The organism is Pseudomonas alkylphenolica, assembly GCF_016009175.1.
Classification (GTDB): domain Bacteria; phylum Pseudomonadota; class Gammaproteobacteria; order Pseudomonadales; family Pseudomonadaceae; genus Aquipseudomonas; species Aquipseudomonas alkylphenolica_B.
In genome coordinates this window covers 1-50,246 of record NZ_JADUCM010000037.1, presented here as the reverse complement: position 1 = coordinate 50,246, position 50,246 = coordinate 1, and the positions used below count along the sequence as shown (strand labels likewise).

Below are 50,246 nucleotides of genomic sequence, written 5' to 3'. Positions count from 1 at the left end.
GGGGCCGGCCAATCGCCAAGCGGGGGGTGCTCCGCGGCGGGGGGGGGCTCGGGGCCGCTGACCTGGGGCGCTCCTACAGATCGTGTAGGAGCCAGGCTTGCCCGCGAGGCCGTCAGGCCAGGCTTTTGCTCACGACTTCGTAAACGTCGCTGGACAGTGCGCCCGAGGCCAGGATGCGCTCAAGCTCGCCTTTCATCAGCGCCTGACGCGCGTCATCGTACTTGCGCCAGCGCGTCAGCGGCGCCAGCTGGCGCGAAGCGATCTGCGGGTTGAGCGCATTGAGTTCAATGACCAGGTCCGCCAGGAAGCGGTAGCCCGAACCATCGGCGGCATGGAAGTTGACCAGGTTCTGCCCGGCGAACGCACCGATCAGGGCGCGAACCTTGTTCGGGTTCTTCATCGTGAACGCCGGGTGCTGCATCAACGCCTTGACCCGTGCCAGACCGCCCGGCAGGGTGCTCGCGGCCTGTACGCTGAACCACTGGTCCATGACCAACGGGTTGTCCTTGAAGTTTTCGGCGAAGACTTCCAGCGCCTTGGCCCGCTCGGCTTCGAACGGTGAGTTGACCAGCACGGCCAGCGCGGTGAGGCGCTCGGTCATGTTGTCACAGGCGTCAAACTGCTCCTGGGTGGCAGCCACTACTTCTGGCTTACCGCTGAGCATCAGGTACGACAGGGCAATGTTCTGCAGGCTGCGGCGGGCAAAATGCTCGGCCTCGGCGACATACGCGGTGTTTCGCGAAACAGCACGGTTGGCCTGGTAACGCGCATTCAGGGCATCGAACAGCTGGTCGGCAATCTGCTTGCGGGCAAACTCGCGGGCCGCGTGAATGGCGTCGACATCGGCCACTTCGCTGATTTCGGTGAGGTAGGCCTCGCTCGGCAGCGAGAGCATCTCGGCGACCATGGCCTGATCCAGCTGGTCGTTACCCAGCACTGCAGCCAACGCCGTGACCAGACGCTGGTCCAGCACCAGGGCACTGCCCTGCTGATGCTGGCCGATCAGTTCCTGCAGCACTTGCACCGACAGTTGCTGGCCGGCTTCCCAACGGTTGAAGCCATCGCTGTCATGCTGCATGAGGAACATCAGCTGATCGCGATCGTAGGGGAAGCTCAGCTTCACCGGTGCGCTGAAGCCGCGCAACAGCGATGGCAACGGCTTGGCGTCAACGTCGACAAAGGTGAAGGTCTGCTCGGCTTCGGTCACCGACACCACGCGTGAAGTACCCAGCGCAGTAACTTCGCCTTGCAGGCGCAGGGCGATGTCGTTGCCCTGGGCGTCCAGCAGCCCCAGTTCGACCGGGATCACGAAGGGCTTTTTCTCGACCTTGTCCGGCGTCGCCGGGCAGCTCTGACGGAAGGTCAGGCTGTAGGTGTGCGCCGCACTGTCGTACGACTCGCTCACCGTCAGACGCGGCGTACCGGCCTGGCTGTACCAGCGCTTGAACTGCGTCAGGTCGACGCCGTTGGCATCTTCCATGGCCTTGATGAAATCGTCGCAGGTCACCGCCTGGCCGTCATGGCGCTCGAAGTACAGGTCGCTGCCTTTGCGGAAACCGTCCGCGCCCAGCAACGTACGCACCATGCGTACCACTTCCGAGCCCTTCTCATAAACGGTCAGGGTGTAGAAGTTGGAAATCTCGATAAAGCTGTCCGGGCGAACGGCGTGCGCCATCGGGCCGGCATCTTCAGCGAACTGGTGGGTACGCAGGTAGGCAACATCCTCGATGCGCTTGACCGTGCGTGAGTTCATGTCGGCGCTGAATTCCGAATCGCGGAATACCGTGAAGCCTTCCTTGAGCGACAACTGGAACCAGTCGCGGCAGGTCACGCGGTTGCCCGACCAGTTGTGGAAGTACTCGTGGGCCACCACCGCCTCGACCCGCTGGTGCGCGGCATCGGTGGCGGTTTCGGCGCGGGCCAGCACGCAACTGGAGTTGAAGATGTTCAGGCCCTTGTTTTCCATGGCGCCCATGTTGAAGTCGTTGACCGCAACAATCATGAAGATGTCCAGGTCGTATTCGCGACCGTAGACCTCTTCGTCCCAGCGCATGGACTTCTTCAGGCTGGTCATGGCGTGCTGGCACTTGTCGATGTTTTCCGGCTCGACATAGATGCGCAGGGTCACGTCGCGGCCCGACTGACGGGTGAAGGTGTCTTCGACACACCACAGGTCACCGGCCACCAGCGCGAACAGGTAGGCCGGTTTCATGAACGGGTCTTCCCAGGTCGCCCAGTGCCGGCCGTCGTCCTGCGGACCGCTGCCGATCGGGTTGCCATTGGACAGCAGCACCGGATAGCGATGCTGCTCGGCGATCACCGTGGTGGTGAACGTGCTCATCACGTCCGGGCGGTCCAGGTAGTAGGTAATCTTGCGGAAGCCTTCGGCCTCGCACTGGGTGCAGAACATGCTGCCGGACTTGTACAGGCCTTCGAGCGCCGTGTTGCTTTCCGGGTGGATCTTCACGCTGGTGTCGAGGGTGAAGGTCGCGGCCTTGGGCTGCAGGGTCAGCTGGCTGTCGTCGAGTTGGTACTCGCCGGCATTCAGCGCCTGGTCGTCCAGCGCCACGCTGAGCAGCTCCAGTTGCTGGCCATCGAGGACCAGTGGCGGCAAGCCGGCGCCACGTGCGGGGTTACGGCGCATGACCAGCTGCGCGTGGACCAGGCTGTGGTCCTCGAACAGTTCGAAGGTCAGGTGCGTCTCGTCGATCAGGTACTCGGGCGCCTGATAGTCCTTGAGGTAGATCACTTGCGGCTGTTCGGTACGCATGTGGCGGTCCTTTTACTGATGCACGGCAAGCTGGTACGCCGTGTACTTGCGAATATTGATCACACCGGTATCGAAGATCAGGTACTGGCCCTTGATGCCCAGCAGCGTGCCTTCAGCCACCGGGTTCTTGTCCAGGTTGAAGCTGACGATCTTGCTCGGGTAGGCCTCGACCGGGTAGCGGATTTCCAGCACCTCGCCGTCGCTTAGCGGCTGCACGGCCTGTAGGCCGAATCGTGTCTGCAAGGCACTCAGGCCTTCGGCGCAGCTGTCGAACAGCTGATCGCGAACGGCCAGCAGATCGACCGCTTCGGCATCGCCCTTGAGCAGCGCACGCCAGTTGGTGCGATCGGCAACCTGGCTGCGGAACAGGTCTTCGACCAACCCCGATTGCTGGCGCGTGGCAACCCGCACGATCGGCAGGGCCTGGCTTGCACCCTGGTCGAGCCAGCGCGTGGGCAGCTGGCTGGCACGGGTGATACCGACCTTGATGCCCGAGGAATTGGCCAGGTACACGACATGATCGGTCATGCAGAACTGCTCACCCCAGGCGGGTTCGCGGCAGGTGCCCTGATCGTAGTGGCATTTTTCCGGAGCCATGATGCACACGTCACACTGCGCCAGCTTGGTCATGCACGGGTAGCAATAACCCTGGCTGAAGCTGGTTTTGGTCTTGCGACCGCAGTGGCTGCAATGGATGGCGCCGAGGTATTCCAGGCGCAGAGTCTTGCCGATCAACGGATTGACCGGCACTTCCAGCTCGCCCAGGCGAAATGCGTACTGCACTACCGGTGCGTCGAGACGCGCCGACATTTTACTGATGGAACCACGGCCGAGTTCGATCAATGGATCGCATCCGACTTGAACAGGATGTTGGCAACCGGTGCCGACTTCGAGCTGCATTCCTGCGGGCCCATGTAGCCGGTGCGCTGCTCTTCGGGGAGGTTTTGCATTTCCCAGGCGATGACCGCCTGCAGCGACAGCTCTTTCTGCTCGGTGGTGAGCTTGCGCCCATCCGCCCATTTGCCCAGTTCCACAGCCAGTTTCAGGCTCTCGTAGATTTCCGGGGTAATGTTTTCAATCATTTGCGCAAAAGTGGACATAGCGTCTCCCAAATCAAGCCGTCAGTTTACGCCGAGCCAGCGCCCCGCCCAAGAGCCCGCTCAGGCAACCGACCAACAACCCGCCGACATGGGCGGCGTTGGCGATCTGGCCGAAGCCCAGCAGGCTGACCAGCCCCGACAGGCACAGCAGCAGCCAGATCAGCATCATGACCAGTACCCCGCGTGGCATGCGATACACCGGGTTGGGTGCCAGCCACTGGTACAACCAGATGTGCCCAAGCAGGCCGTACAGCACCCCCGACAGGCCGCCGAACAGGCTCGGCCCGCCAAACAGGTATTGCGCGGCATTGGATACCAGGCTGAACAGCAGGGTCAGGCTCAGCATCGTCCAGGAGCCCTGGCGCAGTTCGATGCGCCGGCCCAGCTCCCAGTACCACAGGGCGTTCATCGCCAGGTGGAGGATGCCAAAATGCACCAGCATCGGTGTGAACAGGCGCCACCATTGGCCGTCGGCCAGGCTGGCGGCTAGCGGGGTGAAATACAGGTACTCGCCCTGTACGCGAAAATCGAGAAAGGTCAGCCAGCTCAAGGTGGCGAAGTTGTCACCCAGCCCGGTAAAACCGGCAACGATCAGGCACAGCAGCAACACGGCGGCCGTGGCCTTGCTGGCGCGCAACTGCTCGCCGATGCTCGGGCGTGCTGGCGCTTGTGTGGCCTGGGCGGGCAACTGGAAGTCGGCGTCACCTTCAGGGAAGCGCTGGTACAGTTCACGCACATCCTGCGCCAGGTTTTCCGCCACCCACAACACCTGGTCGCCGCCCTCCTCGCTGACCCGATGCGGCACCTGCAGGCGCCGCAGCAGGCCGACAAAACCACTGAGGTCGGTGTTCAACGGCATACGCAATACCACCACTGCACTCATTGGCTGGCCTCCGGCCGGTCCACGTCGACCCAGACGAATTTGCGCGGGTCGAGTCGGGTTTCATCGTCGAGACGGTAGGCAACCAGTTTGCCGTACAGCACCGCACTGTAGTCCAGGCAGGCCAGGTTGGCGCGGATCGGCGCCGGTTTGCCACTGCGCCAGTAGTGCCCGACGAACAACATGGGCTCCTCTTCACCGTAGCGCAGCAAGGCATTCTTCTGGCTGTGACTTAGCGGCGTGCTGGCAACCTTTTCCGGCAAGGCATCCGGCTGGAAAACGATGTCGCCGTAGGTTTTCGGGTCTTCTTCCCAGAACTTGGTCCGGAAAAATGCCCGGGTCAGGCCATCGCCACCGGTCAGGGTGAGGCCGTCCGGCAGGCGCATGTCGGTGCCACGCAGCAAGCGGTTGCAGACTGTGGCAGCAAAGCTGTCAGGCACTGCCGAGGCCTGGATGAAATGCTCGTCGATACAGCCGTTCGGGTACTGTTGGCGCAACGGCTCGATCAGACGTGAATCCCAGCAGGCATGCACCAGGCGGAAACGCCCGGCATCGAGGAACAGCGGCAGCTCATAGAACCACTCGAGAAAATCGTGCCAGTCCGCCGGGTGCCCTTCGAATTGCTCAAGGGTTTCGTAGATCAGGCGGCCATGCCGCGGGTTGTGTTCACGCACGAACTGCTTGCCGCTTTCAGGCAACGCCGGGGTGTTCCAGCCCAGCGCGTTGTATTCATGGTTGCCCATGATGCAACGGGCCTGACCGGCTTCGACCATGTCGTGAACGATATGCAGGGCCTCGCGGATTCGCGGGCCACGGTCGATGATATCGCCGAGGAACAGCGCCTGGCGCTGAGGATGGCGCCACACGCCGCCCTGACGCTTGTAGCCCAGGGCGTCGAGCAAGCGCTCAAGGGTATGTGCACAGCCGTGCACGTCACCGATCAAATCGTAACTGCGGGCTGGATCGAGCATCACTCGCCTCCACCACCCAGGCGGCTGCCCCAACCGAGTTTGGTCCGGCATACCTCATAGTAATTGTGATCCAGCGGGTGGATCAGGCGCAGTTTCTGCGGCTTCTTGTTCACCGTGATGGTGTCGCCGGGGGCGCAGGTGAAGTGGTTCTGACCGTCACAGGAAATTTGCGGGTAAATCTGCATGTCTTTGGACACCACGATCTTCAACTCGCTGTTGCCATCCACCACGATCGGCCGCCCCGACAGGGTGTGCGGGTACATTGGCACAATGACGATGGCGTCGAGTTTGGGGTGCATGATCGGGCCGCCCGCCGACAGCGCATAGGCCGTCGAGCCGGTCGGTGTGGCGACGATCAGGCCGTCGGCTTTCTGGCTGCAGACGAACTGACCGTCGATGTAGATCTCGAATTCGATCATCCGCGTCGACTTGCCCGGGTGCAGCACTACATCATTGAGGGCATCGCCCTGGCCAATGGCTTCGGCATGACGGCGTACTTCGGCCTGGAGCAGAAAGCGGTTTTCCACCAGGTAGTGGCCGTCGAGCACTTCAGCGACTTTGACTTCCAGCTCATCGGGGCGAATGTCGGTAAGAAAGCCCAGGCTGCCGCGGTTGATGCCCAGTACCGGGGTGTTGTGCCGGGCCAGGGCGCGCGCGGCGCCCAGCAGGCTACCGTCACCACCGACGACAATCACCAGGTCGCAGACTTCGCCCAACAACTTGCGTGAAGAAGTCTGCAGGCCGTGGCCGGGCAGCACTTCGGCGATGGTGTCTTCGAGAATGACGTGCAGGTGCCGTTCGAGCAGGAATTTTTTCAGTCGGCGAATGGTATCGAGCACCTGGGAGCTGCCGAGGCGGCCGATGATACCGATATTGCGAAATTGCTCCATGGGGCTCCTGCTAGACGCTACGGCGGGTAAAGAGGCTCAATTGGCCCAAGAGTTCGATTATGGGCGAAAGCGCCGGGTAGCAGCAAACGCCGGAGAAAATCGCCAGTGCCCGGGGCATAGCGGCTATGCTCGCTGGATGAACCCTTTTTCCGCCCTGGCCGACCTGCCCCGCCAGTTGCGCCACCCCCAGGTGCGCGACCTGGCCTGGGTCATCCTGGCGCCGCCGATGCTGCGCGAAACGCCCTGGCCACAGCGCCATCCGCTGGCTGCCAGTGACTGGGTCGACCATCCACAGCGACTGCACCAGTGGCTGCATGACCTGGATCACGACAGTCACTTGCTCGAACACTGGCTGGCACAGCTGGCGACCCGGCGCCTGGGCTTGTACTACGAACGTCTGTGGCAGTTTGCCTTGCAGCACGCGCCCGGCGTCGAATTGCTTGCTGCCAATCTGCCGATCCGCACGGGCGGCCACACCCTGGGCGAGCTGGACATCCTGCTGCGCGATGCTGAAGGTGTGCACCATCTGGAGCTGGCGATCAAACTCTATCTGGGGCCGCCAGGCGGTGATGGCAAAGACCCGGCGCACTGGCTGGGCCCGGGGTGCCACGACCGCCTGGACGTCAAGCTTGCGCACCTGGCCGAGCACCAGTTGCCGATTTCGGCACGGGCAGAAAGTCGTGAGGCACTCGCGGCGCTGGAGATCGAGCAGTTCAGTGCCCAGTTGTGGCTGGCCGGCTACCTGTTTTACCCCTGGCCCGCACATGCCGACTCACCCACGGGGGCCCACCCGCAGCACCTGACCGGGCAATGGCTGCATCAGCGGGACTGGCAAGGCTATGTCGAGCAGAGCTTGCCGGGCTTCTGGCAACCGTTGCCCCGGCAAGCCTGGTTGGCACCGGCACGTTGTGCAGCGGACGAGTGCTGGAGCCTGGAACGTTTCGATGCCTGGCTCAATGCACTTGATCCGCAGGCACCGGCACAACTGCTGGTACGTCTGGTGGCAGGTGAGGATGGCGAGTGGGAAGAAGCACAGCGGGTGTTTCTGGTCTCCGACCTATGGCCGAATCTACCCGGCTGACCCGGTCCCGGGGCTGCTGTGCAGCCCATCGCAGGCTTCGCCAGCTCCCACAAGGTCTCAACCATTGCACTCCCATGTGGGAGCGGGTTTACCCGCGAAGGTCGCAAGCGCGACACGAAACAGGGGCGCCTTTTAGCCCCAGCTCAAACGCACGGCCAACGCCGCCAGCGTCACCAGCAACACCGGCACGGTCAATACGATCCCGACCTTGAAGTAATACCCCCAGCCAATTTTCACCCCCTTACGCTCCAGCACATGTAACCAGAGCAAGGTCGCCAGGCTACCGATGGGGGTGATCTTCGGCCCCAGGTCACTGCCGATCACGTTGGCATAGATCATCGCTTCCTTGACGACCCCGGTGGCCGTGCTTGCATCGATCGACAAGGCGCCGATCAACACTGTCGGCAAGTTATTCATGACCGAAGACAACACCGCCGCCAGCAGCCCGGTGCCCAGCGCCGCGCCCCACACGCCGCCAGCGGCAAAATCATCCAGCCAGCCGGCCAGATAGTCGGTCAGCCCGGCGTTGCGCAGGCCATAGACCACCAGGTACATGCCCAGGGAGAACACCACAATGTGCCAGGGCGCTTCCTTGAGCACCTTGCGCACAGCAATCCTGTGCCCGCGCGCCGCCACCACCAGCAACACCAGCGCACACACGATCGAAATCGCGCTGATGGGAATGCCCAATGGCTCCAGGGCAAAACAGCCGATCAGCAGGATCACCAGTACCAGCCATCCGGCAACGAAAGTGGCCGGGTCGTTCACTGCGCTGCGTGGCCGGTCCAGTTGCAGCGGGTCGTAGTCAGCCGGAATGTCGCGGCGAAAATACCAGCGCAACACCAGCAGGGTCGCCAGCACGCTGACCAGGTTCACCGGCACCATCACGGCCGCGTAACGGTTGAACCCGATGCCAAAAAAGTCCGCCGAGACGATGTTGACCAGGTTCGACACCACCAGTGGCAAACTCGCGGTATCGGCAATAAAGCCGGCCGCCATGACGAAAGCCAGGGTCGCCGCCGGGCTGAAGCGCAATGCCAGCAGCATGGCCATGACAATGGGGGTCAGGATCAGCGCCGCGCCATCGTTGGCAAACAGTGCCGACACCAGCGCACCGAGCAACACGATGAAGCTGAACAGTCGACGCCCATTACCGCGCCCCCAACGTGCCACATGCAGCGCCGCCCAGGCGAAGAAGCCCGCCGCATCCAGCAGCAGGCTGATGATGATCAGCGCAATGAAGGTGCCTGTGGCATTCCAGATGATTTGCCAGACCACGGGTACATCGCCCCACTGCACCACGCCGCTGAGCAGCGCCAGCAATGCACCGCCGCTGGCGCTCCAGCCAACACCCAGCCCACGGGGCTGCCAGATCACCAGGGTAATGGTCAGCAGGAAAATCAGCGACGCCATCAACATGACACGAACCTTGAATTCGAAAGGGACTAAACGGCGAATTCTAGCGACAGGTCAATGCAAGGCTGGCATTTTTTTGCTGCAATCCCCAAGTAATCGGCTTTCCAGCGTTTACAGTTACAGCATTGCGCCAGCAAGAGCGCGACCTACGACCTGATGATGACAAGGAATGACCATGACCCTGAATGCGCCCCAGACCCGCTATGGCGGCCTGTCGATTGCCCTGCACTGGCTGATGCTGGTATTGCTGGCGGCCGTGTACGCCCTGATCGAACTGCGCGGTCTGTTCCCCAAGGACAGCGCCGAACGCAACCTGATGAAAGACCTGCACTTCATGCTTGGCCTGACCGTATTCGTCCTGGTCTGGCTGCGCCTGGTGGTGCGCCTGAGCCGCCCGACACCGCCCATCATTCCCAAGCCACCGGCCTGGCAGACCGGCCTCGCCCACTTGATGCACCTGGCCCTGTACCTGTTGATGATCGGCTTGCCGCTCGCCGGCTGGCTGATTCTCAGTGCCGCCGACAAACCGATTCCGTTCTATGGTTTCGAACTGCCGGCGCTGATCGCACCGGACCCGGACCAGGCCAAATTCATCAAGGGCTGGCACGAGCGCATTGGCACCTGGGGTTACTGGCTGATCGGCCTGCATGCCCTGGCCGGCCTTTACCATCATTACGTGCAGCGCGATAACACCCTGCTGCGCATGCTCCCAGGCAAGGACTAGACAAAGCCGCGGCGGCCCTGCAGGCCGCCGCTGTGCAGGAAGATCAGGCGTGTGCCGGGGGCAAAGGCACCCGCTTCAACCTGTTCGCGCAGCGCCATCAATGCCTTGCCGGTGTAGAGCGGTTCCAGCGGCATGGCGGATTCCGCCTCGCTGGCATCGATGAACGCCAGCAACGCCTCGTCCACCTTGGCAAATCCCCCCCGGCTGGCGTCGTACAGGCGGTAGCCGCTACCGCCAGCCAACGCCTCGACCTGCTCCGCCACGCCGTGACCGGCAGGCACGGCCAGCGCCCCATGTACCGGATGCTCGCCCTGTTCGGCCAGCACCAGCCCCGCCAACGTGGTACCGGTGCCTGCGGCCAGCCACCAGCCGTCATAATCCGCCCAGCCCACCTTTGCCAACTGCTGCTTCGCCTGCGTGACGATCAAGGCACAGCCTTTGGCGCCCAGTGGGCCGCCACCGCCTTCCGGTACACAGTGCCAGCCGGGATAGTGCTGCTGCCATGGCAACCAGAAATCGGCCTGATGGCGCGCCCGATAGCCGCCGTAGCCGAGCCAGTGCAGGTGCATGCCAAAAGCCAGCAGGTCTCGGACGGTGGGTGTGTCCTGGGCATGGCCGCGCAACAAGCCGGCGGTGGCAAAGCCGAAGCGTTTGCCGGCCGCCGCCAGGGCATGCAGGTGATTGGAGTGCGCCCCGCCAAGGCTGATAACGCCCGGAGCGCCGGCCTGTTGCGCCAGGCGCAGGTGCTCCAGCAGCTTGAACCACTTGTTGCCGCTGATCAGGGGATCAATCAGGTCCAGGCGCAACACCGCCAACTCGACACCGAAAGGGCGTAGCCAGTCCGGTGTCAAGCGGTGCAGTGGAGCATCAGGAAGCGCATCAAAACCGGTCATACAGGGATCACTGCCGCAAGGAGGCGGCAGTTTAGCAGCGCAGCAGGGTCTGCACCCCGCTGCGCGCCGTACTCAGAGCTCGGCAGCGAGGCGCGAGCCCTGGTTGATGGCCCGCTTGGCATCCAGTTCAGCCGCGACATCAGCGCCGCCGATCAGGTGCACCGACTGACCCGCCGCCTGCAGCCCGTCATGCAACTCACGCAGCGGGTCCTGACCGGCACAGATCACCACGTTATCCACAGGCAGCACCTGCGGCTCGCCTTCGGCAATGCGGATATGCAGGCCGGCATCGTCGATGCCCAGGTACTCGACGCTGTTGAGCATCTGCACCTGCTTGTTTTTCAGGCCGGTACGGTGAATCCAGCCCGTGGTCTTGCCAAGGCCGTCGCCGACCTTGGTCTTTTTGCGTTGCAGCAGGAACACCTCACGTGCCGGAGCATGCGGCTGCGCCTTGACGCCGGCCACCCCGCCACGTGCCTCTAGCGCCGTGTCGATGCCCCACTCCTTCCAGAATGCTTCGCGGTCCTGGCTGGTGGCCTTGCCTTGGTGGACGAGGAACTCGGAGACGTCAAAACCGATGCCACCGGCACCGATCACCGCGACTTTCTGCCCGACCGGTTTGCGCTCAAGCAGCACGTCCAGGTAGCTCAGCACTTTGCTGTGCTCGATGCCCGGAATCGCCGGCAAACGCGGTGCGATCCCCGTAGCCAGGATGATTTCGTCATAACCACCTGCCGCCAGTTGCTCGACATCGACACGGGTGTTCAGGCACACCTCGACGCCCGTGGTCTGCAACTTGCGCTTGAAGTAGCGCAGGGTTTCATAAAACTCTTCCTTGCCCGGCACGCGTTTGGCGACGTTGAACTGACCACCGATCTCGCTGGCTGAATCGAACAGTGTCACCTGATGACCGCGTTCGGCAGCCACGGTGGCCGCCGCAAGGCCGGCAGGGCCGGCACCGACCACAGCGATCTGTTTGACCTGGGTAACCGGCAGGTAATTGAGCTCGGTTTCATGGCAGGCACGCGGGTTGACCAGGCAGCTGGTCAGCTTGCCGCCGAAAGTGTGGTCCAGACAGGCCTGGTTGCAGCCAATGCAGGTGTTGATCTCGTCACTGCGGCCGGCAGCGGCTTTGTTGACGAAGTCCGGGTCGGCAAGGAAAGGCCGCGCCATGGAGACCATGTCGGCATCGCCATCGGCCAGAATCTGCTCGGCCACCTCCGGGGTGTTGATGCGGTTGGTGGTGATCAACGGAATCTGTACGGCGCCACGCAGCTTGGCCGTGACCTTACTGAACGCGGCGCGAGGCACTTTGGTGGCGATCGTCGGAATGCGCGCTTCGTGCCAGCCGATGCCGGTGTTGATGATCGTCGCACCGGCTTTCTCGATCGCCTGGGCCAGTTGCACGATCTCTTCCCAGTTGCTCCCACCCTCAATCAGGTCGAGCATCGACAGGCGGAAGATGATGATGAAGTTCGGGCCGACCGCCTCACGCACCCGGCTGACGATCTCTACCGCCAGGCGCATGCGGTTTTCATAGCTGCCACCCCAGCGATCGGTGCGCTGGTTGGTATGCGCGGCCAGGAACTGGTTGATGAAGTAACCTTCCGACCCCATGATTTCGACGCCGTCGTACTCGGCGGTTTGTGCCAGCACCGAGCAATTGACGAAGTCCTGAATCTGCTTCTCGATACCCTCTTCATCCAGCTCGCGCGGCTTGAACGGGTTGATCGGCGCCTGGATGGCACTCGGTGCTACCGACTTCGGGCTGTAGGCATAGCGACCGGCGTGGAGAATCTGCATGCAGATCTTGCCGCCCGCCTCGTGTACGGCACGGGTAACGATACGGTGCTTGTCGGCTTCTTCCGGGGTGCTCAACTTGGCCGCACCAGAATACACGCCGCCCTCTACGTTAGGGCCGATGCCGCCGGTGACCATCAGGCCGACACCGCCACGTGCACGCTCGGCAAAATAAGCAGCCATGCGCTCGAAACCACCGGGCTTTTCCTCCAGGCCGGTGTGCATCGAGCCCATCAGGGTGCGGTTGCGCAGGGTGGTGAAGCCCAGATCCAGCGGGGCGAGCAGGTGCGGGTAACGAGCGGCGGCCATAGTGAACTCCACAACAGACTTAATCACGGGATGCGGGCACCTCGCTCAGTGAGCGGAGCCCGTCAGTTATCTGTGGCCGACATTAATGAGCCAGCGCTCCCGGCTCAATAACCGAAAGTTACAAGTTATTGATCCTACTGCACGCGGGGTCTACCCTAATGACCGAATCCCTTGCTGGTGCTGTGCTGATTCATGCGAAAACTCCTGTTGGGCGCCCTGGCGCTGGTCATCATTGCGGCACTGTGCGGCTACGGGTTCTGGACCGGGCAACGACCTACCGGCCATTACCTGTCAGACCTGCGCGTCGAACTGACCCTGAGCGAAGGCGTACCCGCCGACCACGGCAATCTGCTCGGGGTCGAACCGCAACTGTATCCCGGTGATTACCAGAACCTGCAACGCCTGCACCGCAAACTGGCCGCCTATCTTGAGCAAGCTCGTGCGCAAGGCCTGATCAATGCCCGCACCGTGGTCATCCTGCCCGAGCACATCGGCACCTGGCTCTGGGCCCGGGGCGAGAAAAACGAGCTGTACCAGGTCACCCAGCGCCGTGAAGCCTTGCAGTGGCTGGAACTGAGCAACCCGCTCAGCTACGGCCTGGCCATGCTCGGCGCCGAGGGCGATGACCGCCGTGCCGATGCTCACCTGCGCATGAAGGCGCAGCAAATGGCCAGCGACTACCAGCAACTGTTCAGTGGCCTGGCCAAAGAGTTCGGAGTCACCCTGGTCGCAGGCTCGATTGTCCTGCCCTCCCCTTACGTTGAGCGCGGCATCCTGAAAATCGGTTCAGGCGCCTTGTACAACAGCAGCCTGGTATTTGCAGGCGACGGCTCGGTGCTTGGCCAGCCGCAACTGCAACAACACCCGGACGGCGAAGTGCGGCGCTTTATCAGCAGCGGCACCGACCAGCCACCACAAGTGCTGCAAACCCCCGCCGGGCGCCTGGGGGTGTTGATCGGCAGCGACAGCTGGTACCCGAGCAACCAGCAACAGCTGGTCAATCAATCCGCGCAACTGATCGCCAACCCGGCGTTCCTGGCCGGCAAAGACAGCTGGAACGGACCGTGGCGCGGCAATCGCCACCAACCCCTGGCCGCCACCCTGCCTATCAAACCCGGCGAAGTCAGCGAAGCCCAGGCCTGGCAACAGTTGACGCTCAACGCCAATCCCACAGGAGTTAGCAGCATGAGCGTGTTCCTGCGTGGGCGCTTCTGGGACGAAGTCGCCGACGGCCAGGGCTTTGCCAGCCGCGCCGGCGTCCACCTGAGCGGTACCCGCGCTGCTGGCGCTCGCCTGCTGAACCTGTGGCTGTAGGCCCGGCATGAACCGTCCACGGATGCGCCTGGGAGACCTGTCTGTCGGTTTCGTCCAGAGCCTGAGCGAAACCCTGCAGCAACGCGGCATCGAGCCCACAGCGCTGCTGGAGCGCTATGGACTGGACAGTGAACGCCTGGCTGAAGCCGGGGCGCGCCTGTCGATCCCGCGCTACATGCACCTGGGCCATGCCGCCATCGAGATGACCGGCGATCCGGCGCGGGGCTTGCACATGGGCCAGATCAGCCGCCTGAGCCCGGCCGGCCTGGCAGGCGTCACCGCCGCCCCGGCCCCCACCGTGGGTGTGGCGGCCCGCACCTTGCTGCGCTTTGAGCCACTGTATGCCGCCAATTATCGCGGCCACTCGAGCTTTGAAGAAGACGCCAGCGGCGCCTGGCTGCGTTTTTACTCCATCAGCCCATACAACACCTACAACCGCTTTGTGGTGGATTCGCTGTTGTCTGGCTGGCTGGCACAACTGTCGAGTCTGGCCGGGGTCACGCTGATGGCCGAACGGATGGAGATAGAATTCGAGGCGCCGCCCTACGCCAGCCACTACCAGGCGTTGTGCACAAGCCCGGTGCAGTTTGGCGCACAGACCAATCAGTTGCGCCTGAGCCGTGCGAGCCTCGCCCTGCGCAACCCCACGCACTGCCCAAGCACCTGGCAGCACCTGCTCAAGTTATGTGAAACGGAACTGGAACAACGCACCCGCATCCGCAGCCTGAGCGAGCGAATTGCCCACTTGCTGGGGCCGCTGCTCAATGGCGGACGGGAGCCTGATCTGGAGGAAGTGGCACGGCACCTGCAACTGCCAACCTGGACATTGCGGCGCAAGCTGGCCGAGGAAGGCACGCAGTTTCGCGCGATTCTCAATGACACGCGCCGCGACCTGGCCATGGCCTACATCCGCGACACGGAACTGGCGTTTGGCGAGATCGCGTATTTGCTCGGGTTTGCCTCGGCCGAGGCCTTCCAGCGCGCCTTCAAGCGCTGGAACAGCATGACCCCCGGGGAGTTCCGCCGCAGTCAGCGGCGTACCGGCTGAGATTAAAGCTCGGTGGCGTCTTCGGCAGGCTCGGGTGGATCGAGTTCAAAGGCGCGGTATTCGAGTAGTTCTTCTTGATAATCGTCCATTTTCTGCTCCGTCGTTTCTCATTCAATTCATTGATTCGTCATCGAGCCTAAAGTGCCGCGATGAATAAAAAATGACAATGACACGTATCAAAACAACGTAGCAGCAGATGCAAAATTTATCCGCCCGGTTATTGCGGTGCTTGCTCCGGGCTGCTGACCGGCACCGCCGGCGTTACCGTCGATACCGGCTCGGCGCTGGGTGGCGCGGGCTGTTCGACATTGATCGGGGCTGCATCGAGCGGTGGCGCGACCGGTTTGGAGCCGGCGCTGTCATCGACTACCGGCGCAGGCGCCGCTTCAACGGTTGCCGCCTGCTGGGCCGGTGCAGGTTCAGTGGCCGGCACGTCGGGCGTAACAGGCGCAAGGGCGGCGGGAGCTGCCACCGGCGCAGGCTCGGGGATACCCAGCTCAGGTGCAGGTTTTTCGACCGGTTTTTTCAGCGCGATCTTTTTCTTCGGCTCCTTGGGCAGGAAACTTTCGACCAGGGCGAAGTAACGCTCGTAGAACTTGGCCGAGGTCACGGTCTCACTGGCAACCTTGACCATCGAATCGTCGGTCGAGCCGATGGGCATCGACAACGAACCCAGCACACCCACGCCGACGCTGGCCGAAGTGTTGGACTTTTTCAGCGCATAGCGGTCCTGCAGGGCGTTGGCGAACATGGTCGAGCGCTGCTCGTCTCCGCTGTCGCGGGCGCAAACCACGTTGAAGCTGATCTGCAGGTGCGATTCGCCCGTCTGCTGGAAGCTCTTGTTGCCATTGACCTGACCGGCGTCGCTGCTGGTAATGATGTAGCCCTGACTGAGCAAGGCACGCCGGGCCGCTTCGCAGGTACTGGCTTCGTTAACCGCAAAGCTGCGCGAATAGGTACCCGAGTCGTCGAAATTCTCGTGTTCGTAGATGGCAGCTTTCTTCGAGGAACAGCCGGAAACACCCGCCAGCACAAGGGCCAGCCCGAGCGCACCCAAGACGGTTGACTTTGACATTGCAAATCCTGAGTAAAACGATCAACGCCTATTGTGCAACACATCGGCGGATCACTGAAACCGCAGCCGGGCAATCACCCCGGAAAAATCCTTGATAAGGCCGTAAATAAGGCGCAACGCCTTGGGCGCCGCTGGTCGAAAAATCTTGTATCCATTCAGTCGGCACTCCGCGGAAATCTACCGGGTTCCGACTTTTTAACCCGCCAATGTGCAACTACGCTGGCATGTAGCCACCATCCGGACCGGACAACTACAAGGAGTTACCCCGGTGAAAAACCTGTCAGTGAAAATCAAGCTATTGCTCGGCTTCACCCCCATCCTGGTGTTGATGGTGCTCCTGGCCATCACTGCCATCAGCAGCCTGAATACCCTGACCCAACGTGCCGACCGGCTGGTATCGGTCAACTACATCCTCGACAACCTCAATGAAATGCGCGCTGCCCAGTTGAGCTTCGAACAGCGCCGTGAAGCGGTATTTGTTGATCAGTTGAACCAAGCCCATCAACAAACCCGGCAACTGCTCGATGAAAACCTCAGGCACCTGGTTGACGCCGACTCACAGCGACTGCTGCGCGCCACCCAGGACGACCTGCAGCGCTACCAGGAGCAATTCCGGCAACTGCAGGCTGCAACGGCCAACAGCCCGGAGCAGGCCCGGCTCCACGACCAGTTGCTGGAGAACGTACACAGGGGCCTTGAGGCGATCAATCAGCTGATCACCCTGCAAAACCAGCACAGCAACGAAGAATCCAGCCACAGCCGTACCCTGATGCTCGCCCTGCTGTTCTGCGCCCTGGTACTCGGCGTGCTCATCAGCGCCGTGATCATCCGCCAGATCACCCAACCGTTGCGCCAGGCCGTGGACATCGCCCGGCGCATCGGTGAAGGCGACCTGACCCACGCCGCCAGCGAACCGCGCCGTGACGAATTCGGTCAGTTGCTGTTGGCGCTGGAGCAAAGCGCCAACAATCTGCGCGAAATGCTTGGCCAGGCCGGCAATGTCACTCGCCAACTGTCCACGGCTGCCGAGGCGCTATCGGCGATCACCGAGCAAACCAGCGCCGGCATCAACAGCCAAAAGGTCGAGACCGATCAGGTGGCCACAGCCATGAGCGAAATGGTCGCTACCGTCCAGGACGTGGCACGCAATGCCGAAGAGGCCAGCGAAGCCACCCGCCAGGCAAACAGCCAGGCCAACCAGGGCAACCAGGTGGTGCAACGGGCACTGGCCCAGATCGGGCAACTGGCCGTCGACATCGGTAGCTCCGCCGAGGCGGTCAACCAGTTATCAACGGAAAGCGAACACATCAGCAGCGTGATGACCGTGATCAACGCCGTGGCCGAGCAAACCAACCTGCTGGCCCTCAACGCCGCGATTGAAGCGGCACGGGCAGGCGACGCCGGACGCGGATTTGCCGTGGTGGCCGACGAAGTCCGTGCACTGGCCAAGCGCACCCAGCAATCCACAGCCCAGATCGAAGCGTTGATTGTCTCGCTGCAGCAAGGCGCGCAGAAAGCCGCGCAGATGATGCATAGCAGTCACGAAATGGTCGGCACCACGGTGGCGCTGGCCAATGAAGCGGGTATCGAGCTGCAAGCCATCACCCAGACCGTGACCAGCATCCAGAGCATGAACCTGCAGATCGCCACCGCCGCCGAACAGCAAAGCGCCGTGGCCGAATCGATCAACCGCAGCGTGCTCAGTGTGCGGGATGTGGCGGAACAGTCTTCAACCGCCTCCCAACAGACCGCCGCCTCGTCAGTGGAGCTGGCGCGCCTGGGTGGCGAGCTGCAAGCGCTGGTAGCACGATTCAGGGTCTAGGTTCCTGGCCAGGGCTGCCAAATGGCGCGCACAAAAAAAGCGACCCTGAGGTCGCTTTTCTTGTTACATCAATATGGCGCAGCGGACGGGACTCGAACCCGCGACCCCCGGCGTGACAGGCCGGTATTCTAACCGACTGAACTACCGCTGCGTGGTCGTGCTCACCTGGACTGCGAAACTGCCGCTAATCTCAGGCACAAAAAAAGCGAACTTAATGTCGCTCTCTTTGTTACCTGGAGGAGTTCAAGGGCCTCCAGGTGAATATGGCGCAGCGGACGGGACTCGAACCCGCGACCCCCGGCGTGACAGGCCGGTATTCTAACCGACTGAACTACCGCTGCGTATCATACAAGCTTGCGCTTGCTTGAAACTGGGATCTGGCCTGAAGGCTTCGGTGCCTTCGGACCTCAAACCGGTCGTTGAACCGATCTGGAGAAAAGTGGCGCAGCGGACGGGACTCGAACCCGCGACCCCCGGCGTGACAGGCCGGTATTCTAACCGACTGAACTACCGCTGCGCATAGTGGACTTGCGTCCTGTTCCTCTCTGGTAACACCTTCTTGCGAATGTGTCGGGCCAGGAACATCTCAGGAAGTGGTGGGTGATGACGGGATCGAACCGCCGACCCTCTGCTTGTAAGGCAGATGCTCTCCCGGCTGAGCTAATCACCCGTGTGCTTCGCTGAGGTGGCGAAATTTACGCAGGTATCGAACCTAAGTCAATACCCCCGTTGAAGTTTTTTTCAAAAAGGGCAAAAAAGCAGTGTTACGTGTAGATCATCTTCTTGGTCATGCCGCCGTCGACCACGAACTCCTGGCCGGTGACGAAGCCGGCATTGCGCGACAACAACCAGGCAACCATGGCTGCAACGTCTTCCACCGTCCCTACCCTGCCCGCCGGATGCTGGGCATGATCGGTTTCGCTCAAAGGTTCTGCGCGACGCTGGGACGGGTCCCGGGCATCGATCCAGCCGGGGCTTACCGCGTTGACGCGAATCTCTGGCCCCAGGCTCATCGCCAGGGCATGGGTCAGGGCCAGCAAACCGCCCTTGCTCGCCGCATACGCCTCGGTATCGGGCTCTGACTGGCCAGCGCGGGTAGACGCCAGGTTGACGATGGCACCGCCGTGAGCGCGCAGATAAGGCGCACAGTGCTTGGCCAGCAGCATGGGGCCACCGAGGTTGACCGCCAGCACACGATTCCAGTGGGCCAGGCTCAGGGTTTCCAGGGTGGTGTTGTGCGGGTCGGCGACCGCGGCATTGCACACCAGCGCATCCAGGCGCCCGAACTGGCCGAGTACTTCGGCCACGCCGGTCTTCACCTGGGTTTCATCGGCGACATCCATGCCGATGAACCAGGCATTGTCACCCAGCACCTTGGCAACGCGGGTGCCTCGCGCACGGTCGAGGTCGGTCAGCACCACCTGCCAGCCCTCGGCAATCAGCCAGGCAGCGATGCCCAGGCCAATTCCCCGGGCTGCTCCGGTGACCAGGGCGACGCGGCCGTTATGGCTGCTGTCGCCCACCGACCAGTCGATCACAGCGCCGCCAGACCGCGAGCCAGGTCGGCCTTGAGGTCGCCGACGTCTTCAAGCCCCACGGCCACCCGGATCAGGCTGTCGCGAATGCCTGCGGCTTCACGCTCCTGCGGCGACAGACGGCCGTGGGAGGTGGTGCCGGGATGGGTAATGGTGGTCTTGCTGTCGCCCAGGTTGGCTGTGATCGAAATCAGCCGCGTGGCATCGATGAAGCGCCAGGCGCCCTCTTTGCCACCCTTGACCTCGAAGCTCACGACCGCACCAAAACCACTCATCTGGCTTTTTGCGAGCGCATGCTGCGGATGGCTCTCAAGCCCTGCGTAGTGCACCTTCTCGATGCCGTCCTGCTGCTCCAGCCACTCGGCCAGGGCCTGGGCATTGGCACAATGGGCACGCATACGCAGGTTGAGGGTTTCCAGTCCCTTGAGGAAGATCCAGGCGTTGAACGGGCTCAGGGACGGCCCGGCAGTGCGCAGAAAGCCCACGACTTCCTTCATCTGCTCGCTGCGCCCGGCTACCACACCGCCCATGCAACGGCCCTGGCCGTCGATGAACTTGGTCGCCGAATGCACGACGATGTCGGCGCCCAGCTTCAGCGGTTGCTGCAAGGCCGGGGTACTGAAGCAGTTATCCACAACCAGTTGCGCACCCTTGGCATGGGCAATTTCGGCCAGCGCCGCGATATCCACCAGCTCGGCCAGCGGATTGGACGGCGATTCGACGAACAGCAGTTTGGTGTTGGTCTTGATCGCCTTGTCCCAGCCGGCCAGGTCCGCCAGCGGCACATAGTCGACCTGGACACCGAAGCGTTTGAAGTACTTCTCGAACAGGCTGATAGTCGAACCGAATACGCTCTGCGAGACCAGTACATGGTCACCGGCGCTGCACAGCGCCATCACCGTGGACAGGATCGCCGACATGCCGGTGGACGTCGCCACAGCCTGCTCGGCGCCTTCCAGGGCGGCAATGCGCTCTTCGAACGCACGTACGGTCGGGTTGGTATAGCGTGAATAGACGTTGCCTGGAACCTCGCCGGCGAACCGTGCAGCGGCATCGGCCGCTGTACGGAACACGTAGCTGGAGGTGAAGAACAGCGGGTCGCTGTGCTCACCTTCCGGCGTTCGATGCTGGCCGGCGCGTACCGCCAGCGTATCGAAAGCGACCCCTTCGAGGTCGCTGTCCAGGCGCCCGGCATCCCATTCCTGTGTCATGCCGCTGCTCCCGATTCAGTTGTTGTAGAGGTCGATGATCGCGCTGACCGCCTGATTCTTGACCTTCGAGGCATCGTTGCGCGCCTGTTCGATCTTGTTCAGGTAGGCCTCGTCAATGTCGCCGGTCACATACTTGCCGTCGAACACTGCGCAGTCGAAATGCTCAATCTTGATCTTGCCGCCGCCGACCGCTTCGATCAGGTCTGGCAGGTCCTGGTAAACCAGCCAGTCAGCGCCGATCAGCTCGGCGACATCTTCGGTGCTGCGGTTGTGGGCGATCAGTTCATGAGCGCTCGGCATGTCGATGCCGTAGACGTTGGGGTAACGCACTGCAGGTGCGGCCGAGCAGAAGTAGACGTTCTTCGCCCCGGCTTCACGCGCCATCTGGATGATCTGTTTGCAGGTGGTGCCACGCACGATGGAATCATCGACCAGCATCACGTTCTTGCCGCGGAACTCCAGCTCGATCGCGTTGAGCTTCTGGCGGACCGACTTCTTGCGCGCCGCCTGGCCAGGCATGATGAAGGTGCGGCCGATGTAGCGGTTCTTGACGAAGCCTTCGCGGAACTTGACGCCCAGGTGGTTGGCCAGCTCCAGCGCAGCGGTACGGCTGGTGTCTGGAATCGGGATGACCACGTCGATGTCGTGATCCGGACGCTCGCGCTGGATCTTCTCGGCCAGCTTCTCGCCCATGCGCAGGCGCGCCTTGTAGACCGAGACGCCGTCGATGATCGAGTCAGGACGGGCCAGGTAGACGTGCTCGAAAATGCACGGCGACAGTTGCGGGTTGGTTGCGCACTGACGGGTGTGCAGTTTGCCCTCTTCAGTGATGTACACCGCTTCACCCGGTGCCAGATCGCGAATCAGGGTGAAACCGAGCACATCCAGCGAAACGCTTTCGGAGGCGATCATGTATTCGACGCCTTCGTCGGTGTGACGCTGGCCGAACACGATCGGACGGATGCCGTTCGGGTCGCGGAAGCCGACGATGCCGTAACCGGTGATCATTGCCACCACGGCGTAGCCACCCACGCAACGGTTGTGCACATCGGTCACTGCGGCGAACACGTCTTCTTCGGTTGGCTGCAGCTTGCCGCGCACCGCCAGCTCGTGGGCGAAGACGTTGAGCAGGACTTCAGAGTCGGAACTGGTGTTGACGTGACGCAGGTCAGACTCGTAGATCTCCTTGGCCAACTGTTCAACGTTGGTCAGGTTACCGTTGTGCGCCAGGGTGATGCCATAGGGCGAGTTGACGTAGAACGGCTGAGCCTCGGCCGAGGTCGAGCTGCCCGCGGTCGGGTAACGCACATGGCCAATGCCCATGTGCCCGACCAGGCGCTGCATATGGCGCTGCTGGAACACATCACGAACCAGGCCGTTGTCCTTGCGCAGGAATAACCGGCCATCATGACTGGTCACAATACCGGCAGCGTCCTGGCCGCGGTGCTGGAGGACGGTTAGCGCGTCATACAGCGCCTGATTGACGTTCGACTTACCGACGATACCGACGATGCCACACATGCGACGCAACCCCTACTTAATGAAACTGGACTGAGCAGCTCTCAAGGCGTCTTGGGCCCCAGAAGCTGATCCTTGAACGGGAGATCAGCCGGTGCGCTGATCCCGCTGGCTAGCCACTGACTGGTGAACCCCAGAATGAGGTTTTTCGACCAGTCAGCCACCAATAGAAATTGTGGTATCAGGCGCGAGTCCTGCCACCACTGGTCCTGTTGTACCGGCCCCAGGCTCAACAGCCCGACAGCCACCACCACCAGCAAGGCCCCACGGGCGGCACCGAATGCCATGCCCAGGAAGCGATCGGTCCCGGAAAGTCCGGTGACGCGAATCAGCTCGCCGATGAGAAAGTTGATCATGGCCCCCACCAGCAGGGTGGCGACGAAAAGAATGGCGCATCCGGCAATGACCCGGGCCGAAGGCGTCTGGATATAGGATTCCAGGTACTGCGACAGCGAGCCACCGAACATCCAGGCTACCGCACCGGCAATGATCCAGGTAAGCAGCGACAAGGCCTCTTTGACGAAGCCGCGCTTGAGACTGATCAGCGAAGAAATGGCGATGATCGCGAAAATCGCCCAGTCGACCCAGGTAAATGCCACAGTGTTGCCTGCAAACGGATAAGGCGGCGCATTTTACCAGAGCAGCGGGCTGTCGGTAAGCAGTGATTTGCCGCCCGGCGCCAGCCGGGCAGCGCCGCTTCAACTGCGCTCGGGCTGGAATCGCACAATGATGCCGTTGAGCTTCTGCTGGCGGCTGATCACCTCACGCAGACGCTCGGCTTCAGCGCGCTCGATCAGCGGCCCGACATACACCCGGTTCATGCCACCCGCCGAGCGGATGTAGGCATTGTATCCCTGGCTGCGCAGGGTTTTCTGGAGGTTATCGGCGCCCGCCCGGCTGGACAGGCTGGCCAGCTGTACCGACCAGCTGACCGGAAGGCCATTGGCGTCGATCTTGCCCGCTGCCGGCTTGGCGGCAGTGGCAACCGTGGCTGCAGGTTTGACTTCAGGCTTTGTTGCAGCTGGCGGTGGCGTCACCGGCTTGCTGGCAACCGTTGGCGCCGGGGCAGGAGCAGGCACCGGTACGGTCGCAGGAACTGCCGTGATGGGCGCGCTCGGCGTCTGCACGGGCGCTGTCGATTCGTCGACCACCACCGGGGCTTCGTCTGGAAGTACCTGCGGCTCGGGCACTGCCACCGGCTCGACCTGCACCGGGGCCATGGTCGGCGCTGCTGGCGCCTCCGGCGCATCGACACGCACCTGACGCATCTCGTCTTCACGGGAGAACAGCATCGGCAGGAAGATCACCGCCAGTGCGACCAGCACCAGCGCACCGACCATCCGCTGCTTGACCACTTTATCCAGCAATGCCATCTGCCCTTTCCTCCATGGCGTGCCGGTCCAGCCACTGCAGGGCTTCGCCGACACAGAAAAACGATCCGAACAGCACGATTTCATCATCGGCCGTTGCCAGCGCGCACTGACCGTCAAGTGCATCCGCCACGCTGGAATAACGCACGACCTCGGCACCAAAACCAGCCAGGGTCGCCTCAAGCTCATTCGCCGGCCGGCTGCGCGCCGTGTCCAGCGGCGCAACCGCCCACTGCTGGAATTCAGCCAGCAACGGCTGCACCACACCTTCAAGGTCTTTGTCGGCCAACAGACCGAACACCGCCAGGCGCTTGCCCTGCACCGGGCGCTCGGCAAGACGTCGGGCCAGGTACTCGGCAGCGTGCGGGTTGTGCCCGACATCCATGAGGATAGTCAACGACTTGCCCTGCCAGCGAAATGCCCGACGATCCAGGCGACCGACGATCCGCGTAGCGCGCAACGTTGCCGCAAGCTGCCCGGCATCCCAGGGTAGCCCCAGCAGCAGGTAGGCTTGCAGCGCCAACGCGGCGTTTTCCATCGGCAGGTCGAGCAATGGCAAGTCATGCAGTTCAACCTGCTGGCCGGCACTGTCCAGGCCGCGCCATTGCCAGCACTGGTCGGTGCTGGCCAGATCGAAATCACGCCCACGCAGGAAGAACGGGCAGCTCAGCTCGCGCGCCTTGTCCAGCAGCGGTTGTGGCGGATTGAGGTCGCCGCACAGCGCCGGTTTGCCTTGACGGAAGATACCGGCCTTCTCGAAGGCCACCGATTCACGGGTGTCCCCCAGGTAGTCGGCATGATCGACACCGATGCTGGTAACCAGCGCCATGTCGGCATCGACAATATTGACCGTGTCCAGACGACCACCCAGCCCTACTTCAAGCACCACGGCATCCAGCGCCGACTGCCTGAACAGCCAGAACGCGGCCAGCGTGCCGGCTTCAAAGTAGGTCAGGGAAATATCACCGCGCGCGGCCTCAACAGCAGCAAACGCTTCACACAGCTGCTGATCGCTGGCTTCACGGCCGTCGATCTGCACCCGCTCGTTGTAGCGCAGCAGGTGCGGCGAGCTGTAGACCCCGACCTTGAGGCCCTGGGCGCGCAATAAGGCCGCCAGAAAGGCGCAGGTCGAGCCCTTGCCATTGGTGCCCGTCACGGTGATGACCCGTGGCGCCGGCTTGTCCAGCCCGAGCCTGGCCGCAACCTGTTGCGAACGCGCCAGGCCCATGTCGATGGCCGAGGGGTGCAACTGCTCGAGATAGGCGAGCCAGTCGCCAAGGGTACGTTGGATCATACGGTGGCAGGCGCCGGCGGTACGACGATTGGCTCAAGCACGGGGGCTACGAACTTCGGCGTTGGCAGGCCCATCATCTGCGCCAGCAGGTTACCCAGGCGCTGACGCATTTCCTGGCGCGGGATGATCATGTCGATGGCACCGTGCTCCAGGAGGAACTCGCTGCGCTGGAAGCCTTCCGGCAGCTTCTCGCGCACGGTCTGCTCGATCACGCGAGGACCGGCGAAGCCGATCAGCGCCTTGGGCTCACCGACGATGACATCGCCGAGCATCGCCAGGCTGGCGGATACGCCACCGTAGACCGGGTCGGTCAGAACCGAGATGAACGGAATGCCTTCTTCGCGCAGGCGCGCCAGCACCGCGGAAGTCTTGGCCATCTGCATCAGCGAGATCAGCGCTTCCTGCATACGCGCGCCGCCGGAGGCCGAGAAGCAGACCATCGGGCAACGGTTTTCCAGGGCGTAGTTGGCCGCGCGTACAAAGCGCTCACCGACAATGGCCCCCATCGATCCGCCCATGAAGGAGAACTCAAAGGCGCTGACCACAACCGGCATACCCAGCAGGGTACCGCTCATGGAGATCAGCGCATCTTTTTCGCCGGTCTGCTTCTGGGCAGCGCTCAGGCGATCCTTGTACTTCTTGCCATCACGGAATTTCAGGCGGTCAACCGGCTCCAGCTCGGCGCCCAGCTCGGCGCGGCCTTCGGCATCGAGGAAAATGTCGATGCGCGCACGCGCGCCGATGCGCATGTGGTGGTTGCACTTGGGGCAGACATCCAGGGTCTTTTCCAGCTCCGGACGATACAGCACGGCCTCGCAGGACGGGCACTTGTGCCACAGCCCTTCAGGTACCGAACTCTTCTTCACCTCGGAACGCATGATCGAAGGGATCAGTTTGTCTACTAACCAGTTGCTCATGCTTTCTTTCTCCAGTAACGGCGACCCGCAGGCTTTGGCTGCCAGGTTCGCGCGTATGCCCTTGAGCTCAATTCATGTATATCGCGATGAGGGGCCGGCTCCGACGCCTCGCGTACAGCGAGGTGCCCTGACACCGTTCCATCGTCAACCTGTAAGGGCGACGCCAATGGCGCCACCCGGTAATTTCGACCGCTCCATAGGTGCGGTCCGGCAGCACCGGGCTGCGAAAGCTATGGACGATGGCGCGCGGCCAGCCGTCACATCCGCAACAACAGACCTTATCACGCCTGCTTGACCGCCCCGACAAAGGCGTCGATCAGTGCGGCATCCTTGATGCCCTTGGCCTGCTCGACCCCGCCGCTGACGTCCACGGCATACGGGCGAACCTGGGCAATGGCGCTGGCAACGTTGGCGGGTGACAGCCCACCGGCGAGGATAATCGGCTTGCTCAGCTTTTCCGGCACCAGCGACCAGTCGAAGGCTTCACCCGTGCCGCCCGGTACCCCGGCAACATAGGTATCGAGAAGGATGCCACTGGCTTCGTTGTACAGCTTGCAGGCGGCCTCGAGGTCATCCCCCGGGCGCACCCGCAACGCCTTGATCCATGGTCGGTTATGACCCGCGCAATCGGCCGGGGTTTCATCGCCGTGAAATTGCAGCAGGTCCAGCGGCACCGCTTCGAGAATTTCGCCCAGTTCGCAGCGGCTGGCATTGACGAACAGACCCACTGTGGTGACGAAGGGTGGCAACGCGGCAATGATTGCCCGCGCCTGCTGCACATTCACCGCCCGCGGGCTTTTGGCATAAAACACCAGGCCAATGGCGTCCGCCCCCGCCTCGGCTGCGGCCAGCGCATCCTCGATGCGGGTAATACCACAGATTTTGCTGCGAACGGCGCTCATACCCTGTGAACCTCGGCTGATCTTGAGAGCTCCGGATGTTAGCAAATGGCGTGTGGGTCGTCAGCCGCCAGCGACTCGTAACCGGTGAGAAAGTGTGGGCCAATGTAACGCTCGGGCAAGGCGAACTCGTCGTGGTACTCCACCTGCACCAGATAAAGACCGAACGGGTGAGCGGTTACCCCGCCCGTGCGACGCTCGCGGCTTTCCAGCACCTCACGGGCCCATTCCACCGGACGCTCGCCGGCACCAATGGTCATCAGCACGCCGGCGATATTGCGCACCATGTGGTGCAGGAAGGCACTGGCGCGAATGTCCAGGACAATCATCTTGCCGTGGCGCGTCACCCGCAGGTGATGAAGGTTCTTGATCGGCGACTTGGCCTGGCACTGACCGGCACGGAATGCGCTGAAGTCGTGTGTTCCCACCAGGTACTCGGCGGCCAGCGCCATGCGCTCGACATCCAGCGGCCGGTGGTTCCAGGTCACTTCCTGCCCCAGATGCGCAGGGCGGATCTGGTCGTTGTAGATCACATAGCGGTAACGCCGCGCAATGGCTTTGAAGCGCGCATGAAAATGCGCAGGCATCTCTTTGGCCCAGCTCACACTGATGTCGTGGGGCAAATTGATATTGGCGCCCATGGTCCAGGCCTTCATGCTGCGCACCACCTGGGTATCGAAGTGCACCACCTGACCACAGGCATGCACGCCCGCATCGGTGCGCCCGGCGCACAGCAGCGTCACAGGCGAATCGGCAACTTTGGACAAAGCCTCTTCCAGGGTTTGCTGAACGCTCGGCACGCCATCGGCCTGGCGCTGCCATCCCCGGTAGCGCGAGCCTTTGTATTCGACGCCCAGAGCAATGCGAAAGAAGCCTTCGGCCGCCGATTCGGCAACCGTGTTATCAATAGTTTCCAAGAAGATACAGCCTGTCGATTTAGCAGATGGCGGGAATTATAACGACAACGGCCGCCCCCCGGGCAGCCCTCGGACGTACAAGGGCAGGACTCAGACCAGACGCGAGAGCATCTCCTCGGCTTCCTGCTTCTGGGTATCGTTACCCTCTTTACACACTTCGTCGAGAATGTCGCGGGCCCCGTCATGGTCGCCCATGTCGATGTAGGCGCGGGCCAGGTCAAGCTTGGTTGCCGCCTCATCGGCGCCGCCCAGGTAGTCAAACTCCAGGTCGTCACCCAGATCGTCGCTCAACGCGGCATCTTCGGCAGTAAAGTGCGGTTCGATGGACGGCTGCTCCAGGCTCTGGGACAGCTTGTCGAGCTCGGCGTTGACATCATCCAGTTCGGACGCAAAGCTCTTGGCCGCATCGGATTCATCGTCCAGCGACAGCGACAAGTCGAAGTCTTCCGGCAGCTCCAGCTCGCTCAGCGGGTCGAACTCCGGCATCGTTTCGTCGAAAGCCGCAAGCTCTGCAGCGATATCGATCGGCTCACTGACCGGCTGCGCGGCCGACTGCTCGAGCGGAACATCAAGGTCGAAGTCAGACAGGTCGTCAAGGGTGACGGGCGCCGCCTCGGTTTGCACGTCGACTGACGGCTCGACAACCGCTGTGTCGACCACAGGTTCCGGAACGACGACCTCCTCAGCCACTGCAGGCGCCTCTTCGAGTTGTGGCGCATCCAGTTCCAGACCTTGCAGGTCATCATCCAGGCTTAAGTCAAAGGCGCTGTCCAGGTCATCTTCGACAACCGGCTCCAATTCAGGCTCCAGCGCGGCAATCGCTTCGGGTTCGAGTTCGGGCGACGGCTGAACCTCTGGCTCCGGTTGAACCTCTGGCTCGACCGCCGGCTCATCGTTCAACAACGCCTGAACGTACTGGGCATCGAGCTCAGCAGCCAGGGCGGCCGCCCCCACACCACCGGCGACTGCCAATGCCGCCATGGCCGGGAAACGGCTCTTGAGGGATTCGACGTCGGCGTGGTTCTGGCCGGTAGCGATCAGTTGGCGCTCGTGCCCGACAAACGCATCACGGTCACCTTGACGCGCATACACCTCCATCAGCTTCAGGCGCAGGTCACTTCGTTGCGGCGCAGCTTCAACGGCGGGCTCAAGCAGGTCGGCTGCATGGTTGAGGCGACCGCGCGCAATGCTTAGCTCGACCTCGTCAAGCAACGCATCACCGGTCGGTTCCGGCGTCGCGTTGGCTGCCGGGGCTACCAGCGGTGCAGCCATGGGCTGCGGCTCGGTCGGCTTCACCTCAGGCCGGGTTTCAGCCACTGGTGCTTCGGCAGCACTGGCAGCCGCCGCCGACGCGGCGCCAACGGCAGGCGACAGGGTGACACTCGGCGGCGGGACTTCAAGGCCGTCGAAACTGCTCGGTGGCAGGTCCAGATCCGGGCCACGCTCGCCTTCTTCGGCCAGTGCACGGGCCATGCGCAGGTGCTTTTCCGCTTCCTGGTCAGCCTTGCGCTTGCGCGCCAACAGCAAGAGCAGCAGGAGCAACACCAGCAAGGCGGAGCCTGCGATCAACGCCAGCAACACCGGGTTGCCAAGGATGTCGTCAAGCACTTTGCTGGAGCTGGCAGGTGCCGTCTCGGCCGCTTCCGGCGTGGCCGCGTCGACCGCTGCCGGGGCCGGGGTCACCACCGGCTCGGCCGGTACAGGTTCAGCCGGCACCGGTTGAAGCTGCGCGTTGACGGCAGGTGGCGCTGCGTCTGCAGACGCCTCCTGATCAGCAGCGCCCTCGGCTTCGAGCTTGGCCAATTGATCATTCTTCAAGGCGATCAGGCGTTCCAGCTTGTCCAGCTGACTCTGCAGATCGGTCATGCGGCTTTTCAGCTCGGCATTGTCGCGTTTGGTCGTGTCGAGGTTTTCCTGGGCAACGGCAAGCTTGTCGCTGACCGCCTTGCTGCCACCGGCAGTTTTACCTTCGGGTGCCACCAGGCGCAGGTTGTCCTGCTGGGCAATGCGCGCCGGTGCCGCCTCGGTACCGGTGCGACGGGTCGCGTCCAGTTGCCGCGCGCGTGGCCCCAAACGCCGACCTTCACGCCAGGCCGCATACTGCTCGGCCACTTCGGTCACAGCCTGGCCCTGAGGAATGCTCATGACCTGCTGTTGATCGGGCATACGCAACACTTGGCCGGTTTTCAGCAAGTTGATATTGCCGTTGATGAAGGCATCCGGGTTCAAGGCCTGAATGGCCAGCATCGCTTGCTGCACCGACCCGCCCTGACGGGCTTTCGAGGCGATCTCCCACAAGGTGTCGCGACGCACCGTGGTGTAGCTGGAAGCAGCGCTGACCGCCGGATTGATCGCCGACTCGGGCTTGGCACCCGGCAACGCTGCAGCGTTGACCAACACGCTGTAGTCACGCAGCAACCGCCCGCTAGGCCACATCACCTGCACCAGGAACTTGACCATCGGCGCCGGCAACGGCTGACTGGACGTCACCCGCAGCACGCTCTTGCCGTTGGGATTGATGACTGGTGTAAAGATCAAGTCATTGAGAAAGGGCTGGCGTTCGATGCCGGCCTTGGCGAACTCTTCGGCCGGGGCCAGGCTCGGGGCCAGTTCGGCCGCGGTAAGGTCGCGCACATCAAGCAGTTCAATCTCCGCATCCAGCGGTTGGTTCTGCGCCGACTTAAGGGTCAGTTCACCCAAGCCGAGGGCATGCGCCATACCGGACGACAGCGCCGACGCTGCGGCAATTGCTAAGACCAGTTTGCGAATTCGAAGCATGACCTCTTCCTTTGAATGAACCGTCCCCGGCACCCGGGAAAAATCCCGGTAAAAATTATCTGCAAGTATCTTTTACACAACTTGTTTTATCAACAATTGCGCCAGCTGCACGGCGTTCAACGCCGCGCCTTTGCGCACGTTGTCGGTAGTCAGCCACAGATTGAGCTGTTCACTGTCGTCGATTCCGCCACGTACACGTCCAACATAGACCACGTCTTGTCCGACTGCGTCACCAACAGGGGTCGGATAATCACCCTCCTCGACCAGTTCAATGCTCGGCGCTGCCTCCAACGCTGCATTGACTGCCGCCAGGTCAATCGGTTCACGGCTTTGTACCGACACACTGTAGCTATCGCCGAAAAACACCGGGACTTGAATGCAGCTCACGGAAATCTTCAGTGCCGGCAAGCCCAGCACTTCGCGCAACTCGCTGACCAGGCGACGCTCCAGGGTACCGTGGCCCTCGGCGTCGCTGGCACCGACCTGCGCCAACAGGTTGAACGCCATTTGCCGGTCAAAGAAGCGCGGCTCCAGCGGGCGCGCGTTGAGCAGCTCGGCGGTCTGCCGGGCCAGTTCATTGACCGCTTCACGGCCCTGGGCCGACACCGCCAGGCACGCGGTGACGTTGATCCGCTCGATGTCGAGCAAGCCCTTGAGCGGTGCCAGGGTCACCGCCAGCGCCACGGCCGCTGCGCTCGGGCTGCTCACCTGAACCGGCACTGACAGGCTGTCAAGGCGCTGTGCATTGGCCTCGGGCACCAATGCTGGCGCCTGTTCGGCGGGCAAACCACCGGACAGGTCGATCACCGCACACCCCGCCGCCTGGGCGCGCGGGGCAAAACTGCGGGTGACTGCCGGGCCTGCGGCGAAAAAGGCCAGCTTGACCTTGCTGAAGTCGAAGCTGTCGACTTCGCGCACACGCAGGCTTTTGCTGCGAAACATCACACCGCTGCCGGCAGATTCGTTGCTGGCCAGCAGGTGCAAGGTACCCACTGGAAAGTCTTGCTCTTCGAGGATCTGTACCAGGGCTTCACCGACAGCACCGGTGGCACCGATCACGGCGATATCAATAGGCTGGCTCATGGAAAAATCCTCTGCTGGAACGACGGGAGCGGCACTGTACTTGGATTTCACTCAGGGCTCTACTGTGCCTACCATGGATAAATCCACGATGCCCCCAGGAAAACAAAAAGCCCGCGCTGTTACCAGCACGGGCTTTGTTCAACTCACCGCAGCGATCAACGCTCCAGCAGGATCCGCAGCATGCGGCGCAGCGGTTCGGCCGCACCCCACAGCAACTGGTCACCTACGGTGAACGCACCCAGGTACTGCGAACCCATGTTCAGCTTGCGCAAACGACCCACCGGAATGTTCAGGGTACCGGTAACGTTGGTCGGGCTCAGCTCCTGCATGCTGATCTCGCGCTGGTTCGGCACCAGCTTAACCCATGGGTTGTGCTGGCTGATCATGCCTTCGATATCGGCGATCGGTACATCTTTGTTCAGCTTGATGGTCAGCGCCTGGCTGTGGCAACGCATGGCGCCGATGCGCACGCAGATACCGTCGACCGGGATCGGGCTCTTGAAACGACCGAGAATCTTGTTGGTTTCGGCCTGGGCCTTCCACTCTTCGCGGCTCTGACCGTTAGGCAGCTCTTTGTCGATCCACGGGATCAGGCTGCCCGCCAGTGGCACACCGAAGTTTTCGGTCGGGTAGGCTTCGCTGCGCATGGCCTCGGCGACCTTGCGATCGATGTCGAGGATGGCGCTGGCCGGGTTGGCCAGGTCATCGGCGACCGCTGCGTGAGTGGCCCCCATCTGACGGATCAGTTCGCGCATGTTCTGCGCACCGGCACCGGAAGCCGCCTGATAGGTCATGGCGCTCATCCACTCGACCAGACCCGCTTCGAACAGGCCACCCAGGCCCATCAGCATCAGGCTGACGGTGCAGTTGCCGCCGATGTAGTTCTTGGTACCGGCATCGAGCTGCTGGTCGATCACCTTGCGGTTGACCGGGTCCAGCACGATGACTGCATCATCCTGCATACGCAGGCTGGAAGCCGCGTCGATCCAGTAGCCCTGCCAGCCGGCTTCGCGCAGCTTGGGGAAGACTTCACTGGTGTAGTCGCCACCCTGACAGGTCAGGATCACATCGAGGGTCTTGAGCTCTTCAATGCTGTAAGCGTCCTTGAGTGGCGCAATATCCTTGCCCACAGCCGGACCCTGGCCACCTACGTTGGAGGTGGTGAAGAACACCGGCTCAATAAGATCGAAATCCTGCTCTTCCAGCATCCGCTGCATGAGCACGGAACCGACCATACCGCGCCAACCGATCAGACCTACACGTTTCATCGCAACTACACCTTTGCTAAAAAGTGGGCCGCTGCTTCACATGGAAAAACAGCAGCGGGCCCGAGAGATTACAGATTCCGCAGCGCTGCGACTACTGCGTCGCCCATTTCCTGCGTGCCTACCTTGCTGCAACCGGCCGACCAGATGTCGCCGGTGCGCAAGCCCTGATCCAACACCAGGCTGACCGCCTTTTCAATAGCTTCGGCTGCTGCCTGCTGATTGAAACTGTAACGCAGCATCATCGACACCGACAAAATGGTTGCCAACGGGTTGGCAATGCCTTGCCCGGCGATGTCTGGCGCGGAGCCGTGGCACGGCTCGTACATGCCCTTGTTGCTGGCATCCAGCGACGCAGACGGCAGCATGCCAATGGAGCCGGTGAGCATGGAAGCCTCATCCGACAGGATGTCGCCGAACATGTTGTCGGTGACCATCACGTCGAACTGCTTGGGCGCACGCACCAGCTGCATGGCCGCGTTGTCGACGTACATGTGGCTCAGTTCGACATCCGGGTAGTCCTTGGCCACTTCCTCGACGATTTCGCGCCACAGCTGGCTGGATGCCAGAACGTTGGCCTTGTCCACCGAGCAGAGTTTTTTACCACGGACACGGGCCATGTCGAAACCGACACGGGCGATACGGCGGATTTCGCTCTCGCTGTACGGCAAGGTGTCGTAGGACTGACGCTCGCCGCCTTCCAGCTCGCGGGTGCCGCGCGGGGCGCCGAAGTAGATGCCGCCGGTCAGCTCGCGAACGATGAGGATATCCAGGCCGGCAACGATCTCTGGCTTGAGCGAGGAGGCATCTGCCAGTTGCGGGTATAGGATCGCCGGACGCAGGTTGGCGAACAGGCCCAGTTGCGAACGGATCTTCAGCAAGCCGCGCTCCGGTCGGATGTCGCGCTCGATCTTGTCCCATTTAGGGCCACCCACGGCGCCCAGCAGCACCGCGTCAGCCTGGCGCGCGCGCTCCAGGGTCTCGTCCGCCAGCGGCACGCCGTGCTTGTCGATGGCTGCGCCACCGATCACGTCATGGGACAGGCTGATACCGAGCTGGAACTTGTCGTTGGCCAACTCCAGCACCTTGACCGCTTCGGCCATGATTTCCGGACCAATGCCATCACCTGGGAGAATCAGAATCTGCTTGCTCATGGGTTCCTCTTGTTCGACTCAAGCGACACGCCGCAATGGCCTGCCGGAAAAATAATCAGCGCTCGGCCCAGAGCACCAGAACATCGGTGCTGAACGAGCCGTCGGCTTCAATCTGGTAATACTGCCGTACTTCTTCGCCCATCGCCTGCTGCAAATGGCGTATGGCGTCACACATTACCTGCGGTGTGCGCATGCGCTCTACCCAGGAACGGAACTCAAGGCGCAAGCGCTGACGGCTATGGCTGCGGATGAACAAGCCAGCGTCACTCACTTGCTGCAGCCATTGCGCAGCGGAGTAGTCGCGCACATGACTGGTATCGCGCAGCACTTCGACGCTTTGCAAATAGGTGTCGAGCAGCGGGCTGCCCGGCGACATCACGTCGATGAACGCGGCGACGCCGCCGGGTTTGAGCACCCGGCGTACTTCACGCAGGGCCAGGCCCAGGTCGCTCCAGTGGTGCGCCGAATAGCGGCTGAAGACAAAGTCGAAGCTGGCATCGGCGAACGGCAGGCGTTCGGCAGCACCGCATTCGGTGACGATATTGCCCAACTGCCGCTCGTCGGCGGTGGCTGCCACCACGTCGAGCATCTGTTGCGACAGGTCGTAAGCCACCACTTCGCGCACCAACGGTGCGACATGAAAACTGACATGCCCGGCACCACAGCCAAGGTCCAGCACACGTGCCCGGCCCTGGCCGGCCAGCTCAGCCTGGAGCAAGGCGAACTCGCTGCCCTGGGCGTGCACGGCGCTGCTCAGGTAGGCATTGGCCTGCTCGCCAAACTGGCGCTGGACGACATCCTCATGGCGGGTGCTGGTCATCACGATCTCCTTGGCCTTGATCGCTGGCAGCACCAGCGATGGCGTCAATCAATCAAGCGTCACGAAACAACCATGGCTGGCTGGCACGGTGCTTGGCTTCGAAGGTGGCAATTGCATCACTGTCCTGCAAGGTCAGGCCGATATCGTCCAGGCCGTTGAGCAGGCAGTGCTTGCGAAAGGCGTCGATCTCGAAGCTCAGGACCTTGCCGTCAGGGCGGGTTACGGTCTGCGCCTGCAGGTCGATGGTCAACTGATAGCCTGGGTCGGCTTCAACCTGCTTGAACAACTCGTCGACTTCCTCATCGCTGAGGATGATCGGCAACAGGCCGTTCTTGAAGCTGTTGTTGAAGAAGATATCGGCATAGCTCGGCGCGATGATGCTGCGGAAACCGTATTCTTCCAGTGCCCATGGCGCGTGCTCACGGCTGGAACCGCAACCGAAGTTCTCACGGGCGAGCAAAACGCTGGCACCCTGATAACGGTCGTGGTTCAAGACGAAGTCCGGGTTCTTCGGACGCTTGCTGTTGTCCTGGTACGGCTGGCCGACATCCAGGTAACGCCACTCGTCAAACAGGTTCGGACCAAAGCCGGTGCGCTTGATCGACTTCAGGAACTGCTTGGGGATGATCTGGTCGGTGTCGACGTTGGCACGGTCCAAAGGCGCGACGAGGCCGGTGTGCTGGGTAAAGGCTTTCATGCTGCGCTCCCTTGGATCAACTCACGTACATCGACAAAACGGCCGGTGACAGCGGCGGCGGCAGCCATGGCCGGGCTCACCAGGTGGGTACGGCCGCCAGCACCCTGACGGCCTTCAAAGTTACGGTTGGAGGTCGAGGCACAGTGCTCGCCGCTCTCCAGGCGGTCCGGGTTCATTGCCAGACACATGGAGCAGCCCGGTTCACGCCATTCGAAGCCGGCTTCAACGAAGATCTTGTCCAGGCCTTCTTTCTCGGCCTGGGCTTTGACCAGGCCCGAGCCCGGCACGACGATGGCTTGCTTGATGGTCGAGGCCACCTTGCGACCTTTGGCGATCTCGGCGGCAGCGCGCAGGTCTTCGATCCGCGAGTTGGTGCACGAGCCAATGAACACGCGGTCCAGCTGGATGTCGGTGATTGCCTGGTTGGCGCTCAGGCCCATGTACTTCAAGGCGCGCTCAATGGAACCACGCTTGACCAGATCCGCTTCGGCAGCAGGGTCCGGTACGCGCTGGTCAACCGCCAGCACCATTTCCGGCGAAGTGCCCCAGCTGACCTGCGGCTTGATCTGCGCGGCGTCGAGCTCGATCACGGTATCGAACACGGCGTCGGCGTCGGACACCAGGTCTTTCCAGGCTTCTACCGCCTGCGCCCACTGCTCGCCCTTCGGCGCATACGGGCGACCTTTGACGTATGCGACGGTCTTCTCATCGGTCGCGACCAAACCTACCCGCGCGCCCGCTTCGATGGACATGTTGCAGATGGTCATGCGCCCTTCTACCGACAGGTCGCGGATGGCGCTACCGGCGAACTCCATGGCGTGGCCGTTGCCACCGGCGGTGCCGATCTTGCCAATCACCGCCAGCACGATGTCTTTGGCGGTCACGCCAAACGGCAACTGACCTTCGACACGCACGAGCATGTTCTTCATTTTCTTGGCCACCAGGCACTGGGTGGCGAGCACATGCTCGACTTCCGAAGTACCGATGCCATGCGCCAGAGCACCAAAAGCGCCATGGGTGGAGGTGTGCGAGTCGCCGCAGACCACGGTCATGCCCGGCAAGGTCGCGCCCTGCTCCGGGCCGATAACGTGAACGATGCCCTGACGCACGTCGTTCATCTTGAATTCGGTGATGCCGTACTCGTCGCAGTTTTCGTCGAGGGTCTGCACCTGCAGGCGCGACACCTGGTCGACAATGGCGTCGATGCCGCCCTTGCGCTCCGGCGTGGTCGGTACGTTGTGGTCAGGCGTGGCGATGTTGGCATCGATGCGCCAGGGTTTGCGGTTGGCCAGGCGCAGGCCTTCGAAGGCTTGCGGCGACGTCACTTCGTGAATGATGTGACGGTCGATGTAGATCAGCGCCGACCCATCGTCGCGCTGTTTGACCAAATGCGAATCCCAGAGCTTGTCGTAGAGCGTTTTGCCGGCCATCAGACTGTTCCTCATCAGCGTCTTTCTATGCCAATAACCACTTGGCTTGTACGGACGATGCTATGCGGTTAGATTGGATAACTCAAATTCATAATTTTTATGCTTTGGATAACCAAAGGGAATACGTAAGCCGTGGACGTCGCCAACCTCAATGCCTTCATCGCCGTGGCTGAAACCGGCAGCTTTTCCGGGGCCGGCGAACGCCTGCACCTCACCCAGCCGGCCATCAGCAAACGTATTGCTGGCCTGGAGCAGCAGCTGGATGTACGCCTGTTCGACCGCCTCGGGCGCGAAGTCAATCTCACCGAAGCTGGCCGCGCGCTCCTGCCTCGGGCCTACCAGATCATCAACGTACTGGATGACACTCGCCGCGCCCTGACCAATCTTACCGGCGAAGTGGCAGGTCGTCTGACCCTGGCGACCAGTCACCATATCGGCCTGCACCGCTTGCCGCCGGTTCTACGCACGTTCACCCGACAGTATCCGGCGGTGGCACTGGATATTCAGTTTCTCGATTCGGAAGCGGCCTACGATGAAATTCTCCATGGCCGTGCAGAAATCGCCGTGATTACCCTGGCGCCGGAGCCGCACAATCTGGTCCGTGCGGTACCGGTGTGGGACGACCCGCTGGACTTCGTCGCCGCCCCCGAACACGCGCTGGCGAGCAACGGCGCCGTGAGCCTGGCCGATGTCGCCCATCACCCGGCAGTGTTCCCTGGCGGCAATACATTCACCCACCACATCGTGCAACGCCTGTTCGAGGCCCAGGGCCTGACGCCCAACATCGCCATGAGCACCAACTACCTGGAAACCATAAAAATGATGGTTTCGATCGGCCTGGCGTGGAGTGTACTGCCGCGTACTATGCTCGATGAGCAAGTTGCGCCTATCGCTTTGCCCGGCATACAGCTGTCCCGCCAGCTAGGCTACATTCTGCACACTGAACGAACGTTATCGAATGCGGCCAAAGCCTTCATGGCCTTGCTCGACAGCCACGCAAGGCAGCCCTGATCCAACGAGGTAAAACCCGGTCAGTACGACTCTCAAGGACGCGTCACCCGCCAAAGGTCTGGTAACCGATGCCCAAATCAGCAAATCGCTTTCCGCGCCTGCCGCGCATCCATGCGGCAGACCCCCAGGCGTTGGAGCAGACCTGGGAAAACGCGCCGCAGTTGCTGTCGGCGTTGAATGGCGCGCGCCTGGGCGCCTGGTTCTGGGATATTGAAACCGGTCAGATCAGTTGGTCCAGGGGCACCCAGGCACTGTTTGGATTCGACCCCCAACAGCCGCTGCCCAACGATGTCGACTATCTGGATTTGCTGCCCCCCGAAGACCGCGCCCGCGCCTTGCAGGCCTTCAATGCAATCATCAGCGGCGAACCGGTGGAGCAAGCCTTGCGCCACCGCATCTACTGGCCCGATGGCAGCCTGCACTGGCTGGAAATCAACGGCAGCCTGGTCAAGGACAAACACGGTCGGCCGCAGATGGTTGGGGTGATCCGCGAAATTACCCGCCAGCGCGAGCGCGAGACCGCGCTGATCAATTCGGAAAAGCGCTTCGCCACCCTGTTTCACCTGAGCCCCAACGTCGTCCTGCTGACCCGCCGATCCGACGGCCTGATCTACGAGGTCAACCAGCACTTTGAAAAGACTCTCGGCTGGCCGGGTCATCAGGTCATCAACAAGACCACCATCGAGCTCGGCCTGTGGGCCAACCCGATGCAGCGCCATGCCGTGCTCGACGCCACCCGCGACAACAGCGGCCCGGTGACCCTGGAAGTGCAGTTTTGCGCCAGCAACGGCAAGGTGCACGACGGCATTCTCAGCGCCCAGAGCATCGAGTTCGAAGGTACGGTCTACCTGCTCAGTACCTTCGTCGACACCAGCGAGCACAAACGTGCCGAGCAGGCCTTGAAAGACAGCCAGGAGCGCCTGGACCTGGCCCTGGATTCCGCACAGCTGGGTACCTGGGACTGGCACATTCCCAGCGGCATGCTCTACGGCTCGGCCCGCGCCGCGGAACTGCACGGCCTCGACCCGGTACCCTTCCACGAGTCGTTCGAAGCGTTCTTCGAGGGGGTTCCGGAACATGAGCGCAATTCCATGCGCAAGGCCTACCGCAGCCTGCGTGAGGGGCCGGCCGGCAACTACCAGATCACCTACCGGATCCAGCTGGAGAACGGTGCCTCACGCTACATCGAGAGCCGAGCGCGGTTGTACCGCGATGAACAGGGCAACCCGTTGCGCATGGCCGGCACCCTGCTCGACATCACCGAACAGGTCGAACGTGAACAGCGCCTGACCAGTTCGGAGGAAAAATTCGCCAGCCTGTTCCAGGCCAGTCCCGACCCGATTTGCGTGACGCGCCAGGACACCGGTCAGTTTATCGAGATCAACCCGGCGTTCACCCAGATCTTTGGCTGGGACGCCAGCCAGGTCATCAACCGTACCGCGGAAGAAATAGGCCTGTGGGCCGGCTCTCCCGAGCGCGCGCGGCGTATCGAACAGGTCATTCGCGACGAGGCCCTGAACAATGTCGCCGTAGTGATCAACCACAAGGACGGCCAGCCCCTGACCTGTGTGATATCCAGCCGGCTGATCACCGTGGAGGAACAACCGTGCAGCGTCACCACCCTGCGCGACATCACCCAGCAACAGCGCGCCGAAGCTGCACTGAAAGCCAGCGAAGAGAAGTTTGCCAAGGCGTTCCATTCCAGCCCCGACGCCATCACCATTACCGAGCTTGAAAGCGGCCGTTACCTGGAGGTCAATGACGGCTTCTGCCGCTTGACCGGCTACAGCACCGACGAAGTGCTTGGCCGCACCGCCAGCGAAATCGGAATCTGGGCCGACGACAAGCAGCGCACAACCCTCATCAGTGAACTCAAGGACAAGGGCCGGGTACACCACCGCGAGATGCTCGGGCGCAACAAGCGCGGCGAGATCCTCACCGTTGAAGTCTCGATCGAACCGATTACCCTCAACGAAACACAATGCCTGTTGCTGACTGCCCGTGATGTCAGTCAGCTGAAGAACGCCCAGGCGCAAATCCGCCACCTGGCCTACCACGACCCGCTGACCAACCTGCCGAACCGCGCCCTGCTGATGGACCGCCTGAGCCAGCAGATCGCCTTGCTCAAGCGCCACAACCTGCGCGGCGCCCTGTTATTTCTCGACCTTGACCACTTCAAGCACATCAACGACTCCCTCGGCCATCCGGTCGGCGACACGGTGCTGAAGATCATCACCGCCCGCCTCGAAGCCAGCGTGCGCCTGGAAGACACCGTGGCGCGCCTGGGCGGGGATGAATTCGTCGTGCTGCTCAGTGGCCTTGAAGGCAGCCGTGACGAGGTCACGGAGAAAGTCCGCGGCCTGGCCGACACCCTGCGCGAACTGCTGGCCGAGCCGATGTCGCTGGATGGCCAGCGCCTGCAGGTAACTCCCAGCATCGGCGTGGCGCTGATTCCCGACCACGGCACCACCCCGGCCGACCTGCTCAAGCGTGCCGATATTGCCCTGTACCGGGCCAAAGATTCCGGGCGCAACACCACTCAGCTGTTCCACACCACCATGCAAAAGGCCGCCAGCGAGCGCCTGCGCATGGAAAGTGACCTGCGCATGGCCCTGGCCCGCGGTGAACTCGCCCTGCACTTTCAGCCCCAGGTCGATGCCCGCGACAACCGCATCATCGGCGCCGAAGTGCTGCTGCGATGGCACCACCCGCAACTGGGCCAACAGCCACCTGCGCAGTTCATCCAGGTACTGGAAGAGAGCGGCCTGATTCTCGAAGTGGGCAGCTGGATACTCGACGAAGCCTGCGACGCCTGCGCCGGAATGCTGCGTGACCACTTGATCGACATGGACGATTTCAGCCTGTGCGTGAACATCAGCCCACGGCAGTTTCGCCAGAACGACTTTGTCGAACGCGTATTGCGCAGCCTCGACGACTTCAGCCTGCCGTACAAAATGCTCAAGCTGGAAATCACCGAAGGCATTGTCATCCAGAACCTGGAAGACACCATCAACAAAATGCGCGAGCTCAAACGCTATGGCGTGAGCTTTGCCATGGATGATTTTGGGACCGGTTATTCATCGCTGACCTACCTCAAGCGCCTCCCGGTGGATGCCCTGAAGATCGATCAGTCGTTCGTGCGCGACGCGCCGGTGGACCCCAACGATGCCGAAATCGTCCGGGCGATCGTCGCCATGGCGCGCAGCCTGGAGCTGGCGGTCATTGCCGAGGGGGTTGAGTTGTCCGAACAGCTGGAGTTTCTGGAACGGCTGGGCTGCCACCTGTATCAGGGGTATTTGCATAGCCGGCCGTTGCCGCTGGGGGAATTTCGGCGGATGTTGCTGGAAATGCCTGCGCTGTAGAGTCCGGATTGAGCCCCCAACAAAAAGGGCACCCGAAGGTGCCCTCTTTTACAACATCACCTCACTCAGTTCAGAGCAGGCTTGCTATCCCCATTGATCGGGATGCGTTTGGCTTTCGCCTCTTCCGGCACAATTCTCAGCAGATCGATGCTGAGCAAACCATTGGCCAGGCCCGCCGCCTTCACTTCGATATGGTCGGCCAGGCGGAAGGACAACTTGAACGCCCGCTGGGCAATGCCCTGATGCAGATAGGTAACGCTTTCACCGTTGCTTTCACGTTTGCCGCCAGTGACGGTCAACACGCCTTTTTCAACTTGCAGATCCAGATCCTGCTCCTGGAAGCCGGCTGCAGCAACGACGATTCGATAGTGGTCTTCGCCATGTTTCTCAACGTTGTAGGGAGGGTAGCTGCTACCCGCCTCATTACGCGCCGCAGATTCGAACAGGTCATTGAAACGGTCGAAGCCTACGGAATGACGGAACAGTGGAGCCAGAGAAAAAGCAGTAGTCATGATGCATCTCCTGAAAATCAGCGAGGTTGTTTAGTAACGCGACCCGACTTCGGCATCGCGTACTCCTTAGATAAGGACCCTCGCCTGCTTTTCAAGCACCCCTGAAAAAATTTTTCAGGCCGCCTCGCTGACCGGCATGCCGATCAATTGCCCCACCCGATCACAGTCGGTTTCGCGGCGCAGTTCGGTGAACAATGCCACCGCCTCGGGGTAGGTGCGGGTCAACATTGCCACCCATTGCTTCAAGCGCCCCGGTGCCTGACGCGGGGTCATCTGCGCCCGGGCCTGAAGCCAGAAGTCCTGGATCAGCGGCAACAGGCTCTGCCAATCCATCGGCACGAACTCGACACCGTCGCGCTCCGCTGCAATCTGCCGCGCCAGGTCCGGGCGCGACACCAGGCCACGACCGAGCATGATGTCTTCGACACCGCTCACCTCGCGGCAGCGCCGCCAATCGTCCAGGGTCCAGACCTCACCGTTGGCGTACACCGGCACCTTGACCACGTCCTGCACTTTCGCCACCCACTCCCAGTGCGCGGGCGGCTTGTAGCCATCAACCTTGGTTCGCGCATGCACCACCAGTTGCTCGGCGCCGCCTTCGGCCAAGGCCAGCGCGCAATCCAGGGCACCGTCAGGGCTGTCGAAGCCCAGGCGCATCTTGGCGGTGACCGGTATGTGCGCAGGGACCGCGCGGCGCACTTCGCGCAAGATGGCGTGAAGCAGTTCCGGCTCCTTGAGCAGCACCGCCCCGCCACGGGACTTATTCACCGTCTTGGCCGGGCAGCCGAAGTTCAGGTCAATTACCGGCGCGCCCAGCTCACAGGCCAATACCGCGTTTTCCGCCAGACAAACGGGATCGGAACCGAGCAATTGCACGCGCAACGGCACCCCGGCTGCGGTCTGCGCGCCCTGACTCAACTCGGGTGCGAGTTTGTCGAAGGTCGCCGCAGGCAACAGCCGGTCACAGACGCGAATGAATTCAGTGACACACCAGTCGATGCCGCCCACTTGGGTCAGTACGTCACGAAGGATGTTGTCGACCAGCCCCTCCATCGGGGCCAGGGCAATTTGCATGGGTGGCATCTCGGGCAAAAAGGCGCGCAGTCTAGCAAAATCCGCGCACTACAGCGCTCCGGTCATCAGCGCCTGTCCATAACCCTCAATGAACTCAGCCGGCATACGCTTGGGTCGCCCTGTGGATAACTCGATGCAGACAAAGGTGGTTTGCGCGCGCAGCAAAGTGGTGCCGTCACTGGGGCGTACCAGCTGGAATCGCCGGGTCATCTTCAGGCGCTGATCCCAGTCGACAATCCAGGTGGCCAGTTGCAACTCGTCGTCTTCATAGGCGCTGGCGAGGTAATCAATTTCGTGACGTACCACTGCCATCGCCCGGTCCAGGCGCCGGTATTCGGCAAGATCCAGCCCCAGGCGCTGGGAATGCCTCCAGGCGCAGCGCTCCAGCCAGGTGACATAAACCGCGTTATTGGCGTGGCCGAGGCCATCGATGTCATCGGCAGCGACGCGCAGATCGATCGTGAACGGTGTTGCCAGATCCCAACTCATGCCCGCTCCAGGTCTGTGGTGAACGGGCATGAGTGTAACGGATGCTCAGGCCAATTGCCGCGCCGGCGAATGACGATGCGCCAGTAGCGCCAGCACGCCTTCGATCACCTGCGGGTCGGACAGAACCCGCTGGTGCCCGCCTTCCGGCAGCAGCAACAGGCGGCTGTCGAACCATGCCTGGTGGATGACCTGGGCCTCGCTGGCCGGCACCAGGCGGTCGTCTTCGGCGTGTACGATCAGCGCGGGAATGTCCAGTTGATAGCCGCTGACGTCCAGGCGGCCGAGCGGTATGCCAACGCCCCGTTCGACCTGGCGCACAAAGGCGGCACGCGCCCGTGTCGGCAGCCCCAGGTGCTTGGCGAAACGCCGCAGCACACCCAGCAACTGCGCCGGCGCCGCAACGCTAACGGCCGCTTCGGCACGCAGCCCCCACTGCAATGCGAGCATGACGCTAGCGCCGCCCATCGAGTGACCGATCACCGCTTTCAAGGGCGGCAACTCCGCCGCCGCTTCCAGCAGGGCCCGGGCGAACAGCACGACATCCGCCTGATTGCCCGGCGAATGGCCATGAGCGGGGCCTTCAAGCGACACGGCGGTATAGCCGGCCTGCACCAGCGTTTCGATCAGGTTCGCGAACTGGGTGGGCCGCCCTTCCCAGCCGTGCATCAACAACACCGTCGGCCCTTGCCCCCAGCGCAGCGCGGACAAGCCAAAACGCAGGGTGATGCGCTCGGCACGTGCCAGCAGCGGCAACTCCCACTCACGCGGCGGCAGGTTGCGCGGAGTCAGGAAGGCGCGGTGCATCTTGCCGGCAATGTGCTCTGGCGCCAGCCGTCCAAGGGTGCCGTTGACGCTACGAATCCAGCTCAAGGTATTCATCGCTTCGCTCCGGGGCTCTCGCTCGTTCAGACAACCGCCGACTTGGCGGCACGCAGGATACGGTCAGACAATTCGCCAGTGCCAAAGGCACGGGCCAGGGTCAGGCCGCCGATCATCAGGGCCATGTCGGCCAGCACTTTGTCGGCGTCTTCCGGGCTGTCCGCCAGGTTGGCCATCATCAGCTCCAGGTGATCGGCCAGTACTTGGCGAAAGGCGTCAGGCAGGCGCGCCATCTCGCCCAGGGCAGTCGGCAGCGGGCAGCCCCGCTCGGTGGCGTCGCGGTGTTTGCGCGACAGGTAGAACGCGGCCACCAGCGCGCGGCGCTCTTCACCGCTCATGCTCGGATCGACCTCGGCCAGCAAGGCCCGGCGCTCGGCCAACAGCTGGCTGAAGGCTTCAAGCATCAACGCATCCTTGCTGTCGAAGTGCGCGTAGAAGCCACCCACCGTCAGCCCGGCGGCGCTCATGACCTGGTTGACGCTGGGCTCGGCAGGCCCGTGCTGGATCAGCGCGCTGCAGGCTGCATCGAGAATCCGCTCGCGGGTTTTCGCTTTTTTGTCGTTCATGACCGGCCTCCGAATATTATGAGTAGAATATTATTCTCATCATATTTTTCCGCAAGCGTTTTTTCTGTCCGCTTGTCGCGTCGAGATCGAGAGGGAGGAAAAAAGGAAAGGAAAACTTTTTTCGGGGCAAAAACAAAAGGCTCATTCAATAATCGAATGAGCCTTGAAATCCCACAAAGTGGGTAAAATGGCGTCCCCTAGGGGACTCGAACCCCTGTTACCGCCGTGAAAGGGCGGTGTCCTAGGCCACTAGACGAAGGGGACTTGTAACCTTCGTACAGATCCGTTTTCACGAATCCTGGCAAAATTGGTGGAGCTAAGCGGGATCGAACCGCTGACCTCCTGCATGCCATGCAGGCGCTCTCCCAGCTGAGCTATAGCCCCAGATTTCTAGCCTCGCGGCCCAGCGACTTCTTTCGATGTCGCTTGTGTAAAACTGGCGTCCCCTAGGGGACTCGAACCCCTGTTACCGCCGTGAAAGGGCGGTGTCCTAGGCCACTAGACGAAGGGGACGAACCTTCTTACCTTGACAACCCGGCTGCTGGAACCCGGTTGACTTCGCAGTCAGTGTAGCTGACTACGAATCGGAATTTGGTGGAGCTAAGCGGGATCGAACCGCTGACCTCCTGCATGCCATGCAGGCGCTCTCCCAGCTGAGCTATAGCCCCACAATGTCGCTCTGAACTGAATCGCTTGGCTGGGTGCTTCGCGTTTCGTTTCGTTCATCGCTGTGGACGGGGCGCATATTAAGATCGGATGGCGAACCTGTCAAATATATTTTCAACAAAATTCAAAAAAAATTTCCGAGATAACAACCACTTACCACCCTGCCCCGGTTTCAGCCCGCAAAAACGGGGGTTGCAGGCGGGTGCCTGTAGGAGCGGATTCATCCGCGATGGACTGCGCGGCAGTCCCAATTGGGGGCCGCTGTGCGGCCCATCGCGGATGAATCCGCTCCTACAGAATCACAACGCGATCCGCTGTCAGGCGATAGTGCCCAACAGCTTCTCCCACTCTTTGTTCTCTTTCTTCGACACACCACCGAGCAAATCCAGCGCCTGACGCAGACGGTAGCGGGTCAGGTCAGGGCCAAGGATTTCCATGGCATCGAGCACCGACACGGAGCTTGCCTGGCCACTGATTGCCGCGAACATCAGCGGCATGGCATCACGCAGCTTCAGCTCCAGCGCTTCGACCACCGCCTGGATGCAACCGGTGATACGGTCTTTTTCCCACTGACGGAGGCTTTCCAGCTTCCACAGGATCAACTGGATAACCTGGCGCACCTGATCGGCCGACAGTTTCTTGTGCTCGAACAGTTTGGCATCGAGTTTCAGCGCGCCTTCAAAGAAGAAGCCACCCAGCGGGGCGATCTGGCTGAAGGTCTCTACCCTGCCCTGCACATGTGGCGCGATCTTCATCATGTAGTCGCTGTTGAACGCCCACTTCTGCACGCGCGCAGCAAACTCTTCCACCGGCAGGTCGCGCAGCCACTGGCCGTTGAGCCAGGACAGCTTCTCGATATCGAAGATCGGCCCGCCCAGGGAAACCCGCGACAGGTCGAAATGCTCGACCATCTCCGCCAGGGAGAACTTTTCACGCTCGTCCGGCATCGACCAGCCCATGCGCCCCAGGTAGTTGAGCATGGCTTCCGGCATGAAGCCCATACGCTCGTAGAACGTCACCGAGGTCGGGTTCTTGCGTTTGGACAGTTTGCTCTTGTCCGGGTTACGCAACAGCGGCATGTAGCACAGGGTCGGCTGTTCCCAACCGAAGTATTCGTACAGTTTGATCAGTTTCGGTGCCGACGGCAGCCATTCTTCGCCACGCAACACGTGGGTGATGCCCATCAGGTGGTCATCGACGACGTTGGCCAAGAAGTAGGTCGGCAGACCATCGGTCTTCATCAGGACCTGCATGTCCATGCGATCCCACGGGATCTCGACATCGCCACGGAGCATGTCCGGCACCACGCAGACGCCTTCGCTCGGCACCTTCATGCGGATCACATGCGGCTCGCCTGCGGCCAGGCGGCGCTGCACTTCTTCAGCCGAGAGCAGCAAGGCGCGGCCATCGTAGCGCGGGGTTTCGCCGCGGGCCATCTGCTCGGCACGCATCTGATCCAGCTCTTCGGCGGTGCAGAAGCACGGGAACGCGTGGCCCATGTCGACCAGTTGCTGGGCGTACTGCTTGTAGATATCGCCCCGCTCGCTCTGCCGGTACGGGCCATGCGGGCCGCCGACGTCCGGACCTTCGCTCCACTCGATGCCGAGCCAGCGCAGGGCGTCGAAGATCTGCTGTTCCGACTCGCGGGTCGAACGCAGCTGGTCGGTATCTTCGATACGCAGGATGAACTCGCCGCCGTGCTGCTTGGCAAAGCAGTAGTTGAACAGGGCGATGTAGGCGGTGCCGACATGGGGATCGCCAGTAGGCGAAGGCGCGATACGCGTGCGAACGGTGGTCATGGACTGTCTCGAACTAGAGATGAAACAAAGGCAGGATGTTAACAGGGAGCGGGCATCGGGCTCCAGCAATGGGCGCAATCACCCCTTGTGGATGCGGATCCAAACACGGTTAAATTTGCTTACATTTTTGGAACGATGGTACCCATGCCCGCTCAACTCAAACGCCGCCTGCTGGTTTTTCTCACGCTGGTCCTGCTGATTGCCCTCGCCTTTCTTGCCCACTGGTACTTCAAAGGGCGCTTCTACGAAAGCACCGACAACGCCTATGTGCAGGGCGAAATCACCCGCGTGTCCAGCCAGCTTAGCGCTCGCATCGACGAAGTGCTGGTACAGGACAACCAGCATGTGGCCAAGGGCGACCTGCTGGTACGCCTCGAGCCGGATGATTTTCGTCTGGCCGTAGACCGTGCCCGCGCCGCCCTCGACACCCGCCAGGCCGAGCGCCTGCAAGCCGAAAGCCGCCTCACCCAGCAAGCCAGCATGATCGCCGCCGGTCAGGCCCAGGTCGCCGCCAATCAGGCCACACTGGGCCGCGCCGTACTGGACCTGACCCGCGCCGAAGCCCTGCGCAAGCCAGGCTTCGTCTCCGAAGAGCGGGTCACCACTCTGTCGGCGGAAAACAATGTCGCCCGCTCCCAAGTGAGCAAGGCCCAGGCCGACCTGCAAGGCCAGCGTCAGCAGGTCAATGCCCTGACCGCTGAAATCAAGCGTCTGGATGCGCAGATCGTCAATGCACGTACCGACCTGGCCCAGGCCGAGCTGAACCTGACCCGCAGCGAAATCCGTGCACCGATCAGCGGCATGATCGGCCAGCGCGCCGCCCGCAATGGTCAGGTGGTTCAGGCCGGCGCCTACCTGTTGTCGATTGTCCCGGACGAAGCCATCTGGATTCAGGCCAACTTCAAGGAAACCCAGATTGGCCACATGCAACCCGGGCAAAACGCCGAACTGGTGTTCGACAGCTACCCCGACACCCCGATCGCGGCCCGTGTCGACAGCCTGTTCGCGGCCTCCGGCGCGCAGTTCAGCCTGCTGCCACCGGATAACGCCACCGGCAACTTCACCAAGGTGGTGCAGCGCATTCCAGTCAAGCTGACCTTCGCTGCCGATAACCCGTTGCAAGGGAGGATTCGTCCGGGCATGTCGGTCACCGCGACCGTAGACATCCGGGATACCGCCGACCATGGCCGGTGATGCGCTGATCCGTCCCGTCGGCGAGCCCAGCCGACGCGACTGGATCGCAGTGATGAGTGTGATGCTCGGCGCCTTCATGGCGGTGCTCGACATCCAGATCACCAACTCCTCGCTCAAAGACATCCAGGGCGCCCTCTCGGCGACGCTGGAAGAAGGCTCGTGGATCTCCACCTCGTACCTGGTGGCCGAGATCATCATGATCCCGCTCACCGCCTGGCTGGTGCAGTTGCTCTCGGCACGGCGCCTGGCGGTATGGGTATCACTGGGCTTTCTGGTGTCGTCGCTGTTGTGTTCCATGGCCTGGAACCTGGAAAGCATGATCATTTTCAGGGCCATGCAGGGCTTTACCGGTGGCGCACTGATTCCACTGGCGTTTACCCTGACCCTGATCAAGTTGCCCGAGCACCATCGCGCCAAGGGCATGGCGATGTTTGCCATGACCGCCACCTTCGCCCCGTCCATCGGGCCAACGCTGGGTGGCTGGCTGACCGAAAACTGGGGCTGGGAATACATTTTCTACATCAACATCCCGCCCGGCCTGCTGATGATCGCCGGCCTGATGTATGGCCTGGAAAAAAAGGAAGCACACTGGGAACTGCTGAAAAGCACCGACTACGCCGGCATCGTCACGCTTGGCGTGGGTTTGGGCTGCCTGCAGGTGTTCCTTGAAGAAGGCCACCGCAAGGACTGGCTGGAGTCGAGCCTGATCGTCGGCCTGGGCAGCATCGCCCTGCTGAGCCTGATCACCTTTGTGATCGTGCAGTTTTCCAAACCCAACCCGCTGATCAACCTGCGCATTCTCGGCAACCGCAACTTCGGCCTGTCGAGCATTGCCAGCCTGGGGATGGGGGTGGGCTTGTACGGGTCGATCTACCTGCTGCCGCTGTACCTCGCGCAGATCCAGAACTACAACGCCCTGCAGATTGGCGAAGTGATCATGTGGATGGGGATTCCGCAGCTGTTCCTGATCCCGCTGGTGCCGCAACTGATGAAGGTGATTTCACCGAAAATCCTCTGCACCCTGGGCTTTGGCCTTTTCGGCCTGGCCAGCTTCAGCTCCGGGGTGCTCAACCCGGACTTTGCCGGCGAGCAGTTCAACCAGATCCAGATCATCCGCGCGCTTGGGCAACCGATGATCATGGTGACCATTTCGTTGATCGCCACCAGTTACATCCTGCCCCAGGATGCCGGCTCGGCCTCGAGCCTGTTCAACATCCTGCGCAACCTGGGCGGCGCCATCGGCATTGCCTTGCTGGCGACCCTGCTGGATGCACGTACCAAGGTGTACTTCGATTATTTGCGCGAGTCGATTGTACCCACCAACCCGCAGGTGGCCGAGCGCCTGACGCAACTCGCGGAACGCCTGGGCAGCGACAATGCGGCACTGGGCAAACTGAGTGAAATCACCCACCAGCAAGCAATGATCATGGCCTACAACGATGCCTTCCACTTCGTTGGCATTGGCTTGGCGATCAGCATGGTGGCGGTGATGATGACGCGCAAACTGCCAGCGGGCTTGAAGGCTGGGGAAGCCCACTGACCCGGGATTGGGCCTGCGCTGCAGGCCATCGCCCGCCACGCTTGCCGCCCCCGGGGCGGGGGGTGGCGGGCGCGGGCTGGCGGGCGATCCTTGCCTCACCGATAGTCGTCCACCGGTACACAAGCACAGAACAGGTTGCGGTCACCGAACACGTTATCTACCCGGTTCACTGC

42 protein-coding genes and 8 tRNA genes are annotated in these 50,246 nt (G+C 62.1%); 9 read left to right on the top strand and 41 right to left on the bottom strand.

What is annotated here, in order from left to right; genetic code table 11:
* Nucleotides 1-112: 112 nt before the first annotated feature.
* Genes pepN through I5S59_RS23140 form a run of 6 tightly spaced genes read right to left on the bottom strand, consistent with a single transcriptional unit; the run spans nucleotide 113 to nucleotide 6,611 of the window.
* Nucleotides 113-2,770, bottom strand: a complete 2,658-nt coding sequence (pepN, locus tag I5S59_RS23165) for an aminopeptidase N (protein ID WP_197878635.1) — start codon at nucleotides 2,768-2,770, stop codon at nucleotides 113-115.
* Nucleotides 2,771-2,782: 12 nt separating this feature from the next.
* Complete coding sequence (locus I5S59_RS23160; protein ID WP_197878634.1) at nucleotides 2,783-3,613, bottom strand: DUF2797 domain-containing protein; 831 nt, start codon at nucleotides 3,611-3,613, stop codon at nucleotides 2,783-2,785.
* Entirely contained in the window at nucleotides 3,610-3,870 is a 261-nt protein-coding gene (locus I5S59_RS23155; RefSeq protein WP_038608730.1) for a YeaC family protein, read from the bottom strand. Before I5S59_RS23155 ends, I5S59_RS23160 begins: the two co-directional genes overlap by 4 nt.
* A 13-nt stretch (nucleotides 3,871-3,883) precedes the next feature.
* On the bottom strand, nucleotides 3,884-4,753 hold the full coding sequence (locus tag I5S59_RS23150; RefSeq protein ID WP_197878633.1) for a rhomboid family intramembrane serine protease: 870 nt from the start codon (nucleotides 4,751-4,753) through the stop codon (nucleotides 3,884-3,886).
* Nucleotides 4,750-5,724, bottom strand: a complete 975-nt coding sequence (locus I5S59_RS23145) for a metallophosphoesterase (RefSeq protein ID WP_197878632.1) — start codon at nucleotides 5,722-5,724, stop codon at nucleotides 4,750-4,752. The genes I5S59_RS23150 and I5S59_RS23145 overlap by 4 nt, the downstream gene beginning before the upstream one ends.
* Nucleotides 5,721-6,611 (bottom strand): NAD(+) kinase, encoded by an 891-nt coding sequence (locus I5S59_RS23140; RefSeq protein ID WP_128326063.1) that lies wholly within the window; start codon nucleotides 6,609-6,611, stop codon nucleotides 5,721-5,723. The genes I5S59_RS23145 and I5S59_RS23140 overlap by 4 nt, the downstream gene beginning before the upstream one ends.
* Before the next feature lie 136 nt (nucleotides 6,612-6,747).
* Here I5S59_RS23140 and I5S59_RS23135 point away from each other — a divergent pair, with 136 nt between their 5' ends.
* The gene (locus tag I5S59_RS23135) at nucleotides 6,748-7,692 is read left to right on the top strand and encodes a DUF1853 family protein (protein WP_197878631.1); all 945 of its coding nucleotides are present in this window, start codon (nucleotides 6,748-6,750) and stop codon (nucleotides 7,690-7,692) included.
* A gap of 132 nt (nucleotides 7,693-7,824) precedes the next feature.
* On the opposite strand, the gene I5S59_RS23130 is transcribed toward I5S59_RS23135, so the two are convergent.
* A complete protein-coding gene (locus I5S59_RS23130) occupies nucleotides 7,825-9,111 on the bottom strand; it encodes an arsenic transporter (protein WP_197878630.1) in 1,287 nt (428 codons plus the stop codon).
* A gap of 172 nt (nucleotides 9,112-9,283) precedes the next feature.
* Here I5S59_RS23130 and I5S59_RS23125 point away from each other — a divergent pair, with 172 nt between their 5' ends.
* Nucleotides 9,284-9,832 carry a cytochrome b gene (locus tag I5S59_RS23125; RefSeq protein WP_197878629.1) on the top strand — a complete coding sequence of 183 codons (549 nt, stop codon included), beginning with the start codon at nucleotides 9,284-9,286 and terminating at the stop codon, nucleotides 9,830-9,832.
* Here I5S59_RS23125 and I5S59_RS23120 read toward each other — a convergent pair.
* Both I5S59_RS23120 and I5S59_RS23115 read right to left on the bottom strand, forming a co-directional pair.
* On the bottom strand, nucleotides 9,829-10,725 hold the full coding sequence (locus tag I5S59_RS23120; protein ID WP_197878628.1) for a 1-aminocyclopropane-1-carboxylate deaminase/D-cysteine desulfhydrase: 897 nt from the start codon (nucleotides 10,723-10,725) through the stop codon (nucleotides 9,829-9,831). The two genes, I5S59_RS23125 and I5S59_RS23120, sit on opposite strands and share 4 nt — an antisense overlap.
* A gap of 72 nt (nucleotides 10,726-10,797) precedes the next feature.
* Nucleotides 10,798-12,834 (bottom strand): NADPH-dependent 2,4-dienoyl-CoA reductase, encoded by a 2,037-nt coding sequence (locus I5S59_RS23115; protein ID WP_197878627.1) that lies wholly within the window; start codon nucleotides 12,832-12,834, stop codon nucleotides 10,798-10,800.
* Between the two features lie 192 nt (nucleotides 12,835-13,026).
* Here I5S59_RS23115 and I5S59_RS23110 point away from each other — a divergent pair, with 192 nt between their 5' ends.
* Both I5S59_RS23110 and I5S59_RS23105 read left to right on the top strand, forming a co-directional pair.
* Nucleotides 13,027-14,148 (top strand): nitrilase-related carbon-nitrogen hydrolase, encoded by a 1,122-nt coding sequence (locus tag I5S59_RS23110; protein ID WP_197878626.1) that lies wholly within the window; start codon nucleotides 13,027-13,029, stop codon nucleotides 14,146-14,148.
* A gap of 7 nt (nucleotides 14,149-14,155) precedes the next feature.
* The gene (locus I5S59_RS23105) at nucleotides 14,156-15,196 is read left to right on the top strand and encodes an AraC family transcriptional regulator (protein ID WP_197878625.1); all 1,041 of its coding nucleotides are present in this window, start codon (nucleotides 14,156-14,158) and stop codon (nucleotides 15,194-15,196) included.
* Nucleotides 15,197-15,413: 217 nt separating this feature from the next.
* Here I5S59_RS23105 and I5S59_RS23100 read toward each other — a convergent pair whose 3' ends face one another.
* Nucleotides 15,414-16,271, bottom strand: a complete 858-nt coding sequence (locus I5S59_RS23100) for a DUF2242 domain-containing protein (protein ID WP_197878624.1) — start codon at nucleotides 16,269-16,271, stop codon at nucleotides 15,414-15,416.
* A 268-nt stretch (nucleotides 16,272-16,539) separates the two neighbouring features.
* On the opposite strand from I5S59_RS23100, the gene I5S59_RS23095 reads away from it, so the two are divergent.
* Nucleotides 16,540-18,093 carry a methyl-accepting chemotaxis protein gene (locus I5S59_RS23095; protein ID WP_332262093.1) on the top strand — a complete coding sequence of 518 codons (1,554 nt, stop codon included), beginning with the start codon at nucleotides 16,540-16,542 and terminating at the stop codon, nucleotides 18,091-18,093.
* Between the two features lie 74 nt (nucleotides 18,094-18,167).
* Here I5S59_RS23095 and I5S59_RS23090 read toward each other — a convergent pair.
* The 20 genes from I5S59_RS23090 to leuC all read right to left on the bottom strand — a co-directional run bounded on the left by I5S59_RS23090 (nucleotide 18,168) and on the right by leuC (nucleotide 36,981).
* Nucleotides 18,168-18,244, bottom strand: a tRNA-Asp gene (locus tag I5S59_RS23090).
* Nucleotides 18,245-18,357: 113 nt separating this feature from the next.
* A tRNA-Asp gene (locus tag I5S59_RS23085) sits at nucleotides 18,358-18,434 on the bottom strand.
* Nucleotides 18,435-18,533: 99 nt separating this feature from the next.
* Nucleotides 18,534-18,610: transfer RNA gene (locus I5S59_RS23080), tRNA-Asp, on the bottom strand.
* Between the two features lie 77 nt (nucleotides 18,611-18,687).
* A tRNA-Val gene (locus tag I5S59_RS23075) sits at nucleotides 18,688-18,763 on the bottom strand.
* A gap of 94 nt (nucleotides 18,764-18,857) precedes the next feature.
* Nucleotides 18,858-19,616 carry an SDR family oxidoreductase gene (locus I5S59_RS23070; RefSeq protein ID WP_197878637.1) on the bottom strand — a complete coding sequence of 253 codons (759 nt, stop codon included), beginning with the start codon at nucleotides 19,614-19,616 and terminating at the stop codon, nucleotides 18,858-18,860.
* A gap of 11 nt (nucleotides 19,617-19,627) precedes the next feature.
* Nucleotides 19,628-20,839 carry an O-succinylhomoserine sulfhydrylase gene (locus I5S59_RS23065; RefSeq protein WP_197878623.1) on the bottom strand — a complete coding sequence of 404 codons (1,212 nt, stop codon included), beginning with the start codon at nucleotides 20,837-20,839 and terminating at the stop codon, nucleotides 19,628-19,630.
* 15 nt (nucleotides 20,840-20,854) lie between these two features.
* On the bottom strand, nucleotides 20,855-22,360 hold the full coding sequence (gene purF, locus I5S59_RS23060) for an amidophosphoribosyltransferase (RefSeq protein WP_128326052.1): 1,506 nt from the start codon (nucleotides 22,358-22,360) through the stop codon (nucleotides 20,855-20,857).
* A 41-nt stretch (nucleotides 22,361-22,401) separates the two neighbouring features.
* Nucleotides 22,402-22,956, bottom strand: coding sequence for a CvpA family protein (locus tag I5S59_RS23055; protein ID WP_045187244.1), 555 nt, complete (start codon nucleotides 22,954-22,956; stop codon nucleotides 22,402-22,404).
* Nucleotides 22,957-23,055: 99 nt separating this feature from the next.
* On the bottom strand, nucleotides 23,056-23,730 hold the full coding sequence (locus I5S59_RS23050) for an SPOR domain-containing protein (RefSeq protein ID WP_197878622.1): 675 nt from the start codon (nucleotides 23,728-23,730) through the stop codon (nucleotides 23,056-23,058).
* Nucleotides 23,714-25,021 (bottom strand): bifunctional tetrahydrofolate synthase/dihydrofolate synthase, encoded by a 1,308-nt coding sequence (folC, locus tag I5S59_RS23045; RefSeq protein WP_197878621.1) that lies wholly within the window; start codon nucleotides 25,019-25,021, stop codon nucleotides 23,714-23,716. The genes I5S59_RS23050 and folC overlap by 17 nt, the downstream gene beginning before the upstream one ends.
* Nucleotides 25,018-25,938 carry an acetyl-CoA carboxylase, carboxyltransferase subunit beta gene (gene accD, locus I5S59_RS23040; protein WP_128326049.1) on the bottom strand — a complete coding sequence of 307 codons (921 nt, stop codon included), beginning with the start codon at nucleotides 25,936-25,938 and terminating at the stop codon, nucleotides 25,018-25,020. Before accD ends, folC begins: the two co-directional genes overlap by 4 nt.
* Before the next feature lie 281 nt (nucleotides 25,939-26,219).
* The gene (locus I5S59_RS23035; RefSeq protein WP_197878620.1) at nucleotides 26,220-26,840 is read right to left on the bottom strand and encodes a phosphoribosylanthranilate isomerase; all 621 of its coding nucleotides are present in this window, start codon (nucleotides 26,838-26,840) and stop codon (nucleotides 26,220-26,222) included.
* 38 nt (nucleotides 26,841-26,878) lie between these two features.
* A complete protein-coding gene (gene truA / locus I5S59_RS23030; RefSeq protein ID WP_197878619.1) occupies nucleotides 26,879-27,754 on the bottom strand; it encodes a tRNA pseudouridine(38-40) synthase TruA in 876 nt (291 codons plus the stop codon).
* 90 nt (nucleotides 27,755-27,844) lie between these two features.
* Entirely contained in the window at nucleotides 27,845-30,532 is a 2,688-nt protein-coding gene (locus I5S59_RS23025; protein ID WP_197878618.1) for a FimV family protein, read from the bottom strand.
* Between the two features lie 72 nt (nucleotides 30,533-30,604).
* Nucleotides 30,605-31,615, bottom strand: coding sequence for an aspartate-semialdehyde dehydrogenase (locus tag I5S59_RS23020; protein ID WP_197878617.1), 1,011 nt, complete (start codon nucleotides 31,613-31,615; stop codon nucleotides 30,605-30,607).
* A 155-nt stretch (nucleotides 31,616-31,770) separates the two neighbouring features.
* Nucleotides 31,771-32,883 carry an aspartate-semialdehyde dehydrogenase gene (gene asd, locus I5S59_RS23015; protein WP_128326044.1) on the bottom strand — a complete coding sequence of 371 codons (1,113 nt, stop codon included), beginning with the start codon at nucleotides 32,881-32,883 and terminating at the stop codon, nucleotides 31,771-31,773.
* 68 nt (nucleotides 32,884-32,951) lie between these two features.
* Nucleotides 32,952-34,034 carry a 3-isopropylmalate dehydrogenase gene (gene leuB, locus I5S59_RS23010; protein WP_197878616.1) on the bottom strand — a complete coding sequence of 361 codons (1,083 nt, stop codon included), beginning with the start codon at nucleotides 34,032-34,034 and terminating at the stop codon, nucleotides 32,952-32,954.
* Between the two features lie 55 nt (nucleotides 34,035-34,089).
* A complete protein-coding gene (locus tag I5S59_RS23005; protein WP_197878615.1) occupies nucleotides 34,090-34,854 on the bottom strand; it encodes a class I SAM-dependent methyltransferase in 765 nt (254 codons plus the stop codon).
* A gap of 52 nt (nucleotides 34,855-34,906) precedes the next feature.
* Nucleotides 34,907-35,551 carry a 3-isopropylmalate dehydratase small subunit gene (gene leuD / locus I5S59_RS23000; RefSeq protein ID WP_128326042.1) on the bottom strand — a complete coding sequence of 215 codons (645 nt, stop codon included), beginning with the start codon at nucleotides 35,549-35,551 and terminating at the stop codon, nucleotides 34,907-34,909.
* Nucleotides 35,548-36,981 (bottom strand): 3-isopropylmalate dehydratase large subunit, encoded by a 1,434-nt coding sequence (leuC, locus tag I5S59_RS22995; protein ID WP_197878614.1) that lies wholly within the window; start codon nucleotides 36,979-36,981, stop codon nucleotides 35,548-35,550. Before leuC ends, leuD begins: the two co-directional genes overlap by 4 nt.
* 132 nt (nucleotides 36,982-37,113) lie before the next feature.
* Between leuC and I5S59_RS22990 the strand changes: the two genes are divergently transcribed.
* Nucleotides 37,114-37,992, top strand: coding sequence for a LysR family transcriptional regulator (locus I5S59_RS22990; RefSeq protein WP_128326040.1), 879 nt, complete (start codon nucleotides 37,114-37,116; stop codon nucleotides 37,990-37,992).
* A gap of 68 nt (nucleotides 37,993-38,060) precedes the next feature.
* Nucleotides 38,061-41,354 (top strand): EAL and GGDEF domain-containing protein, encoded by a 3,294-nt coding sequence (locus tag I5S59_RS22985; protein WP_197878613.1) that lies wholly within the window; start codon nucleotides 38,061-38,063, stop codon nucleotides 41,352-41,354.
* Nucleotides 41,355-41,419: 65 nt separating this feature from the next.
* Here I5S59_RS22985 and I5S59_RS22980 read toward each other — a convergent pair whose 3' ends face one another.
* The 10 genes from I5S59_RS22980 to gltX form a co-directional block, all read right to left on the bottom strand.
* A complete protein-coding gene (locus tag I5S59_RS22980; protein ID WP_128326038.1) occupies nucleotides 41,420-41,866 on the bottom strand; it encodes an Hsp20 family protein in 447 nt (148 codons plus the stop codon).
* Nucleotides 41,867-41,980: 114 nt separating this feature from the next.
* Complete coding sequence (locus I5S59_RS22975) at nucleotides 41,981-42,940, bottom strand: tRNA dihydrouridine synthase (protein ID WP_128326037.1); 960 nt, start codon at nucleotides 42,938-42,940, stop codon at nucleotides 41,981-41,983.
* A 48-nt stretch (nucleotides 42,941-42,988) separates the two neighbouring features.
* Nucleotides 42,989-43,429 carry an acyl-CoA thioesterase gene (locus I5S59_RS22970; RefSeq protein ID WP_197878612.1) on the bottom strand — a complete coding sequence of 147 codons (441 nt, stop codon included), beginning with the start codon at nucleotides 43,427-43,429 and terminating at the stop codon, nucleotides 42,989-42,991.
* 45 nt (nucleotides 43,430-43,474) lie between these two features.
* Entirely contained in the window at nucleotides 43,475-44,308 is an 834-nt protein-coding gene (locus I5S59_RS22965; protein ID WP_197878611.1) for an alpha/beta fold hydrolase, read from the bottom strand.
* Between the two features lie 26 nt (nucleotides 44,309-44,334).
* On the bottom strand, nucleotides 44,335-44,874 hold the full coding sequence (locus I5S59_RS22960; protein ID WP_128326034.1) for a TetR/AcrR family transcriptional regulator: 540 nt from the start codon (nucleotides 44,872-44,874) through the stop codon (nucleotides 44,335-44,337).
* Nucleotides 44,875-45,062: 188 nt separating this feature from the next.
* Nucleotides 45,063-45,138, bottom strand: a tRNA-Glu gene (locus tag I5S59_RS22955).
* Nucleotides 45,139-45,182: 44 nt separating this feature from the next.
* Nucleotides 45,183-45,258, bottom strand: a tRNA-Ala gene (locus tag I5S59_RS22950).
* 53 nt (nucleotides 45,259-45,311) lie between these two features.
* Nucleotides 45,312-45,387, bottom strand: a tRNA-Glu gene (locus tag I5S59_RS22945).
* Nucleotides 45,388-45,466: 79 nt separating this feature from the next.
* Nucleotides 45,467-45,542, bottom strand: a tRNA-Ala gene (locus I5S59_RS22940).
* A 315-nt stretch (nucleotides 45,543-45,857) separates the two neighbouring features.
* A complete protein-coding gene (gene gltX / locus I5S59_RS22935; protein WP_038608639.1) occupies nucleotides 45,858-47,339 on the bottom strand; it encodes a glutamate--tRNA ligase in 1,482 nt (493 codons plus the stop codon).
* 144 nt (nucleotides 47,340-47,483) lie between these two features.
* Here gltX and I5S59_RS22930 point away from each other — a divergent pair, with 144 nt between their 5' ends.
* Together I5S59_RS22930 and I5S59_RS22925 are read left to right on the top strand one after the other, a co-directional pair.
* Nucleotides 47,484-48,533 (top strand): HlyD family secretion protein, encoded by a 1,050-nt coding sequence (locus tag I5S59_RS22930; protein ID WP_197878610.1) that lies wholly within the window; start codon nucleotides 47,484-47,486, stop codon nucleotides 48,531-48,533.
* Between the two features lie 49 nt (nucleotides 48,534-48,582).
* A complete protein-coding gene (locus I5S59_RS22925) occupies nucleotides 48,583-50,073 on the top strand; it encodes an MDR family MFS transporter (RefSeq protein WP_197878636.1) in 1,491 nt (496 codons plus the stop codon).
* Nucleotides 50,074-50,168: 95 nt separating this feature from the next.
* On the opposite strand, the gene I5S59_RS26800 is transcribed toward I5S59_RS22925, so the two are convergent.
* Nucleotides 50,169-50,246, bottom strand: a 78-nt coding sequence (locus I5S59_RS26800; RefSeq protein WP_420066471.1) for a hypothetical protein, incomplete at its 5' end; no start/stop codon positions are given.

Bases quoted from the DNA above. Each gene is read 5' to 3' on its own strand.
- purF (WP_128326052.1), bottom strand. From the start codon at position 22,360: ATGTGTGGCATCGTCGGTATCGTCGGTAAGTCGAACGTCAATCAGGCG.
- I5S59_RS23110 (WP_197878626.1), top strand. From the start codon at position 13,027: ATGCGAAAACTCCTGTTGGGCGCCCTGGCGCTGGTCATCATTGCGGCA.
- I5S59_RS23135 (WP_197878631.1), top strand. From the start codon at position 6,748: ATGAACCCTTTTTCCGCCCTGGCCGACCTGCCCCGCCAGTTGCGCCAC.
- I5S59_RS22980 (WP_128326038.1), bottom strand. From the start codon at position 41,866: ATGACTACTGCTTTTTCTCTGGCTCCACTGTTCCGTCATTCCGTAGGC.
- I5S59_RS23105 (WP_197878625.1), top strand. From the start codon at position 14,156: ATGAACCGTCCACGGATGCGCCTGGGAGACCTGTCTGTCGGTTTCGTC.
- I5S59_RS22975 (WP_128326037.1), bottom strand. From the start codon at position 42,940: ATGCAAATTGCCCTGGCCCCGATGGAGGGGCTGGTCGACAACATCCTT.
- I5S59_RS23020 (WP_197878617.1), bottom strand. From the start codon at position 31,615: ATGAGCCAGCCTATTGATATCGCCGTGATCGGTGCCACCGGTGCTGTC.
- pepN (WP_197878635.1), bottom strand. From the start codon at position 2,770: ATGCGTACCGAACAGCCGCAAGTGATCTACCTCAAGGACTATCAGGCG.
- gltX (WP_038608639.1), bottom strand. From the start codon at position 47,339: ATGACCACCGTTCGCACGCGTATCGCGCCTTCGCCTACTGGCGATCCC.
- I5S59_RS22985 (WP_197878613.1), top strand. From the start codon at position 38,061: ATGCCCAAATCAGCAAATCGCTTTCCGCGCCTGCCGCGCATCCATGCG.
- I5S59_RS23050 (WP_197878622.1), bottom strand. From the start codon at position 23,730: ATGGCATTGCTGGATAAAGTGGTCAAGCAGCGGATGGTCGGTGCGCTG.
- I5S59_RS23125 (WP_197878629.1), top strand. From the start codon at position 9,284: ATGACCCTGAATGCGCCCCAGACCCGCTATGGCGGCCTGTCGATTGCC.
- I5S59_RS22930 (WP_197878610.1), top strand. From the start codon at position 47,484: ATGCCCGCTCAACTCAAACGCCGCCTGCTGGTTTTTCTCACGCTGGTC.
- accD (WP_128326049.1), bottom strand. From the start codon at position 25,938: ATGAGCAACTGGTTAGTAGACAAACTGATCCCTTCGATCATGCGTTCC.
- I5S59_RS23130 (WP_197878630.1), bottom strand. From the start codon at position 9,111: ATGTTGATGGCGTCGCTGATTTTCCTGCTGACCATTACCCTGGTGATC.
- I5S59_RS23005 (WP_197878615.1), bottom strand. From the start codon at position 34,854: ATGACCAGCACCCGCCATGAGGATGTCGTCCAGCGCCAGTTTGGCGAG.
- I5S59_RS23140 (WP_128326063.1), bottom strand. From the start codon at position 6,611: ATGGAGCAATTTCGCAATATCGGTATCATCGGCCGCCTCGGCAGCTCC.
- I5S59_RS22965 (WP_197878611.1), bottom strand. From the start codon at position 44,308: ATGAATACCTTGAGCTGGATTCGTAGCGTCAACGGCACCCTTGGACGG.
- leuB (WP_197878616.1), bottom strand. From the start codon at position 34,034: ATGAGCAAGCAGATTCTGATTCTCCCAGGTGATGGCATTGGTCCGGAA.
- leuC (WP_197878614.1), bottom strand. From the start codon at position 36,981: ATGGCCGGCAAAACGCTCTACGACAAGCTCTGGGATTCGCATTTGGTC.
- I5S59_RS23065 (WP_197878623.1), bottom strand. From the start codon at position 20,839: ATGACACAGGAATGGGATGCCGGGCGCCTGGACAGCGACCTCGAAGGG.
- folC (WP_197878621.1), bottom strand. From the start codon at position 25,021: ATGATCCAACGTACCCTTGGCGACTGGCTCGCCTATCTCGAGCAGTTG.
- I5S59_RS22960 (WP_128326034.1), bottom strand. From the start codon at position 44,874: ATGAACGACAAAAAAGCGAAAACCCGCGAGCGGATTCTCGATGCAGCC.
- I5S59_RS23035 (WP_197878620.1), bottom strand. From the start codon at position 26,840: ATGAGCGCCGTTCGCAGCAAAATCTGTGGTATTACCCGCATCGAGGAT.
- I5S59_RS22970 (WP_197878612.1), bottom strand. From the start codon at position 43,429: ATGAGTTGGGATCTGGCAACACCGTTCACGATCGATCTGCGCGTCGCT.
- I5S59_RS23025 (WP_197878618.1), bottom strand. From the start codon at position 30,532: ATGCTTCGAATTCGCAAACTGGTCTTAGCAATTGCCGCAGCGTCGGCG.
- I5S59_RS23115 (WP_197878627.1), bottom strand. From the start codon at position 12,834: ATGGCCGCCGCTCGTTACCCGCACCTGCTCGCCCCGCTGGATCTGGGC.
- asd (WP_128326044.1), bottom strand. From the start codon at position 32,883: ATGAAACGTGTAGGTCTGATCGGTTGGCGCGGTATGGTCGGTTCCGTG.
- leuD (WP_128326042.1), bottom strand. From the start codon at position 35,551: ATGAAAGCCTTTACCCAGCACACCGGCCTCGTCGCGCCTTTGGACCGT.
- I5S59_RS23150 (WP_197878633.1), bottom strand. From the start codon at position 4,753: ATGAGTGCAGTGGTGGTATTGCGTATGCCGTTGAACACCGACCTCAGT.
- I5S59_RS23120 (WP_197878628.1), bottom strand. From the start codon at position 10,725: ATGACCGGTTTTGATGCGCTTCCTGATGCTCCACTGCACCGCTTGACA.
- I5S59_RS23100 (WP_197878624.1), bottom strand. From the start codon at position 16,271: ATGTCAAAGTCAACCGTCTTGGGTGCGCTCGGGCTGGCCCTTGTGCTG.
- I5S59_RS23155 (WP_038608730.1), bottom strand. From the start codon at position 3,870: ATGTCCACTTTTGCGCAAATGATTGAAAACATTACCCCGGAAATCTAC.